This is a genomic window from Stenotrophomonas sp. 62841_Sma, from assembly GCF_056482945.1.
This window is the reverse complement of sequence record NZ_CM151224.1, coordinates 4477188-4534406: the sequence shown is the minus strand read 5'-3', so window position 1 is coordinate 4534406 and position 57219 is coordinate 4477188. Positions and strand designations below refer to the sequence as shown.

The 57219-nt window shown below is 61.3% G+C and carries 50 protein-coding genes and 5 pseudogenes (2 of these 55 running past the window's edge); 39 read left to right on the top strand and 16 right to left on the bottom strand.

Annotated features, from left to right (window positions below):
* Positions 1-1240, bottom strand: the 5' portion of a protein-coding gene (locus ACZK5G_RS21130) for an aminotransferase-like domain-containing protein (RefSeq protein WP_121504200.1). Its footprint begins 176 nt before the window's first position; 1240 of the gene's 1416 nt are visible here — the first part of the coding sequence; its start codon is at positions 1238-1240; its stop codon lies off the left edge, out of view.
* Between the two features lie 183 nt (positions 1241-1423).
* On the opposite strand from ACZK5G_RS21130, the gene cyoA reads away from it, so the two are divergent.
* The 5 genes from cyoA to ACZK5G_RS21105 all read left to right on the top strand — a co-directional run bounded on the left by cyoA (position 1424) and on the right by ACZK5G_RS21105 (position 6091).
* Positions 1424-2329: a ubiquinol oxidase subunit II gene (cyoA, locus tag ACZK5G_RS21125; protein ID WP_049421129.1), complete on the top strand. Its 906-nt coding sequence runs from the start codon at positions 1424-1426 to the stop codon at positions 2327-2329.
* 5 nt (positions 2330-2334) lie between these two features.
* Positions 2335-4311, top strand: coding sequence for a cytochrome o ubiquinol oxidase subunit I (gene cyoB / locus ACZK5G_RS21120; RefSeq protein ID WP_478464694.1), 1977 nt, complete (start codon positions 2335-2337; stop codon positions 4309-4311).
* Entirely contained in the window at positions 4308-4943 is a 636-nt protein-coding gene (gene cyoC / locus ACZK5G_RS21115) for a cytochrome o ubiquinol oxidase subunit III (RefSeq protein ID WP_012512371.1), read from the top strand. Before cyoB ends, cyoC begins: the two co-directional genes overlap by 4 nt.
* 1 nt (position 4944) lies before the next feature.
* Positions 4945-5277, top strand: coding sequence for a cytochrome o ubiquinol oxidase subunit IV (gene cyoD, locus ACZK5G_RS21110; RefSeq protein WP_006399830.1), 333 nt, complete (start codon positions 4945-4947; stop codon positions 5275-5277).
* Between the two features lie 142 nt (positions 5278-5419).
* Positions 5420-6091, top strand: a complete 672-nt coding sequence (locus ACZK5G_RS21105) for an SCO family protein (protein ID WP_478466541.1) — start codon at positions 5420-5422, stop codon at positions 6089-6091.
* 165 nt (positions 6092-6256) lie between these two features.
* On the opposite strand, the gene ACZK5G_RS21100 is transcribed toward ACZK5G_RS21105, so the two are convergent.
* Both ACZK5G_RS21100 and ACZK5G_RS21095 read right to left on the bottom strand, forming a co-directional pair.
* A complete protein-coding gene (locus tag ACZK5G_RS21100; RefSeq protein WP_006399785.1) occupies positions 6257-6850 on the bottom strand; it encodes a S8 family serine peptidase in 594 nt (197 codons plus the stop codon).
* Positions 6850-8616, bottom strand: a complete 1767-nt coding sequence (locus ACZK5G_RS21095; RefSeq protein WP_478464692.1) for a S8 family serine peptidase — start codon at positions 8614-8616, stop codon at positions 6850-6852. Before ACZK5G_RS21095 ends, ACZK5G_RS21100 begins: the two co-directional genes overlap by 1 nt.
* A gap of 310 nt (positions 8617-8926) precedes the next feature.
* On the opposite strand from ACZK5G_RS21095, the gene ACZK5G_RS21090 reads away from it, so the two are divergent.
* Both ACZK5G_RS21090 and ACZK5G_RS21085 read left to right on the top strand, forming a co-directional pair.
* Entirely contained in the window at positions 8927-9367 is a 441-nt protein-coding gene (locus ACZK5G_RS21090) for a DUF2231 domain-containing protein (RefSeq protein ID WP_478464691.1), read from the top strand.
* Positions 9360-10670 (top strand): PQQ-dependent sugar dehydrogenase, encoded by a 1311-nt coding sequence (locus ACZK5G_RS21085; protein ID WP_478464689.1) that lies wholly within the window; start codon positions 9360-9362, stop codon positions 10668-10670. The genes ACZK5G_RS21090 and ACZK5G_RS21085 overlap by 8 nt, the downstream gene beginning before the upstream one ends.
* 140 nt (positions 10671-10810) lie before the next feature.
* Here ACZK5G_RS21085 and ACZK5G_RS21080 read toward each other — a convergent pair whose 3' ends face one another.
* Positions 10811-11473, bottom strand: a complete 663-nt coding sequence (locus tag ACZK5G_RS21080) for an exopolysaccharide biosynthesis protein (protein ID WP_478464687.1) — start codon at positions 11471-11473, stop codon at positions 10811-10813.
* Between the two features lie 150 nt (positions 11474-11623).
* Between ACZK5G_RS21080 and yidA the strand changes: the two genes are divergently transcribed.
* The 14 genes and pseudogenes from yidA to ACZK5G_RS21010 all read left to right on the top strand — a co-directional run bounded on the left by yidA (position 11624) and on the right by ACZK5G_RS21010 (position 28659).
* Complete coding sequence (gene yidA / locus ACZK5G_RS21075; protein WP_478464685.1) at positions 11624-12457, top strand: sugar-phosphatase; 834 nt, start codon at positions 11624-11626, stop codon at positions 12455-12457.
* Between the two features lie 497 nt (positions 12458-12954).
* Positions 12955-15273, top strand: a complete 2319-nt coding sequence (locus ACZK5G_RS21070; RefSeq protein WP_478464683.1) for a TonB-dependent receptor — start codon at positions 12955-12957, stop codon at positions 15271-15273.
* Between the two features lie 119 nt (positions 15274-15392).
* A complete protein-coding gene (locus tag ACZK5G_RS21065) occupies positions 15393-15779 on the top strand; it encodes a hypothetical protein (RefSeq protein ID WP_478464681.1) in 387 nt (128 codons plus the stop codon).
* A gap of 268 nt (positions 15780-16047) precedes the next feature.
* Positions 16048-17022: an IS481 family transposase gene (locus tag ACZK5G_RS21060; RefSeq protein WP_478466540.1), complete on the top strand. Its 975-nt coding sequence runs from the start codon at positions 16048-16050 to the stop codon at positions 17020-17022.
* 31 nt (positions 17023-17053) lie between these two features.
* Complete coding sequence (locus tag ACZK5G_RS21055) at positions 17054-17752, top strand: hypothetical protein (protein ID WP_478464680.1); 699 nt, start codon at positions 17054-17056, stop codon at positions 17750-17752.
* A gap of 958 nt (positions 17753-18710) precedes the next feature.
* A complete protein-coding gene (locus ACZK5G_RS21050; RefSeq protein WP_478464679.1) occupies positions 18711-19148 on the top strand; it encodes an NIF family HAD-type phosphatase in 438 nt (145 codons plus the stop codon).
* Between the two features lie 555 nt (positions 19149-19703).
* Positions 19704-19892: a hypothetical protein gene (locus ACZK5G_RS21045; RefSeq protein ID WP_478464678.1), complete on the top strand. Its 189-nt coding sequence runs from the start codon at positions 19704-19706 to the stop codon at positions 19890-19892.
* Positions 19893-20790: 898 nt separating this feature from the next.
* Positions 20791-22491, top strand: a complete 1701-nt coding sequence (locus ACZK5G_RS21040; protein WP_478464677.1) for a type I secretion system permease/ATPase — start codon at positions 20791-20793, stop codon at positions 22489-22491.
* Positions 22488-23801, top strand: a complete 1314-nt coding sequence (locus ACZK5G_RS21035; RefSeq protein WP_478464675.1) for an HlyD family type I secretion periplasmic adaptor subunit — start codon at positions 22488-22490, stop codon at positions 23799-23801. Before ACZK5G_RS21040 ends, ACZK5G_RS21035 begins: the two co-directional genes overlap by 4 nt.
* 26 nt (positions 23802-23827) lie before the next feature.
* Complete coding sequence (locus ACZK5G_RS21030; protein ID WP_478464673.1) at positions 23828-24982, top strand: hypothetical protein; 1155 nt, start codon at positions 23828-23830, stop codon at positions 24980-24982.
* Positions 24942-25592 carry a tetratricopeptide repeat protein gene (locus ACZK5G_RS21025; protein ID WP_478464672.1) on the top strand — a complete coding sequence of 217 codons (651 nt, stop codon included), beginning with the start codon at positions 24942-24944 and terminating at the stop codon, positions 25590-25592. The genes ACZK5G_RS21030 and ACZK5G_RS21025 overlap by 41 nt, the downstream gene beginning before the upstream one ends.
* A gap of 60 nt (positions 25593-25652) precedes the next feature.
* Complete coding sequence (locus ACZK5G_RS21020; RefSeq protein WP_478464671.1) at positions 25653-27020, top strand: TolC family protein; 1368 nt, start codon at positions 25653-25655, stop codon at positions 27018-27020.
* A gap of 68 nt (positions 27021-27088) precedes the next feature.
* A pseudogene (locus ACZK5G_RS21015) lies at positions 27089-27355 on the top strand (transposase); the annotation flags it as partial.
* Positions 27356-27714: 359 nt separating this feature from the next.
* Positions 27715-28659 (top strand): annotated as a pseudogene (locus ACZK5G_RS21010) (IS481 family transposase).
* 95 nt (positions 28660-28754) lie between these two features.
* Here the strand turns inward: ACZK5G_RS21010 and ACZK5G_RS21005 are convergent.
* A pseudogene (locus ACZK5G_RS21005) lies at positions 28755-29624 on the bottom strand (YifB family Mg chelatase-like AAA ATPase); the annotation flags it as partial.
* An 18-nt stretch (positions 29625-29642) separates the two neighbouring features.
* Here ACZK5G_RS21005 and ACZK5G_RS21000 point away from each other — a divergent pair.
* The 3 genes from ACZK5G_RS21000 (at position 29643) to ACZK5G_RS20990 (ending at position 33398) form a co-directional block, all read left to right on the top strand.
* Complete coding sequence (locus ACZK5G_RS21000; protein ID WP_158489379.1) at positions 29643-31304, top strand: recombinase family protein; 1662 nt, start codon at positions 29643-29645, stop codon at positions 31302-31304.
* A gap of 1023 nt (positions 31305-32327) precedes the next feature.
* The gene (locus ACZK5G_RS20995; protein WP_345779093.1) at positions 32328-32675 is read left to right on the top strand and encodes a helix-turn-helix domain-containing protein; all 348 of its coding nucleotides are present in this window, start codon (positions 32328-32330) and stop codon (positions 32673-32675) included.
* A gap of 21 nt (positions 32676-32696) precedes the next feature.
* Positions 32697-33398 carry a hypothetical protein gene (locus ACZK5G_RS20990; protein WP_099603860.1) on the top strand — a complete coding sequence of 234 codons (702 nt, stop codon included), beginning with the start codon at positions 32697-32699 and terminating at the stop codon, positions 33396-33398.
* Here ACZK5G_RS20990 and ACZK5G_RS20985 read toward each other — a convergent pair.
* On the bottom strand, positions 33395-33967 hold the full coding sequence (locus ACZK5G_RS20985) for a recombinase family protein (RefSeq protein ID WP_099603863.1): 573 nt from the start codon (positions 33965-33967) through the stop codon (positions 33395-33397). The genes ACZK5G_RS20990 and ACZK5G_RS20985 overlap by 4 nt on opposite strands.
* Before the next feature lie 123 nt (positions 33968-34090).
* Between ACZK5G_RS20985 and ACZK5G_RS20980 the strand changes: the two genes are divergently transcribed.
* A complete protein-coding gene (locus ACZK5G_RS20980) occupies positions 34091-34894 on the top strand; it encodes a hypothetical protein (RefSeq protein WP_478464668.1) in 804 nt (267 codons plus the stop codon).
* A 15-nt stretch (positions 34895-34909) separates the two neighbouring features.
* On the opposite strand, the gene ACZK5G_RS20975 is transcribed toward ACZK5G_RS20980, so the two are convergent.
* Positions 34910-36012 (bottom strand): IS3 family transposase gene (locus ACZK5G_RS20975; protein ID WP_181859227.1). Its coding sequence is split into 2 segments (ribosomal slippage): positions 34910-35754 and positions 35754-36012, totalling 1104 coding nucleotides; the frame shifts between segments, so codons are not numbered across the junction.
* Positions 36013-36137: 125 nt separating this feature from the next.
* Here ACZK5G_RS20975 and ACZK5G_RS20970 point away from each other — a divergent pair.
* Positions 36138-37478 (top strand): hypothetical protein, encoded by a 1341-nt coding sequence (locus ACZK5G_RS20970; RefSeq protein ID WP_478464667.1) that lies wholly within the window; start codon positions 36138-36140, stop codon positions 37476-37478.
* A 753-nt stretch (positions 37479-38231) separates the two neighbouring features.
* Here the strand turns inward: ACZK5G_RS20970 and ACZK5G_RS20965 are convergent.
* Both ACZK5G_RS20965 and ACZK5G_RS20960 read right to left on the bottom strand, forming a co-directional pair.
* Positions 38232-38867: pseudogene (locus ACZK5G_RS20965) on the bottom strand (magnesium chelatase domain-containing protein); the annotation flags it as partial.
* A gap of 129 nt (positions 38868-38996) precedes the next feature.
* Positions 38997-39347: a helix-turn-helix domain-containing protein gene (locus ACZK5G_RS20960; RefSeq protein ID WP_049400816.1), complete on the bottom strand. Its 351-nt coding sequence runs from the start codon at positions 39345-39347 to the stop codon at positions 38997-38999.
* 447 nt (positions 39348-39794) lie between these two features.
* Here ACZK5G_RS20960 and ACZK5G_RS20955 point away from each other — a divergent pair, with 447 nt between their 5' ends.
* The 6 genes from ACZK5G_RS20955 (at position 39795) to ACZK5G_RS20930 (ending at position 45688) form a co-directional block, all read left to right on the top strand.
* Positions 39795-40103 (top strand): hypothetical protein, encoded by a 309-nt coding sequence (locus ACZK5G_RS20955; protein WP_154353487.1) that lies wholly within the window; start codon positions 39795-39797, stop codon positions 40101-40103.
* A gap of 170 nt (positions 40104-40273) precedes the next feature.
* On the top strand, positions 40274-41521 hold the full coding sequence (locus ACZK5G_RS20950) for a hypothetical protein (RefSeq protein WP_478464665.1): 1248 nt from the start codon (positions 40274-40276) through the stop codon (positions 41519-41521).
* Positions 41518-42363 carry a hypothetical protein gene (locus ACZK5G_RS20945; protein ID WP_049400812.1) on the top strand — a complete coding sequence of 282 codons (846 nt, stop codon included), beginning with the start codon at positions 41518-41520 and terminating at the stop codon, positions 42361-42363. Before ACZK5G_RS20950 ends, ACZK5G_RS20945 begins: the two co-directional genes overlap by 4 nt.
* Positions 42353-43126, top strand: coding sequence for a class I SAM-dependent methyltransferase (locus ACZK5G_RS20940; RefSeq protein ID WP_478464663.1), 774 nt, complete (start codon positions 42353-42355; stop codon positions 43124-43126). Before ACZK5G_RS20945 ends, ACZK5G_RS20940 begins: the two co-directional genes overlap by 11 nt.
* A gap of 64 nt (positions 43127-43190) precedes the next feature.
* Positions 43191-44444 (top strand): ABC transporter permease, encoded by a 1254-nt coding sequence (locus ACZK5G_RS20935; RefSeq protein ID WP_478464661.1) that lies wholly within the window; start codon positions 43191-43193, stop codon positions 44442-44444.
* Positions 44441-45688, top strand: coding sequence for an ABC transporter permease (locus tag ACZK5G_RS20930; protein WP_478464659.1), 1248 nt, complete (start codon positions 44441-44443; stop codon positions 45686-45688). The genes ACZK5G_RS20935 and ACZK5G_RS20930 overlap by 4 nt, the downstream gene beginning before the upstream one ends.
* 735 nt (positions 45689-46423) lie before the next feature.
* On the opposite strand, the pseudogene ACZK5G_RS20925 reads toward ACZK5G_RS20930, so the two are convergent.
* Both ACZK5G_RS20925 and ACZK5G_RS20920 read right to left on the bottom strand, forming a co-directional pair.
* Positions 46424-46831: pseudogene (locus tag ACZK5G_RS20925) on the bottom strand (cold-shock protein); the annotation flags it as partial.
* A 40-nt stretch (positions 46832-46871) separates the two neighbouring features.
* A complete protein-coding gene (locus ACZK5G_RS20920) occupies positions 46872-47228 on the bottom strand; it encodes a hypothetical protein (RefSeq protein ID WP_478464657.1) in 357 nt (118 codons plus the stop codon).
* Between the two features lie 666 nt (positions 47229-47894).
* On the opposite strand from ACZK5G_RS20920, the gene ACZK5G_RS20915 reads away from it, so the two are divergent.
* The 3 genes from ACZK5G_RS20915 to ACZK5G_RS20905 all read left to right on the top strand — a co-directional run bounded on the left by ACZK5G_RS20915 (position 47895) and on the right by ACZK5G_RS20905 (position 49493).
* Entirely contained in the window at positions 47895-48497 is a 603-nt protein-coding gene (locus tag ACZK5G_RS20915) for a DUF998 domain-containing protein (RefSeq protein WP_478464656.1), read from the top strand.
* 119 nt (positions 48498-48616) lie between these two features.
* Complete coding sequence (locus tag ACZK5G_RS20910; protein ID WP_478464654.1) at positions 48617-48928, top strand: hypothetical protein; 312 nt, start codon at positions 48617-48619, stop codon at positions 48926-48928.
* Between the two features lie 118 nt (positions 48929-49046).
* The gene (locus tag ACZK5G_RS20905) at positions 49047-49493 is read left to right on the top strand and encodes a DUF4279 domain-containing protein (RefSeq protein WP_478464652.1); all 447 of its coding nucleotides are present in this window, start codon (positions 49047-49049) and stop codon (positions 49491-49493) included.
* Here the strand turns inward: ACZK5G_RS20905 and arr are convergent.
* Positions 49486-49920, bottom strand: coding sequence for an NAD(+)--rifampin ADP-ribosyltransferase (gene arr, locus ACZK5G_RS20900; protein ID WP_478464651.1), 435 nt, complete (start codon positions 49918-49920; stop codon positions 49486-49488). The genes ACZK5G_RS20905 and arr overlap by 8 nt on opposite strands.
* Positions 49921-50045: 125 nt before the next feature.
* Positions 50046-50297 (bottom strand): ubiquinone biosynthesis accessory factor UbiK, encoded by a 252-nt coding sequence (gene ubiK, locus ACZK5G_RS20895; RefSeq protein WP_049456468.1) that lies wholly within the window; start codon positions 50295-50297, stop codon positions 50046-50048.
* Positions 50298-50452: 155 nt separating this feature from the next.
* Here ubiK and ACZK5G_RS20890 point away from each other — a divergent pair, with 155 nt between their 5' ends.
* Positions 50453-50791: a P-II family nitrogen regulator gene (locus tag ACZK5G_RS20890; RefSeq protein ID WP_005411374.1), complete on the top strand. Its 339-nt coding sequence runs from the start codon at positions 50453-50455 to the stop codon at positions 50789-50791.
* 189 nt (positions 50792-50980) lie between these two features.
* Here the strand turns inward: ACZK5G_RS20890 and ACZK5G_RS20885 are convergent, their stop codons facing one another.
* On the bottom strand, positions 50981-51640 hold the full coding sequence (locus tag ACZK5G_RS20885; protein ID WP_032127129.1) for an RIO1 family regulatory kinase/ATPase domain-containing protein: 660 nt from the start codon (positions 51638-51640) through the stop codon (positions 50981-50983).
* 436 nt (positions 51641-52076) lie between these two features.
* On the opposite strand from ACZK5G_RS20885, the gene ACZK5G_RS20880 reads away from it, so the two are divergent.
* Entirely contained in the window at positions 52077-52982 is a 906-nt protein-coding gene (locus ACZK5G_RS20880; protein WP_040009311.1) for an aspartyl/asparaginyl beta-hydroxylase domain-containing protein, read from the top strand.
* Positions 52983-53142: 160 nt separating this feature from the next.
* On the opposite strand, the gene speE is transcribed toward ACZK5G_RS20880, so the two are convergent.
* The gene (gene speE / locus ACZK5G_RS20875) at positions 53143-53997 is read right to left on the bottom strand and encodes a polyamine aminopropyltransferase (protein WP_008268330.1); all 855 of its coding nucleotides are present in this window, start codon (positions 53995-53997) and stop codon (positions 53143-53145) included.
* A 191-nt stretch (positions 53998-54188) separates the two neighbouring features.
* Here speE and speA point away from each other — a divergent pair, with 191 nt between their 5' ends.
* Positions 54189-56078, top strand: a complete 1890-nt coding sequence (gene speA, locus ACZK5G_RS20870) for an arginine decarboxylase (RefSeq protein WP_005411370.1) — start codon at positions 54189-54191, stop codon at positions 56076-56078.
* 43 nt (positions 56079-56121) lie between these two features.
* A complete protein-coding gene (locus tag ACZK5G_RS20865; RefSeq protein ID WP_005411369.1) occupies positions 56122-56442 on the top strand; it encodes a DUF6122 family protein in 321 nt (106 codons plus the stop codon).
* A gap of 449 nt (positions 56443-56891) precedes the next feature.
* On the opposite strand, the gene ACZK5G_RS20860 is transcribed toward ACZK5G_RS20865, so the two are convergent.
* A protein-coding gene (locus ACZK5G_RS20860; RefSeq protein ID WP_478464649.1) for a sensor histidine kinase crosses the window boundary here: on the bottom strand, positions 56892-57219 show its 3' portion. Its footprint extends 992 nt past the window's final position; 328 of the gene's 1320 nt are visible here — the last part of the coding sequence; the start codon falls outside the window, past its right edge; the stop codon is at positions 56892-56894.

Here is a 57219-nt window from a genome sequence, read left to right as displayed (position 1 = left end):
GCTCCTGTGCGGCCTGGATCAACCGGTACTGGTCGAGCCGCGGCGGCAGCGGCAGCCACACATGCAGGCCGGCCGGATGCGCCTGGGCACGGGCCGGCAGGTAACGGGCGGCAATGGCCTGGCGCTCGCGCAGTTCCTGCTGGAAGCGCTGCACCATGTCCTGGGCCTGGCCGCTGCGGATCCACTGCGAGGCCACCGCCACCATCGACTGGGTCGGCATCAGTGCAATTGCGCGCAGCGCATCCAGCACCGGTTCCATCGGCTCGCCGGCCGGCACCACCAGATAGGCGGTGCGCAGGCCCGGGGCCAGGCACTTGGACAGGGTGGAGATGTAATAGACCGGGCAGCCGGCATCGCGGTGCGCGGCCAGCGGCGGCGCGGCGTCTCCGGCCAGCAACCAGTAGGGATCGTCTTCGATCACGGTCAGATCGTGGCGCTTCGAGACCGCCAGCAGGGCCTGCCTGCGTTGTGCCGACATCGTCGCCGTGGTCGGGTTCTGGATGGTCGGCACCAGGTACAGCAGGCGCGGGCGGCGTAGCTGGCAGGCCTCCTCCAGTGCGTCGGGGAGCATGCCTTCGGCGTCCATCGCCACTGGCACCACGCCCCGCTGCAGCACGCGCGCGGCGGCCAGCAGGCCCGGGTAGGTCAGCTGCTCGGCGGCAATCAGCTCGCCCGGCTGGGTGCGGGCCAGGATCAGCGCGCACAGTGCGGTCTGCGCACCGGGGCAGATCACCACCTGGTCGGCACCGACCGTCCCCAGCATCGGTGACAGCCACTGCACAGCGGCGGCGCGGTCCTCGCGGGTGCCGGCGCCGACGTGGTAGCTCATCAGTTCGCCCTGGCCCAGCTGCTGGCCCACGTGCTGGAAACCGGCCTCCATGCCCTGTGCGAACGGCGCGCTGCCCAGCAGCGGCGGGATGTTCATGCTCAGGTCCACCGAGGTGCTGCGGTTGCCGGCCGACAGCGCGATGAAGGTACCGCCAGCGCCTTGGGCGTCGAGCAGGCCGGCCTGGCGCAGCTCGGCGAAGGCACGGGTGACCGTGGTCAGGTCCACGCCCACCTGCTGGGCCAGGTCGCGCTGCGGCGGCAGGCGGTCGCCCGGGCGCAGCACGCCGTCATCCACCGCCTCGCGCACCTGCTGGGCAATCTGCAGGTACAGCGGGCCGGCGCCCTCGCGGAAGGGGCGAACCCAGGTGCGATTGGGGTGTTTCAGGCGGCGGCCGGCGGCAGGTGGCGTCATCGGTCAGTTTTTTCCATACGTGCAGATGCACAAGTCCATACAATGCTGTATCTTGTATGGGCTTGATTGGAGTGGCTCGCCTTTTTGTAGGCGACCTCGTACCCACAGTGTAGCCGCTCCACGCCCGGGCGCTGCGCGCAGGCGAGCCGGTCAAGCGCGCTTCTTCAACAGGGTTGACCTCCAATGAATATCTGCTGGAACCGCATCCGCCTGGCGCTGGTCGCCCTGGCCTGCGTCGGCCTGTCGGGCTGTGACTGGGTGCTGCTGGATTCGAAGGGCATGGTCGGGCTCGCCCAGCGCGACCTGATCCTGATCTGCATCGGCCTGATGCTGATCGTGGTGATACCGGCCATCGTGCTGACCTTCGTGTTCGCCTGGCGCTACCGCGCCGGCAATACCAAAGCCAAATACATGCCTGACTGGTCGCACTCCACCAAAGTGGAGATCGTGGTCTGGGGCGTGCCGCTGATCATCATCGCGGTGCTGGCGGTGATCGTGTGGAAGTCCACCCACGAGCTGGACCCCTACAAGCCGCTGGACGTGGCCGGTGAGCCGCTGCACGTGGACGTGATCGCCACCGACTGGAAGTGGGTGTTCGTGTATCCGGACCTCGGCATCGCCACGGTCAACCAGCTCAACTTCCCGGTCGACCGCCCGCTGGCGTTCAACATCACCTCCAACTCGACGATGAACACCTTCTTCATCCCGCAGCTGGGTGGGCAGATCTACGCGATGGCCGGCATGCGCACGCAGCTGCACCTGATCGCCAACGAGCCCGGCCAGTTCCGTGGCATGTCCGGCAACTACAGCGGGCATGGCTTCTCGAACATGAAGTTCATCGCCACCGCCAGCAGCAACGAAGAGTTCGAGCGCTGGGTGGCCGAGGTGCGCAGCGCGCCGGACGCCCTCAGCTTCACGCAGTTCAAGGCGCTGGCCGCGCCGTCGAAGAACGCACCGGTGCAGCACTTCTCCAGTGTTGAACCACTGCTGTTCAAGAAGGTCATCGACCAGTTCATCGGCGTTGGTGAGAACACCGCTGCTGCGACCCCGGCGGGCGCTGCCGGTGGTGCCCAGGTTTCCCAGGAGTAACGAACATGTTGGGTAAATTGACGTGGGAGGCCGTGCCGCTGCACGAGCCGATCGTCGTGGTCACATTGGCGGCCATGGTGCTGGGTGGCCTCGCGCTGCTTGGCGCGGTGACGTACTTCAAGCTGTGGGGCCCGCTGTGGCGTGACTGGTTCACCACCGTGGACCACAAGAAGATCGGCATCATGTACGTGGTGGTAGCGCTGGTCATGCTGGTGCGTGGCTTTGCCGATGCGCTGATGATGCGCGCGCAGCTGGCCGCGGCTGGCCCGGGCAGTGACGGCTTCCTGCCACCTGAGCACTACGACCAGATCTTCACCGCGCACGGCGTGATCATGATCTTCTTCGTGGCCACCCCGTTCGTGGTCGGCCTGATGAACATCATCGTGCCGCTGCAGATCGGCGCGCGCGACATGGCGTTCCCGTTCCTCAACGCCTTCAGCTTCTGGATCTTCGTGGTCGGCGCCGCGTTGATGATGATCTCGCTGGGCGTTGGCGAATTCGCCATGACCGGCTGGGTGGCCTATCCGCCGCTGTCGGGCATCGAGTTCAGTCCAGGCGTGGGCGTGGACTACTACATCTGGGCATTGCAGGCTTCGGGCATCGGCACCTTGCTGACCGGCGTCAACCTGTTCATCACCATCCTGCGCATGCGTGCGCCGGGCATGACCCTGATGAAGATGCCGGTGTTCACCTGGACCGTGCTGGTCACCAGCGTGATCATCATCGCCGCCTTCCCGATCCTGACCGTGGCGCTGGGTGCGCTCACCCTGGACCGCTACCTGGACTTCAACTTCTACACCAACACGTTGGGTGGCAACCCGATGATGTACGTGAACCTGGTGTGGGCCTGGGGCCATCCGGAGGTGTACATCCTGGTGCTGCCGGCATTCGGCATCTTCTCTGAAGTGACTGCCACGTTCGCGCGCAAGAAGCTGTTCGGCTACAAGTCGATGGTGGGCGCCACCCTGGCGATCGGCATCCTGTCGTTCATCGTCTGGCTGCACCACTTCTTCACCATGGGTTCCGGTGCCAGCGTCAATGCCTTCTTCGGCATCATGACGATGATCATCGCCATTCCCACCGGCGTGAAGATCTTCACCTGGCTGTTCACCATGTACGGTGGCCGCGTCGAGTTCAGCGTGCCGATGCTGTGGACCGTCGCCTTCCTGGTCACCTTCACCATCGGTGGCATGACCGGCGTGCTGCTGGCCATTCCGGGCGCGGACTTCCTGCTGCACAACAGCCTGTTCCTGGTCGCGCACTTCCACAACACCATCATCGGCGGCGCGCTGTTCGGCTACCTGGCCGGCTTCGCCTACTGGTTCCCGAAGGTGTTCGGCTTCACCCTCAACGAGCGCCTGGGCAAGTGGTCGTTCGCTTGCTGGGTGATCGGTTTCTACCTGGCCTTCATGCCGCTGTACATGCTCGGCTTCATGGGCATGACCCGCCGCATGAACCAGTACGACAACCCGGCGTGGACGCCGTACCTGATCGCCGCCTTCATCGGTGCACTGTTCGTGTTCGCGGGCATCATCCTGATGCTGGTGCAGATCTACGTGAGCGTGCGCGACCGCAAGCGCAACCTGGACCTGACCGGCGACCCGTGGAATGCACGCACGCTGGAATGGGCCACGCCGTCGCCGCCGCCGTTCTACAACTTCGCCGTGGTGCCCAAGGCCGATGAGCTGGATGCCTTCCACGAAGCGAAGAAGCGTGGCCTGCCGCCGCCGCCGAAGAAGTACGCGCCGATCCACATGCCGAAGAACACCGGCGTGCCGCTGATCCTCAACATCTGGATCCTGGTGCTGTGCTTCGCCCTGGTCTGGCACATCTGGTGGATGGCCGCGGCCAGCTTCATCGCGATGATCGTGACCCTGATCGTGCGGTCCTACGACGAGGACGTGGACTACTACGTCAGTTCCGAAGAGGTGGCGCGCACCGAAGCGGCCAACCTTGCCAAGCTGAAGGAGGTACGCGCATGAACCTGTTGACCCGCCCGGAGCTGGCCAGCGACACGCAGGCGCACGAGGACCACCACGAACACGACCACGGCCACGAACAGGGCGGCATGAAGGTGTTCGGCATGTGGGTCTACCTCATGTCCGACCTGGTGCTGTTCGGTTCGTTGTTCGCCTCGTACGCGGTGCTCAGCACCGCCTACGCCGGCGGCCCCACCGGCAAGGACCTGTTCTCGCTGCCGTTCGTGATGGCCGAGACCTTCCTGCTGCTGGTCTCCAGCATCACCTACGGCCAGGCCGTGCTGGCGATGCATCGCCACGACACCTCGGCGGTGCTGCGCTGGCTGGGCGTGACCTTCGTGCTTGGTGCCTCGTTCATCGGCATGGAGATCTACGAGTTCTCGCACCTGATCCACGAAGGCGCGGGCCCCAGCACCAGTGCCTACCTGTCGGCGTTCTTCGCGCTGGTCGCCACCCACGGCCTGCACGTGGCCAGCGGCCTGATCTGGATGGCGGTGGTCATGCACCAGGTCTACAGCCGCGGCCTGACCCCGACCAACATCACCCGCGTGTCGTGCCTGAGCCTGTTCTGGCACTTCCTGGACCTGGTGTGGATCTGCGTCTTCACCTTCGTCTACCTGATCGGAGCCTTCTGACATGGCCCACGTCGAAACCTCGCGCGCCGGCAATGCGCACGGCTCCACCAAGTCCTACCTGATCGGCTTCGTGCTGTGCGCGCTGCTGACCGTGGTGCCGTTCGCGCTGGTGATGAACCCGGTGCTGTCGCGGCCGCTCACGCTGTTCCTGCTGGTCGGCTTCGCGGTGGCGCAGATCCTGGTGCAGCTGGTCTATTTCCTGCACATGGACCGTAAGTCCGAAGGTGGCTGGAACCTGGCCAGCTTCGTGTTCACCCTGGTGATCCTGTTCATCGTCGTCGCACTGTCGGTCTGGATCATCTGGAGCATGCACTACCACATGATGATCAACTGACCGTGGCCGGGGTGATCGGCATGGACCGCGCGATCACCCCGGCACCTCCGTCCTCTTTCCCCCACGGGCAGGCCTGACCGAGACCCCGCCCGCGTCTGCGTTGGTGGTACCCGTGAAGCGCTCTGCTGCTGTTGCCCGTTCGTTGTTCTCTCCCCGTTTCCGCCTGCCGCTGCTGGCAGGCCTGGCCATCGGCCTGCTGGCCGGCTGCAGTGCGCAGTCGCGCATGGACTTCTATTCCAAGGACATCGCCTGCGAAGAACTCGGCCAGCAGTGGTCGATGCCCGACAGCCACGGCACCGTGCGTGGGCCGAAGGACCTGCAGGGGCAGGTGACCTACCTGTTCTTCGGCTTCACCAGCTGCCCGGACGTGTGCCCGACCACCATGGTCGAGCTCAGCCAGGTCAAGCACCTGATGGGCAAGGATGCCGACCAGTTGCAGGTAGTGTTCGTCAGTGTCGACCCAGCGCGTGATACGCCGGAGGTTGCGCGCACCTACGTGGAAGCCTTCGACCCCAAGGCGATCGCACTGGTCGGCAACGAAGCGCAACTGGCCGCGATGGCCAGCGACTTCAAGGCGTTCTACGAAAAGGAACCCGGCCCGGTGCCGGACACCTACACCATGAGCCATATCGCCGGCGGCTACGTGTTTGATCGCCAAGGCCGTCTGCGCCTGTTCGCGCCCTACGGCATGCCGGTGGACAAGCTGTTCTCGGACGTGCAGCGCCTGCTGCTCGAGCCTGGCCATCCGGCCGCCGGCAACGGCCCGCTGGCCAGCTGCCACCTCAAGCAAGGCGACACGCTCGCCGCCCGGTAATCCTGGGCCATGCCCGGCTGATGCCGCCTGTTCGTCGCGCCCGCTGCCCCGGTAGGTGTCGACCTTGGTCGACACGTGGGTGCCGACCGTTGGTCGGCACACCCCCCCACACCAATCCCCCGGCCGGCCAGGAGAGCCAACCGGCCGGGGGCACCACTCAACGCCTTACTTGGTTTCTTCCCACTGCACCACGTCCGGCTCGGCCGCCTTGATGCCGGCGGTCGACAGCAGCTTGGTGGTCGCATCCAGTGCCGCGTTCACCGACGGATACTCCACAATCGCGCGGCCCGAGGCCTTGGATACCTTCACCACGGTGCCGCCGGTGGCGGTGGCCGCACGCTGCGCCGAAGCCGCATCGGTGAAGAACACCTTGACCCGCGAGGTCGCCACGACCGGCGCGCCATCGTTGGAGACAGCGGCCGCAAACTTGCTGGCACCGGCATCCGCACGTGCGGCCACACCGGTAGACGCATCCGTGGACCGCTTGCTGCGGGTGCCGACGGCCGCCGCGCTGGCATCAGCCCCGGTGGTGATCCGGAACTGGCCGCCGCTGGCCTGCTGCACGGTTGCCGACGGTGCCAGCTGGAAGCGCGAGCCGCCCACATTGAACGAACGGCCAGTGGCCTCCGCCTTCAACTGCTGCGTGTCTACGGTCGACAAGGTCTTCGCCGGAGGTGTCTGGCCCGAGCTCTGTGCCCAGGCGGTGGTGGTCATCGCCGCGAGGGCGAGGGTGCTCAACAGAATGGTCGTCTTCATCATCAGTGCCCCAGAACGCGGATCTTGAAGAATTCGAGGTTGCCACGCGATGCAGCGTTCGCGGCCTGCCCCAGGTCGGTGACTTCCAGTGTCCAGGTGCCCGTGGCGTTCTCATCCAGGAAGGCATTGCTGGACAGCAGGTCCCAGTTGGTGAAGTTGCGCTGGACGCCATTGAGGCCAGAGCCGATGGCGGTGAATGCCGGTTGCACCACGCTGCGGGTGCCACTGGGCGAGATCAGCACGAACTGCAGCTGGCGGGTGTTGCTGTGGTTGACGCGGAAGCCGAGCTGCACGCTCTCGATGTTGCGCGCACCGTTGGCGAGCTGGAAGGTCAGGCGCGCCGCGGCCGCCGAGGTATTGCCGATGGCCACGGTACGCGTCGTGTTGCGCCAGCCACTATCCACCAGTGCACCCAGCGGCTGGAAGTCTTCTGCGACCTGTACCGCGCGTGCCGCGTTGACCACACCGAAACCGTACCAGTTGCTGTAGGCACGGCCGGCGGCATTCACCGTCCAGCCCGGCACCAGCACGCGGCCGTCGGAGTGGGTCACCGCTGCCCGGTTCGGATCGGTGCGGGTGGCGGTGGTGGCCAGGATGTACTTCACATCGCGGTAGGACAGGTTCGGGTTGGTCTCCAGCAGCAGCGCCGCCACGCCCGACACCATCGGCGTGGCCGCCGAGGTGCCGTTCATCTTGCCGGTGTAGTTGCAGGTGCTGTCGATGGCAGACTGGTCGCCGTCCAAAGTGTTGCGCAGGCTCGTGTTCTTGTTGCTTCCCTGCGCGCAGCCGATGACATCGGTGGTGAGGATGGCCGGATCGTAGCGGATCGCCAGCTGCCCCGGCACGACCTGCCGCTGCCAACCATTCTCACCGCCGAAGCCGGACACCCACAGCGCCGAGCCGGTGGACGAGTAGGACGAGCGCACGCCATCGGCGCGCACGGCGGCAACGGTGATCACGTTGAACAGGTTGTTACGCGGGTCGCGACCGGCCGGAATGCAACCCGTGTTGCGGTTCTTGGTGTCTGCCGAGCAGATGTCGGTGCCATCCGAGCGTGCGCCGTTGTTGTGGTTGTTGCCTGCGGCCTTCACGTAGATGCCACCGCGGCCGCCACGGGTGCCGGACATGGCCTGCTCATAGGCGGCGATGTCGTTCTGGCTGTAGGCCAGCGGCAGGTTGGGGTTGCCCGGGCTGGAGCCCCAGCTGTTGTTGAAGACCCCCACGTCGGCCACTTCGGCGCCGTCCCACCACGAGTACTCGATGTTGGAATTCGAATTGCCCTGGGCATTGGACGCCAGGAAGTTGAAGCCCTTCAGGGTGGCCGCCGAGGCCACGCCGCGCACGCCCAGATTGTTGGCACCTACTGCACCGGCGATGCCGCCGACCATGGTGCCGTGATTGTCGCGGTCCGGATTGGACGGTGAAGGGTTGTTGCTCTGGTTGGCGAAGTTCTTGCCGGCGACCGCCGCAACGTTGGCGGCCAGGTCCGGGTGTGCGATCTGCAGGCCGTCATCGACGATGGCGATGGTGACGCCTTGGCCACGGATGCCATTGCGGAACAGGCCATCCACGTTCAGATCGTTGCCAGCCACCGGCAGGGTATCGCCCAGTACGGCCTGTCCGGTGTTGAGCAGATGCCACTGGCGCCCGGCCAGTGGATCGGCCTGCTGGGCCTGGGCGGTGGCGGCCAGGCTGCCCAGCACCAGGGCAGTGGCAAGGGCCAGGCGCGCGGAGCGCGGTGGCGCGGAGCGTTGCGTGTGTCGCTTCATACACGAATCCTTCTGTTGTGAATCGGCATGGCAGGACGGCGGGGCGGAACTGCCCCATCGCAACGAGCCAAACGCGACACAACGAACAACCCCCTACCTCTTCACACTCCCAATCTGCAGATGTGCCGATTGCGTCACAAACACTTATGCCGTGGGGTAATGACGACTGCAGCGGCCCGCATCTGGTAGGTGCCCACCTTGGTTGGCACGCGTATACACGCATGGCGTGGATCTACCCGGTGTCATCGCACGCCCTCACATCCGGCTGTGCTACTACAGCGCGTGCACCCTTCCGCATCGGAGCACGATGATGGTCAACCCTCTGGCCCAGGCCCATCGCGGCCTCGGCACCACGCTGTTCAGCCTGTTGAACCCGATACCCTTCGGCTTCTTCGTCGGCGCGCTGATCTTCGACGCGATCTATCTCAACAGCGCCGAGGTGATGTGGGGAAAGGCCGCTGCCTGGCTGATCACCTTCGGCTTGTTGATCGCCATCATTCCGCGCCTGATCAACCTGTTCGCGGTCTGGCGCCACAACGGTACCGCCACCCGCATCGACCGTATCGACTTCTTCCTCAACCTGGTCGCGGTGGTGCTGGCCATCTGGAACGCCTTCGTGCACAGCCGCGATGCCTATGCCGTCGCGGTGCCGGGCACGATCCTGTCGGCGCTGACCGTGGCCCTGATCGCACTGGGCCTGATCCTGCTGTCACTGCAGCCGCCGGTGCTGCAGGGAGGTCGTCATGGCTAAGCACATCCTGCCTACCGTGGGCGCCCTGGCGCTGGCCGTGATGCTGTCGGCCTGTGCCGGCAAGGCCGAATACCACCCCACCGACCAATCCGGTGCGAAGCCGCCGTTGCCAGCACCTAAGAACTTCCTGATGCCGCCGATGCAGGTGCCTCGTGGCGTGGGTTGGGCCGATGGGCAGTCACCCACCGTGGCCGAAGGCCTGAAGATCGAACGCATCGCCGCCAACCTGCTGCATCCGCGGCGATTGTTGACCCTGCCCAACGGCGATGTGCTGGTGGTGGAGGGCAATGGCCCCGGCGAAGAACCGGTCACCACGCCCAAGCAGTGGATCGCCGGCAAGGTCAAAGCGCGCTCGGGCAAGGCCGGCAAGGGCGGCAACCGGGTCACCCTGCTGCGCCGCACGCCGGGAACGAACACCTGGACCCAGCACGTCTATATCGAAGGCCTGCATTCGCCCTTCGGCATCCAGCTGATCGGCGACACGCTGTACGTGGCCAACACCGGCAACATCATGCAGTATCACTACGTGCCTGGTGAAACCCGCATGTCCGACAAGGGCCGCGAGTTCACCGACCTGCCCAGCACCATCAACCACCACTGGACCAAGGAACTGCTGGCCAGCCGTGATGGCAGCAAGCTGTATGTGGGCGTGGGTTCCAACAGCAACATCACCGAGAACGGCCTGGCCGTCGAGTACCGCCGTGCGGTGGTGCTGGAAGTGGACGTGGCCACCCGTGGCAGCCGCATCTTTGCGTCGGGCATCCGCAACCCGACCGGACTGGACTGGGAGCCGAGCACCGGCACGCTGTGGGCCGTGGCGAACGAACGCGATGAAATCGGTGCGGATCTGGTGCCCGATTACCTCACCTCGGTGAAGGAAGATGGCTTCTACGGGTGGCCCTACAGCTACTACGGCCAGCACGTGGACGAGCGTGTGCAGCCGCAGCGGCCGGACCTGGTGGCGAAAGCCATCACGCCGGACTACGCCATCGGCTCGCACGTGGCACCGCTGGGCCTGCTGTTCTACACCGGCCAGGCACTGCCGGCGCAGTACCACGGCGGCGCCTTCATCGGCGAACACGGCAGCTGGGATCGTTCGCCGCTGAGCGGCTACGAAGTGGTCTACGTACCGTTCAAGGACGGTAAGCCGACCGGGCGACCGCAGACCGTGGTCAGTGGTTTCGCCTCGAAGGACGAGAAGACGCTGATGGGCGCGCCAGTGGGCATGGCCATGGATGCCGAGGGTGCATTGCTGGTCGCCGATGACGTGGGCGACGTGGTGTGGCGGGTGTCAGCCAAGTAGTTCTGTAGCGTCGAGCCACGCTCGACTGCGTTGGATCTGGCCCTTGTAGAGTCGAGCCATGCTCGACTGCTTTTGCCAGCAGCAGTCGAGCATGGCTCGACTCTACAAAAAGCCATAAGCCGCCGAGCCTGGGCCCGGCTCTACATTTCCGAAGGCGCAGCGCGCAACCCGCTGAACACAGACTCGGCAGCAAACCCCACGCCACCCAGCAGCACGCCGAAATACACCACCGTAGCCACCACGAAACCGTAACCGGCCGCCACCGCGGCACCATCGCGCTGGATGAAGCCGATCGCAAAGGACATCAGCGCCAGCGCCGGCAAGGTATTGCTGAACGGAATCGGCCCGGCCGGCGCCATCAGCAGCAGGGTCGCGAACACCAGCATCAGGTTGTTCAGGCGCATCATTTTCTTCGAGCGCACCATCACTGCCAGCCGCATCGGCCGCGACAACCGCTCCATGCGGTGCACCCACTTCAGCGCACGGCCCAGGTTGGCCTTCAGCTTGTCGGTGGCGATCTCGCGGCGCGCCAGTTTCTGCGGCACCCACAGCGGGCGGTTGCGCACGCGGCTCAGGCCGATCAGCAGGATCGAAGCACCAAACACCGTACTCAGCCCGGGAATCGACACCGGAATGATGAAGATGGCCGAGAGCAGGATCACGATCAGCAGCAGGCCTTCATCGCCCAGCGCGCTGAGCAGGGTGCCGATACTGACCTGCTCACCGGGCAGCTCGTCGATCATCTGCTCGATCTGCTCGGCCAGGGGCGCGCTGTCATTGGTTTCGGGGGCTCGGTAGGTCATGCGTCGCAAGGTTCTCCAGGGAAGGGCGGTCAAGGGGCCGTCCTGCGGTGGGGGGACGCACAGGCTCCCGCAGTATCCCGGCCAACGTGGGCAAAGAGGTGAACCGGGCATGAGGGGTTAAACTGGCGTGCCCCGCACGAGTTGAACGCAATGGACATGGGCCGCAGGCAATCGACCATCGAACTGGTCGCCATCGATATGGATGGCACCCTGCTGGATCCCACCCACACGCTCACCGCGCGGGCCAAGCAGGCGATCGCGCAGGCGCGCGCGCTGGGCGTGCACATCGTGCTGACCAGTGGCCGCCCGGTTCCGGGCCTGGCACCGTTCCTGCACGAGCTGGGCATCACCGGCGACGACGACTACTGCATCGCCTGCAATGGCGGCCTGGTGCAGCGTATCGGTACGCGCGAAACGGTGGTCGAGTATCCGCTCAGCTTCGACGACTTCCTGTTCTGCGAGCAGGTGGCCCGCGACCTGGGCGTGCACTTCCAGGCGCTGGACAGCCGGCGCATGTATACGCCCAACCAGGACATCAGCTACTACACCGTGGCCGACTCGCATCTCTCGCGGATGCCGCTGTCCTATCGCCGCGTGGAAGACATGGACCCGTCGATGTCCTTCATCAAGCTGATGATGATCGACGCGCCCGACGTGCTGGATGCCGCCATCGCGCGTTTGCCCAGCGAACTGACCGAGCGCTTCGCGGTGCTGAAGAGCGCACCGTTCTTCCTGGAAGTGTTCGACCACCGCGCCGGCAAGGGCCCAAGCCTGCAGAAGCTGGCCGAGCACTTGGGCATCGACCGCGCCAACGTGATGGCCATCGGTGACCAGGAGAATGACCTGACCATGCTGCAGTACGCCGGTACCAGCGTGGCGATGGGCAATGCCATCAACGCGGTGAAGGCGGTGGCGCGGTTCGAGACCACCAGCAATGCAGACGAAGGCGTGGCGCGCGCCATTGAGCGTTTCGTCCTGCAGTAACCGCGCGCCCCTACGCCCCGGTAGGTGCCAACCTTGGTTGGCGCACGCACACCGTATGCGCCGACCAAGGTCGGCCTCTACCATGTCCCATCCGCCCTGGTAGGTGCCAACCTTGGTTGGCACACGCACACCGTATGCGCCGACCAAGGTCGGCCTCTACCGGGTCCCGTCCGCCTCGGTAGGTGCCAACCTTGGTTGGCACACGCGCACCGTATGCGCCGACCCAGGCTATACCCACGTATAACCCACCCATCCCCATCGCCATCCGCGCTGTACCACCGCGCAATGGCGAATGCGGCAGTGCGATGCAAGAATTTCGCACGTCGAAATCACCCCATCGAATCCCGCAGCAGATGATCGTCCTCGTCTGCTGACCGGCGCGCACCGCGCCGTCACTCCTTCAACGCAATCGCATCGCCAGCCAGGGCGCCGACACCGGTGCTGCAACGCGCTGGGCGTGTGCCTGCGCCGCTCTCTCCCTGCACCTGGATCTGCCGATGAACACCCCACCCACGACGCGCCTCGCCCTGGCCATCATCACGGCCATCACCGCACCTGCGTACGCCGCAGAAACGCACGATGCCGCGCATGACACCCCCACCACCTTGAACGCGCTGCAGGTCATCGCCACGCCGCGCGGCGCCGCCGTTGCGCCCACCCAGGTGATCGGTCCGAACCGCTACATCATCAAGGCCGAAGACCTCGACGCGATGGTCACCGGCAACAACGGCCTGGCCATGCTGAAGCAGGTGCCGGGCGCCAGCTACACCGCTACCGACGGGCTTGGCCTGGATATCTCGGCCACCAGCCTGTTCGTGCGCGGCTTCCGCATGAACGAAATGGGCATCACCTTCGAAGGCGTGCCACTGAACGACAACGGCTTCCTCTCGCTCACCGGCACCAGCGTGGTGAACGTGGGCGTGCCCGATGGCATCGGCGCGATCACGGTCAGTCCCGGTGGGGCACCGGTCAGTGTGTTCTCCAGCAGCGTCAACGGCGGCAGCCTGGAATACCGCCTGCGCGAGCTGCAGGACACGCCCAGCCTGCGCGTGAAGCAGGGCGTGGGCAGCAACAACACGCTGGTCACCACCGTGTCCGGGCAGAGCGGCCAGCTCGGCGAGCATGGCCCGAAAGTGCTGGTCGACCTGCAGCGCGTGTCCGCCGACAAGTACCAGGGCGAGGGCACCCAGAACTTCCTGCGCGGCGACCTGAAGCTGCAGCAGGACGTCGCCTGGGGCGACTTCACCGTGTTCCTGTCTGACAGCAAGGCCAAGGTCTGGGGCTACAACAACATTTCCTTCGACATGATCCGCAAGCTGGGCTGGAAGGCCGACATCTTCTATCCGGATTACGCGTGGGCCTGGTACGTGGCCTCGCCGGAGAATGCGGACAAATCCTGCGGCGCCTACACCTGCGGTGAGCTGTCCGAACTTATCCCGTACGACACTGGCCAGATCACCCGCGACCGCGTGTCCTCGATCAACCATCGCTTCCAGATCACCCCGGCGCTGAGCGGCAACGTGCAGCTGTACAACGCCAACAGCCACACCCAGGCCACGCTGACCGACCCGACCGTGCCGTCGCCCAACGACGCACCGTTCTCCGAACAGGTGCAGACGCCGCGTGTGAATCGGCTGGGTGGCATGCTCAACCTGCAGTTTGAGACCGGCGCGCACACCTTCACTGCCGGTTTCTGGCAGGAGAAGAGCAAGGCCGCGGCCAAGACCGAGTGGTACCAGCAGCCGCTGCTTGGCGAGGGCCCGCCGCTGAAGGCCACCGGTCCGTTCGATGTGTATGGCCCCGCGTTCAAGACCGACAACGCATCGAGCTGGGTGACCCGCTCGCGCCAGTTCTACCTGCAGGACGACATCGTGTTGAACGACACGCTGAAGCTGGGTGTCGGCTTCAAGGCCGTGGACTTCCGCACCAGCGGTGGCGGCCTGGGTGATGCCAAGGATCGCCCGGTGAACGGCACGCTGCGCGCGAAGAGCAACTTCCTGCCGCACGTCTCGCTGTTCTGGAGCCCGACCGAATCCACCGACGCCTTCATCGACTTGGCCAATACCATGAACGGCTATCGCGTGGCGCAGCGCGGCAACATCGGCTACACCGCCTCGGCGTGGACCATCACCGACCAGGAAGAGTTCGACCGCGTGGCCGGCACGCTGCGCCCGGAGAAGAACTGGAATCTGACCGTCGGCGCGTCGCATCGCTTCGACCGGCTGACGATCACCGGTGACGTGTTCTACAACGACATCCGCAACCGCCTGCTGTCGGCGGCCATTGGTACCCAGTTCGCGCAGATCAACACGGTGCGGCTGATGCCGAAGATGCACGTGATCGGCGCCGACCTCGGCATCACCGCCGACCTGACCGACCATCTGCAGTTCTACCAGGGCGTGGCCGTGGCCCGTTCGTACTACGACAGCGATTTCGTGGTGGGCGATACGGTGTATCCGATCAAGAGCAATGCCCAGCCGGGCTACCCGCAGATCTCGCTGGTCAGCGACCTGTCCGCCCACTTCGGTGACTGGCGCTTCGGTGCCACCAGCACCTCCTACCTGCGCCAGCCCTTCACCTACGAGAACGACATCCGCGTGCCGACCTTCTGGCAGGTCAACACCTATGCCGCCTACCGCTTCGGTGCGGACAGCGCCGTGCCCGGCCTGGAGCTGCGGCTGGACGTGAGCAACCTGTTCAACCGCCACAACATCGGCACCGCCACCATCGCCGGCTCGTCGTTCTCGGGGGATTACCAGACCCTGCAGCGCAGCGCCCCCCGGCAGCTGATGTTCAGCACCTCGATGGCGTTCTAAGTAGATCCACGCCATGCGTGGATGCACCTGGCGGTCCCCAGGCAGGTGCCCAGATCCGCCCACAAACCCGCCTTGCGCAATCAACAGGGATTTTCTGGCGGCGACGCAAGGTTCCCACAATGTTGCTGGGTCATGCTGTCGGCATGGCTCAGTTCAACCCGCGATCACCGTTGTTCGACATCCGGAGCCCGGGACGGCCCCGGCAGGCGCTGTCCGTGGCGCCTGTGATCGACCTGCAGGCCGAGTACCAGTTCTGGCACGTCTACGAGCGTGTGGTCCGCCCGTTGCCCGGTGGGGGGCTGCGGCTGGCCTGGCTGGTGTGCCAGAAGGTGTACCGGGACCGGTGGCAGCACCCGCACGACAGCGACGAGGCGGCGTTGTCGCGGGTGTTGTTCGGCGGGAACATGACGGCTGACCGGGCGTCGGAGCTGGCGGAGCTGCACGCGCTGGTCAGCCGTCGGGTGGCGTTGCTGGCGAGACGTGGGCGCGTGGATTCCGCGGCGTGATGTGCGGGGAGACGCCCTTGGCGTCGCCGGGCGACCATGACCCGCTTTGGTTGCCCGCTGCCGTGACCTGCTCTGGCATTGACCCATCCGCTGCCATGACCTGCTCTTGGTAGAGTCGACTGTCAGTCGACTGCTCTACTCATCGGCTCCTCAGAAAACCGCGCTTCGCGCGCGAGTCGACTAACTGTGATCTCTCTGTAGGTTGTTCATCCGGGACATCTTTGGAAAATGGCGGTTACCACACCTTTCCAGACCCCAAAGAGCCCGGATGAACCACCATAAAAATGCCCGTTTGACCGTCCATAGTCGAGCACTTCTTGTTCACCGCATTCTTCACGAGGGCCTGCGCCCGGAAGAAGCAGCTCAGGCGTGTGGCGTCAGCGTGCGTACGGCTTACAAATGGCTGGGCCGATTCCGGGAGTTGGGGCCATCGGGCTTGGAGAACCGCAGCTCAAAGCCTCACCAGACGCCGCACGCCACACCGGAGCTGGTGGTCGAGCAGATCAAGGAACGCCGCCGTAAGCGGCAGACCTACCTGACCATCTCCAAGGCACTGGGGGTCGGCCACAGTACGATTTCAAGGCTGATGCGCGCCCACGGCCTCAATCGGCTGTGTCAGCTTGATCCGCCCAAGGAGGTCATCCGATACGAATATGATCAGCCAGGAGGGCTGCTGCACCTGGACATCAAGAAGCTGGGCAACTTCCAGCGGCCAGGGCACAGAACCGATGCCAAACGCCGGGGAAACGCCGCGGGCGGTGGCTGGGGCTACGTCCACGTGGCCATCGACGATCACTCCCGAGTGGCCTTCAGCAGCGTCCACCCCAACGAACAGGGCGAAACCGCCTGCCAGGCGTTGCTGGGCGCTCTGGAGTACTACGCCAGCCTGGGAATCACCTTCAAGCGGATCCTGACCGACAACGGTGCCTGCTATCGCTCCACCGCCTTTGCCAAGCTGCTCAAATCCCTTGGAATCAAGCACATCAGAACCAAGCCCTACACGCCGCGGACCAATGGCAAAGCCGAGCGCTTCATCCAGACCAGCCTGCGCGAGTGGGCCTACGCCTGCGAGTACGCATCCTCGGACCAGCGCAATTCCGTTCTGAACCAATGGCTGCACCACTACAACTGGCACCGTCCCCATATGGCGATCGGCGGCCAGCCACCTATCTCCAGAGTGCCGCTGAACAACGTAGTGGGTTTACACAAGGGTCCTGTGCTCGCACCTTCCATTCTTTTCTAGTTTAGATGAGCGCTTCTCTGCGCAGGAACACGTGCTTCCGCAGTCGCTGTTGGATAACTTCACAGTGGCTGGTCTGCGTCGCCACCAGTTAGCCTTTCGTTACACCTGCGATGTACTGGGCATTGAGATCACCGAGGAAGACAAGCAGGAGCACGTTGAGAACGCCCGAGTAGATGAGATCCTTGAACAAGCACAGTCTGCAAGGTGGAGCGATGACCTGTTTCAGTACAACCTATGGCTCATCAAATCTGAGCGGCCGGTGCGGACTCGCAGGCTGTACTTATCGGCAGCCGCAGGTCTCATGCGCTCAGCAGGTGCCAGATCCCTGCTTGAACTGAATCAGCAATCCCTCGAGCGACACCTGACGATGGTGCCAGGAACGAGGGCCAATCTCAGCTCGGTGCTACGCTTCGCACGAGAGACGCTGGGCCACAACATTGCGCTGCCGCCGCGCCCCGCTCGTGAAGCCACAGAACCCAAGCCAGTTCGCCGCTTACGGGCGCTGCTGAAAGTAATAGAGGCTGATGGGAACTCGGCGGCGGTCGAAGACCTGGAAAGCGTCCTTTCTATTGCTCTTCAGATACCGTTGCGATCCATTAGGGCCAGAAAATGGTGGCCCGAGAAGCGCGGCGAGCGATGGCATGTCGTCTCCAAGAATGAGGCGATACCTTGTCCCGCAGCGCTTCAGGATGTCGCGTCAAGATGGGCACATACGCGAGCGGAGACTTAGCGGATCCGCAACCAAAGATGGTTCCATCTGCGCCGGACGAGGAATCGGCTCACTTGAGCGTGCCGCGCGATATGCCTTGGTTATGAGGCAGTTGTAGTGGCGGATAAGTGATGCCGTGGGGGCAGGGCCAGCCAACGCGCCGAACTGGCGGCATCCTGTAGTCGGTTAGCCTACTGGATCTTCCGCACAATGCGGCCTTGGTGGCGGCTGATCCACATCTCTACTCCGCGCTTTCCCGAATTCCAGCTCGTGCAGTCGCGCACGTGGGGAGTTCCTGAGATACATTGACGGTGGAGCGCCAAAAACGCGCGAACCGGCTCGGTTCGGCTCCGCTCGAGTAGTGCGGCCACGCATTGCTCTCCGTACGCGACGATCGTCGCTCGCTTTGCCGCGGGAGCCGACTTGATCCATCGGAAGCCTTGAGGCAAGCCTGAACGCTCCGGAAGATCAGGTAAAGCCTGCTCGCCGGCCAGCCACACGATCGCTTGGTCGAGAGGGACACCTGGCATCAAAACTGTCGCTGCCTTGCGCTCGACTTGGTCTTTGCCCTCTTCTGGGCTGCTGGCCACATACTCTTCTACCTCCCACATCTTCCCCATATCGACCACGACTCTGGATCCGCCGAGGATCCTCTGGATCGTCACGCATTCCCGCCCGTTCCAGAGTAGAGCCCATCGATCGTTCCGATAATTTCATCCCTGACCTTGTCGAATGGATGAAGCGCGCTTCGAGATGGACTGATTCTGCATGCCACGAGCATACCCATCGGGATCCCACGAGCCGCGACCGTATGCCCCGGCCTGGACGTCACAGGCTGGTAAATGAAACTGCCCGTGATTGCTCGCCGGCCTACACTGCAGCAGTAGGGTCACGGTGCGGGCGTACCACTAGGCTCACACGATAGACACTCCCGCGCGGAAGGCGCAAGGTGGGCGTATGCGCCGAGAGGAGGCACCTCATGAAGCCGAGCATCTTGGCTTTGGACCTTGAAGGTACGCTCATCTCCAATGCCATCAGTCAGATCCCCAGACCTGGTCTCTACCAGTTCCTGGAAGACGCGCGATTGTCGTTCGATGAACTGGTGGTTTTCACCACGGTGCCTGAAGGCCGCTTCAGGAGCATTGCCTCTTTGCTGACAGATGAGGGCAGTGCGCCAGGCTGGTTCGCGCTGCTTCGGTATGTCGATTGGTCTGGCAAGACGAAGGACCTAAGTTTCGTGTCCGCGGTACCGGGGGCGGCGTTGTTGCTGGATGACCATGGACCCTACGTGCATCCTGGACAGGAACACCTGTGGGTCGAAGTCCCCCTTTTCGGGTCTCCCTATCCTGCAGAAGACGATGGATTGAAGATCGCTTTGAAGCGCTTACGGGAGCGGATTAATGCTCTGGGGGAATGAGCGCTCTCCACCGACCTGGTCGAGCCAGAGTAGGGGGGCGCTTGAGCGCTGTTGGGCCACGCTGTATGGCAACGGCGGTACAGGCCTGAGCGTTGGGTGATGTTCACTGCCGTTCCAGTGCAGCGCGTACCCAACATCGCAAATCTGTTGATTGGCGAAGGTAGCGCGCCGGCATGGTTGCTGAGCTGCGATTTGTGGAGGGGATTAGCAAAACGAATGACCTCACGTTCGGCAACAATCCGCACGGTCACCGCGATGACCCGCCGCACGTCCACATGCACCTTCGTTGGCCCGCCAACAGCGGCACCAAGATCGGCCACAACTATCTGGACGACCGCGGGTTGCTCACGTTCAATCGTATGGGAATCAAGGGGCTGGACCGCCCCGCGAGGGATTACGCAAAGGGCGAGACCGCCATCACGATCGGACCCGGATGGCCAGCGGCTGTATGCCCATACCATCACCAAGAAGGGCTAGCTGCAGTTGGGGCGGCCGGGAGATCGCGCGTGCCTGATCCGTCCCCTGGACGAAGGTGGCTTCGACACCTGATCGACCGTGGCATTCCTGGACCTTGAAGCGGTAACGCTGACCGTGGACAAGAACTTGGCCATCGGTCGCGTCGTGGTTAGGACCGACAACGAGGAGGAAGTGTTCCGCTACGACCTGGATACCGGTTCACTGAGGTCGCCGCGGGCAATTGCCGTACCGGAGCCATCGGTGCATATGCCCGCCGCCAATCCATAGAGAATGAGGCTGGTAAGATCATAACCAATGTCCGCTGATGGCCGAAAGCGGATGCGCCGGCGGAGTGGACTGGCCTACCGAAGAAGCATCCTCTGCTGGAGCTCAGCACCCGCCACCAGGGCATGACCGGAGCCAGGTGGCTGCTTTACGAGCATTCAAAGCCGCTGCTCGATGTCCTGCTATCCACGGACGGGGAGCCAGATCAGAGCACCCCAAACGAAAGATACGGGCTGCTCGCTCCCATCCTCGCAGAATTCTGCAGTCTCCATCCTGTCGTTGAACTGGAAGGCGACTCGCGCCTGATCCGCAACTGCATCAGTCGTCAGCGGCGATCATCTTTGCTCACCTCTTCAACAAGAGATCGTAAGGAAGCTCATGCTTGATGTCAGCTCTCCTAGATGGGCGGAACGCGGCGTCATCATCGGTAGGAAGATCGCGCGCTTTCACCAAACACGCGGCGCCGCTGCAGGGAGAGGGAGAAGCGCAGTAATCCCTTGACCCATCTGAAGCATAAATCTATAGTGCGCGTCGCAAGCCGTGGGGCTATCGTCCCAGCAAGCCAATCCAGTGACGCATCGCGTCAACCATCTATGAATTGGCCAACCGCAGAATTGCTTGCCTCATGACCTATATATCAGTCGCCGCTACGCCATCCACTCGTCTTCGAACTGTCGCGTCGGCACAGATTCTGCATCGCGTGTTGCGCATCAACGCGTGCACCTAAAGTCATCCACTGGACCGCTCATCTAAGGAAGACATGCGGTCGCTGCCTCTGTAAGTGTCCTCTAGCCCCATAGGAAGTCACTCCTTGGCCAGCGGGGCTCGGGCCTTTCGGAAGCGGTGCTGAATGATTAAGGGCCATAGAAAGGTCCGAGCAGAGCATTGAAAGGAATTAGATGTGGGTGTGCCCAAGGACGAAATCCTGCGACTAACTGCTCTCAGCATCGTGAGCAATGTTTTGGCGCTTACGTCACCGCTCTATATGCTCCAAGTGTACGATCGCGTACTACCTTCGGGCACTTTGTACGCACTTGGACTGATATCGCTGATTGCAGGATTCCTGCTAGCGCTAGGGGGCGTAGTTGATGCCCTCAGAAGCCAGATCATGGTGCACTTGGGGGCAAGGCTCGAGCTACTGCTGTCGTCCAAGGTTCACTCATGGGCGTTCAGCAGAGAGGGGGGAGGGCCGTATGTGCCCACCGAAGCCTTCAGGGATCTCGAGCGGGTTTGTGGCTTCGTTGCAACGGGAAAGCCGATGCCACTTCTGGATCTGCCTTGGACACCTCTTTTTGTAGTGGTCCTGTTCTGGATTGACTCAGTGATGGGATACCTAGCGTCGGCGGGTGTCCTATGCGTGATCTTGCTAGCGATGTGGAGCGGTAGATCGGCCAGATCGGAGTCGATCAAGGCCCGCCCTCTTCGGCAGCGTGCTACAGCAATGCTGAATGACTCTTTGAATTCAAGAAGTTCAGTGGTGGCAATGAACATGCAAAAGGCTGTCGAAGGGCGATGGACGCAGGAACGCAACGCGCTACTTTGGCATCACGTCCTTGCAGGACTGACCAACGCACGATTTGCTGCGACATCAAAGGCAACTCGCCTCGCGCTTCAGTCAGCAGCGCTAGGTGTAGGCGCGGCATTAGTTGTCGAGGGCAGGATATCTGCCGGCATGATGATCGCATCGTCGATAATCCTTGGCAGGGCTTTGACGCCAATCGATCAAATTACGTCTTCATGGCGGGATATCACTGCAGCCTATGGCTCCTGGCGAGCAATGAAGACGCTACTCAATAGCGAGCCCGATGTCAGTATGCCGCTGGATCCACAGGCTGGAATGAGCGGCCTGACATGCAGCATTGGATCAGCATCTCCTGCTACTTGGAAGTACGCCAATCCGGCCCTTCGCAACATCGATTTCACGTTGGCCAAGGGCGAGGTACTAGCAGTCATTGGAGTGTCGGGCAGTGGGAAGTCGACGCTTCTTCAAGCGCTTGCCGGCGTACTACCTCTTTCCGCAGGAGCAGTTAGCTTTGACGGCTTACCTCTCCCTATGTGGCAGATGAAAGGCGGACGAATTGGCTACCTCCATCAGAACATAGAGCTTCTCTCCGGATCGATACTGCAGAATATTTCAAGGTTCAGTCCTGAGCACACCGCGGATAAGTTGGATGAGGCCATACGACTTGCGGCGCTTGAAGAGCTGATTTGCTCCCTCCCCGATGGGCTGCATACGGACGTTGGGCCCGCCGGGATCAACCTGTCTGCAGGCCAAAGGCAGAGGGTCGCACTGGCACGGGCGGTGTATGGCTCGCCAGATCTCGTTCTGCTTGATGAGCCGAATGCCAATCTGGATGAGCAGGGGGATCTCGCACTTCTGAACTGTATAACTACACTCAAGACAGCAGGCGCGACTGTGGTGGTTAGCACGCATCGGAAGTCACTTCTACCTGTATGTAGCAGAGTCCTGGTCATGAAGGATGGCCGTCTTCAGCGTATTGGAGAACGGATCGAAACGGTGGCTCGTGAGCATCCTACCGGAGCTCGCGCTGTAGAAAATCCGTCCCTGATCTCAGAGAAAGAAGATGGCGCAGCAGCATGACTGAACAGGATGGATCTGAGCATGTGTCCCAACGGCTGCGACGGAGTTCAAACCGGCTGCATCTCAGGGTCCTGATTACGCTTGGCTTGGGGTTTGGCGGCTTCTCGCTATGGGCAGCTTTAGCGCCTATTCCCGAGGGGGTGCTTGTCCCCGGCACACTTGTTCCCAACGGAAGCAGAAAGCTAGTTGATGCACTAACTTCGGGCAGGATAGTGTCGCTGAACGTAGTTGACGGGGCCTACGTAGAGAAGAATCAGCTGTTGGCAATAATAGATAGTACCGCCGCAAAGGCCGAGGTTGAGTCGGCAAGCGCTAGGCGGAATTTGGTTGTAGGAAAAATTGACCGTCTTGAAGTTGAGCTTGGCATTAGTCATGAATCATCAAATCTTGTCACTGACCGTTCCGAAAGTGATGATTCAATCCAGAGCAAGCTTAGAGTCGCCCGGTCTGAGGCAGAGCTTCAGAATTCCAGGTCTCTCCATGCCGATCTAAGGTCCGCTAAGTCGCTTGTGAACTCCGGCCGTCAGGCTGTAGGAATGCGTGATAAGCAACTAGCTCTGATCAGCGATCAGTTGAAGAACATGCGAATTCTGGCTGAAGAGGGGTTGATCCCGCGCAACCGGTATCTAGAGTTACAGAGGAGCTACTTTTCCATTCAGGCAGAGCTCGAGCGGGAGCGGAACGGTATCCGCCAAGCTGAAGCCTCAGTGGAAAAGATTGCAGCAGAAATAGAGAGAATCGATCGATCTAGAGACGCGGAGCGCTACGCAGAGCTCGCTGACCTGATTTCTGAAATGGAGTCATTGAATGCGGCATTGGATGCCGCACGATCGAGGGTCCTTGCGAGTCGGATCGTGTCACCAGAGAGTGGCTACGTCATAGGCCTATCCGTTCATACAGAAGGCGCATACGTCCAAGCAGGACAACGGATGATGGAGGTTGTATCGCCAACTGCAGAAGTTATCGCAGAAGGCGCGCTTCAGGTAGACAGGATTGCCGACATCGAAGTCGGTGACAGAGTGGACATTGGATTCACTGCGGTGGATCGAAATTCTAGTCCTCGTGGCCGCGGAACCATAACAAATATATCCGCCGATCGAATTATAGATCAACAAAATGGACAGCCCTACTACAAAATATCTGTACGTATGGATGGCTCTCCATCACAACTGAAGCAGAAGATTGGTATGCCGGTTGAGATATTCGTTCGGTCCGGCGAGAGAACACTTTTTGGATACCTGGTCAAACCCGTCGTTGATAGGGCTAGAACTGGTTGGGAGGGCGAAAGAACTCGCCCTCAAACAAAGTGAAGTAAAAACAAAGAAAAGGAGAATTCATGTCCCAGCACTACTACACGGCCATCCAAGAACAGCATCGCTCGACCATGACGGGACCGGCCGCATTTCCACCTGGATATCTTCATAGGCAGAGCTTTACCGTGTGGACAGCTCCGGCTGGATCTGTGCGCGCCGATGGCCAAGTATCGCACACTGGTCACGTTTTTCTGAGCGTTGAGCACTTTACATCCAGCGGATACCAGCGGTCTTCCATCGGTTTCTCCCCCGGCGCTGACTGGGGCTCGTCCCATGACAACATTAGCTTTGGTGACGTGCAGATGTACCCCGGAGCGTCAAGCCATACATTTTCGTCTAATAACCCAAACTTCCGTGCGTCCATCGATTCACTTCTACGAACGATAAATGGCTACAAAAACGGTGAGTTGACTCCGCCGGAGTACGATCTTGCATCGAATAACTGCATCGACTTTGTTCAGGAGACGCTGAAAGCGGCTAGTGTCAATGTCGAGCTGCAGAATACGCCAAATGGAGTCCTCGAGAATCTTCAATCAATTGGTGATGCATACATAACCCCAATCGCCATTGACTTGGATGGAGGAGGCGTCTCCACAGTTTCAATTGATAATGGCGTCACCTTCGATTTTGATGGTGACGGCGTTTCGGAAGCGACCGGTTGGATAGCTGGAAACGATGGGCTGCTTGTATTGGATCGCAACGGGGATGGATTGATATCGGATGGCTCCGAGCTATTTGGAGAGCATACGCTATTGGGAGATGGGACGAGATCTAAAGACGGATTCGTCGCGCTGGCGGAGCTTGATAGCAATGCGGATGGAATTATTAGCGAGCTGGATGATGCGTGGTCAAGCCTGGCGGTATGGCGGGATCTTAATCAAGACGGAATTTCTGACGAAGGTGAGCTGATCAGCGTTGAGCAGCTTGGAATTGATAGCATCAGCCTCGCCTCCGTGGCTGGCAGTGGCAGGGATTCTTACGGGAACATTCACACAGCCGAAGCCTCTGTATCGTGGAAAAATGGCGACTCCACAAGTGCTGTTGACATTCTTTTGAAGCAAGCGAACGACATGTTCTCAGCCTTCCAAGGTCCACCGGTTGATGACAGTGACCTCGTTGACGCCGTATGGCAGTTCGATGTCCACCCTCTCCACGACCAAGCAGTACAGCTGGCATAAGGAAGTTGATATGAATCCAAGCTTTCTTCTTCTGTTGGGCTTGTTCGGCTCAGTCCCGGAGCCGGTCGATCTGGTTGGCATGGAGCAAAGGCTCCTCCACTTTGATCAGGCCGGATATTCTTTTGATTCCAGTCTTGGGATATCTCCGGGCGGCGGTAGTGGCCTGAACCTTGAGAAGCTCTCGCTTGACTCGAAGGCAGGCAACTCACACTCAAGCTATCTACTTGGGAGGATACTCGCTGATCCACGGCTATCAAGGGGAATCGCCGACTATCGAGAGAGCCTTAGACTGCTTGAGCTTGCCGCCAAACAGGATCCGAAGAATGCGGTGGCTCGACTCTGGCTCGGCAACCTCATATTGGAACATGGTGAGGAGTTGATGCGCCCGGCGTCCACAGCGGTCGACTATTACCTAGAGGCCGCAGTGCTTGGTAATCCCAAAGGCTACGTGAACGTTTCGGCGATGTACTTCCTGGGTAAGGGCGTCTCTAAGAGTGATGAACTTGCCTTGATGTATGCAAAGTTGGCGGCCGATGCCGGAGACGGCGAGGCGAAAGGCATAGTTGCCAATTGGAATCGGCTGGTGGAGGAGCGGGATCGCTCTCGTTGATACGAGTCGCACACTGGCGTACCCGTGCATCGTGCGGGCGCGTCATTCCTCCGTACAATTATGCGCCATTTTCCTACACTTATTATATTTACACTGCTAGCCAGTCCTGCCTATGCCGGTGATGCTGAGTGCCGCCCGGGCCTTGATGGGGATGCTTCGGTTGAGATCTTGGCCTTGCTAGATTCCGCTCTCGCTATTGCCCCAGAGATCAAAGCAGCGCATTCGCGATCCAGTGCCCTGAAGGCTGAAGTTTCCTTGGCACGGGCAGCGCTACTGCCATCGGTTGAAGCAGTCTACTCTCAAGGTCGAACATCTTCTGAATTGAAGAGCGGGCGAAATGCGTTTACAGAGGACAATTATCCAACCCAGTCCGCAAACGTAACTATGAGGCAGCCTCTATACATAGCACCCGCATATGGCGGTCTCCGTGCAAGTAAGTACGATAGTAGTGCGGCTCAGCATGCAGCCAGTGATGAGTGGCAGTCTATTGTCGAGAGAGTACTCCTGTCCTATATGGAGGTATCTAGATATCAGTCCATTCTGGCGATGACGAACAAGAGAATCTCCGAGCTGGAGAGATCACTGGCTCGAGCGCATCGACTGATGTCACTAGGCGAGGGGTCTAGGCTTGAAGTGATGGAGATACAAGCTGAACTCAGTCGCCTAGCCGTGGATCTGGCCACAAACCAAGGGCGTTTGGCAATGGCAAAGCGATCACTGAGGGCTCTCTCCCTCAGTGACGTGATAGACGATCGCGATGTGCGGGCACTTCGTCTGGACCCCACCCAGTTGCCTCAGGTAATTGAGGCCAGTTACTGGGTGAAGCTAATGCGGATGAACAACCCACAGTTGGCTGCGTTGCGCGCGAGGGCCGCGGCGGCGAATGCGCTTGTAGATGCGGCATCCGCAAAGAGGCTGCCTACAGCTTCACTTGTTGTTATGGCATCAGATCGACTTTCAGGTGATGAGTACCGGATTGGTGAGAGGGCGAGAAGTGCTTACATCGGGATTGAAGTTGGGTATCGACTATTCCAGGGGGGGGCACTCAGGGCGGAGAGGGACCGTACAAAGCATCTCTCCAATGAAGCAATGCACCGTTACGAATCAAAGGAGCGTGAGCTGGAACGAGACGTCATCGATGCGGTAGAGCGCATCGGGGAGATATCCGTTCGCGCGCGTGCTACTACACAGCTTCTTCTTACACTAACCGATGTCGCTGACGCCTCCAAAATCTCTGTGCAGGCAGGAGAAGGTACTGTATCGGACGTCCTTGCTAAGCAGATGCGAGTTTACCGTGCTCAGATAGAGAAGGAGGAAGAGGCGTTCCGAGCCGCGGAGGCTTGGATCTCACTTTGGCGCCTATCCGGCGTTCTGGATCGTGAGAGAGCGCGCACTTTCGGACTTTGTTTTCAAATGACTCACCCCTGAAGAGCCGGGCCATCGTAAAGTAGAGAATTCGCTTCGCATGGCCCCCGTGGATCATGAGGAATCAGGCGATGAAGAGGTCTCGTTTTACCGAGGAGCAGATTGCCTACGCGCTTAAGCAGGTCGAGCTGGGGACGGCGGTCGGTGAGGTGTGCCGCAAGGTGGGCATCGCGGAGGCGACGTTCTACGTGTGGCGCAAGGAGTACGGCCGCTTGGGCCCCTCCTAGCTCAAGTGGCTGCGGTTGCTGGGGAAGGAAAGCCGCAAGCTCAAGCAGTTGGTGGTCGACCTGAGCGTGGGCAAGGCGATGCTGCAGGAGGTGGCTACAAAAAAGCTATTAGGCATGCCCAGAAGCGTGGGTGGGTCGGCTGGCGGCAGTGCGAGCGCGGGCTCGAGATAGCCATCGCTAGGATGCCGTTGGCAGCACCATCGGAACTTGGTGGTCACGCTGCCTGGCCGATCCTGATGGGCTGCGGCCCTGCCTGCCAGTACGTGAGCTTTTCGTAGACCCAACTGCCGGAATTGTTCGCAACGGATTCAAGTGCGGTGTGCACAACAACCGCAGTGTTCACAGTCGAGGCATTCTCGACGGCGGCGGGCAAGAGCGGGCGCTAGCTGTGATCTCTCTGTAGGTTGTTCATCCGGGACATCTTTGGAAAATGGCGGTTACCACACCTTTCCAGACCCCAAAGAGCCCGGATGAACCACCATAAAAATGCCCGTTTGACCGTCCATAGTCGAGCACTTCTTGTTCACCGCATCCTTCACGAGGGCCTGCGCCCGGAAGAAGCAGCTCAGGCGTGTGGCGTCAGCGTGCGTACGGCTTACAAATGGCTGGGCCGATTCCGGGAGTTGGGGCCATCGGGCTTGGAGAACCGCAGCTCAAAGCCTCACCAGACGCCGCACGCCACGCCGGAGCTGGTGGTCGAGCAGATCAAGGAACGCCGCCGTAAGCGGCAGACCTACCTGACCATCTCCAAGGCCCTGGGGGTCGGCCACAGTACGATTTCAAGGCTGATGCGCGCCCACGGCCTCAATCGGCTGTGTCAGCTTGATCCGCCCAAGGAGGTCATCCGATACGAATATGATCAGCCAGGAGGGCTGCTGCACCTGGACATCAAGAAGCTGGGCAACTTCCAGCGGCCAGGGCACAGAACCGATGCCAAACGCCGGGGAAACGCCGCGGGCGGTGGCTGGGGCTACGTCCACGTGGCCATCGACGATCACTCCCGAGTGGCCTTCAGCAGCGTCCACCCCAACGAACAGGGCGAAACCGCCTGCCAGGCGTTGCTGGGCGCTCTGGAGTACTACGCCAGCCTGGGAATCACCTTCAAGCGGATCCTGACCGACAACGGTGCCTGCTATCGCTCCACCGCCTTTGCCAAGCTGCTCAAATCCCTTGGAATCAAGCACATCAGAACCAAGCCCTACACGCTGCGGACCAATGGCAAAGCCTAGCGCTTCATCCAGACCAGCCTGCGCGAGTGGGCCTACGCCTGCGAGTACGCATCCTCGGACCAGCGCAATTCCGTTCTGAACCAATGGCTGCACCACTACAACTGGCACCGTCCCCATATGGCGATCGGCGGCCAGCCACCTATCTCCAGAGTGCCGCTGAACAACGTAGTGGGTTTACACAGTTAGTCGACCGCTCTTTGCATCTACTTCACAGAAGGCCGCGCTTCGCACGCGAGTCGACCAACGGTCGACTCCACCAAGAGCCAACCCGACCGGCATTTCTAAGGCTTTCCCCGATCCAACTGCCGATACCCGATCGCTTCAGCCAGATGCGCCGTCTGGATCACCTCGCAACCCGCCAGATCCGCAATCGTGCGCGCCACCCGCAGAATCCGGTGCATCGCCCGCGCAGAAAGTTGCAGACGCTCAATCGCCTGCTCCAACAGATCCTGATCGGCCTCGCTCAGTTTCGTACAGGCACGCAACGCAGCCGGCGGTAGATGTGCATTGAGCGCGCCACGTGCCTGCTGCCGGGCATGGGCGGCTTCCACCCGCTCACGCACCGATGCACTGGGCTCACCCAGCGGCGTGCTCTCGCGCAGCTCCACCGCGTCCATGCGCGTCACGCTGATATGCAGGTCGATACGGTCCAGCAGGGGGCCGGACACCCGCGCGCGGTAGCGGTTGATACGTTCGTCGCTGCACAGGCAGCGGTTGCTGCGGTCGCCAGCCCAGCCACAGGGGCAGGGATTCATCGCCGCCACCAGCTGAAAGCGCGCGGGATACTGCACGCTGCGTGCCGCGCGGGCGATGCGGATGTGACCGGACTCCAGTGGCTCGCGCAGGGTCTCCAGCGCGCTGCGGTTCCACTCTGGAAGCTCGTCGAGGAAGAGGACTCCATGGTGGGCCAGTGATATCTCACCGGGGCAGGGCGGGTTACCCCCACCCACCAGCGCCGCCGCACTGGCACTGTGATGCGGTGCCCGAAAGGGCCGCTGCCGCCATCGTCTTGGGTCCAACCCTTCGCCACTCACCGATGCAATCGCGGCCAGCTGCAGCGCCTCAGTCTCTTCGGTATCCGGCAACAGACTGGGCAGGCGCGAGGCCAGCAGTGTCTTGCCGCAGCCAGGGCTACCGATCAGCAAGCAATGTGTGGCACATTACACCCCATGACACTAGCTTACACGTACATCCGTTTTTCCACGCCTGAGCAGGGTGACGGGCACAGCTTGGAAAGGCAGCAATCTGCTATCGATGCGTTTGTGCGCGAAAATAATCTGACTCTTACGGAGAGCAGTGCATTCCAAGACTTGGGCGTCTCCAGCTATCGAGGCGCAAACCTCCGCAATGGCTTGGGGAAATTCATTGCAGAGGTGGATGCTGGCCGAGTGCCAAAGGGCTCGTACCTCTTGGTTGAGTCACTGGACAGGCTCTCTCGTCAGAGAGTGATGGACGCACTGACTTTGTTGGTGTCTCTAATAGACAAGGGCATCAGGGTTGTCCCGCTCAATGATGACGGGGCACAGGTGCTGGATAAGGGGGCGGGGCTGACTTCGCTGGTCATGGCGTTGAGCGTCATGCATCGCGCCAATGAAGAGTCTGAAACAAAGTCTAGGCGAGTGAAGGCAGCTTGGCAGGCGAAGCGCAGGAACGCTGCGAACAAGCCCGTTAGTCGTAGAGCGCCGGAATGGTTGGAATTTGACGAAGCGACTAGCTCGTTCAAACCCATCCAGGAGCGAGTCGATGTAGTCAGAAAAATATACGAGCTGGCTGACGCCGGTCTTGGACGCGGCCGCATCGTCAAGTACCTCAACTCCAATGGATTCTCCAGCTTCCGAAATCCAAGTGAGGGCTGGCAAACGTCATCCGTCTCAAAGATTCTTCGGAATCGCTCGCTTATAGGCTTCTATCAGCCTCATTGCATGTACTACGACACTGCGACGGGCGTGAAGAAGCGAGTACCTGACGGTGACGAGGTGCCGGACTACTACCCGAAGGTGATTGAAGAAGACCTCTTCTTGCGAGTTAACGCAAGGCAGTACGCTCCAATCGCTCCACTCGTTGGTCGGCAGGGAGTGACGCTGACGAACCTGTTCACGGGATTTGTCTACTGCCATTGGTGCGGTGCCGCTATGTCCATGGCAAACAAGGGGCCAGGACGCAAAGGCGGTCGCTACCTAGTCTGCTCCAAGGGGCGCCGTGGCAAGGATTGCAAGTACAGGTCGTGGAACTACGATGATGTGGAGATGTATGTCCTCTACGCGCTTCGCCAGCTTGACCTGGCAGCGGTGCTAGCTGGTGTGGACACCAATCAACGTCGGCAGCACATCCGCACCGAACTCGCCCGGACTTCCTTGGAGCTGGCTGAATCAGAGCGGAGACTCGCGAGCCTATCAAGCGAACTCGTCTCGCAAGCCCCAGCGAACGTCCGAACCCTTGTCGGTGTGATTGCTACGCTAGAAGCGGCGGTCGATGAGCAGAGGAGACGCTGCGACGAGCTGCAAGCGGAGGACGCGGCTCTTGGAGCGCCTGTTGAAGACCCGCGCACATTTGCTCAGAACCTGTTGCGCTTGTACGACGAGATGGCATCAGCGCAGACTCAACAGCTGTATCTTCTCAGGGTCAGGCTTAGGCAGCACATCTCGCGTCTTCTGAGTCGAATTGACGTCATGGCTGTGGGAAAGGGAGAGCCAACCGTTACGAAGGACGGTAACAATTCTCCCAAGCTCTTCCTCACATTCAAGGATGGTCGCCGAAGAATGGTGTTGCCAATAGGCAGGAACAGTGCCCACATAGCGGACCTGCCCCCGCTGCCTACGCCTACTCGATAAGGCAGAGAGCCCAACTCTCTGCCTTAAGGCCCTAATGGACCGTAGGTACTTCGGTCACAAGTCGACGCAAAGCCAAACTTGTTTGGACCTCGCGCTCACCTTGGCGTGAACTCGATGGCATCCGTAACGGCAATTCCATTCAGGCGACCACCAACGACTGCTACGCCGAACCCACAGACGTAAGCGCCTCGATTGTCCATCATCGGAGACGATGCTCCACCCTTCATAAGGGAGCCCTCATTCACTCTTGAGTTGGTTGCTTGGCTGGACGAGCGTAGAAGCAGCCCATCCGTTGAGCCAGCGGTTTCCAGCGTTCCGGTGAACAGGGTCTCGTTGGCCGTCTTGATGGGGACGATTACATTCTTAGCGAGCCCTTCAAAGTAGACGACTTGGCCATTTCTAAGCCGACTAGAGTCGACTGTGCGGTCAACTAGCCCACTTGATGCATCGATACTTCCACTTCTGACGGCCCGCACTAGGTCGACCTTCAGTTCCATGCAGGAGCCCGGGCGCCCTCCTTGGACGCCAGGGTAACGAGCGAGGTAGGTGGGCAAATTCGAGGCAATCTCCTCGAGTGATGGCGACCCCGAGTCACGCGCACAGGCCGTCACTGCGACTAGCGCGGCGGACAGGAGGGCAATCCGGAGTGACACGCGCACTGGTCGACCAGCTGCCAAACGATTGAGGGATGAATTCATTGTTGGAGGGCTTCCTTGTTGATGGCTTGACTGGGGAAAAAGACGGTGAGACTTCCGGCCGTTCGCCATTCCGGACCCTTACATGGCCGGAGCGAAGTGCCTCGCCTCGAGCGATATCTCTTCTCTACCACTGTAGCTCTGGCTGCTTAAAACACATGCACCTTAGCAAGTGCAAAAAACCCTGAAAGCATTGTCCTGCAATGGTTTAGGTGGCTTATCAGTACTCCGTTCTCGCAAGAACAAAGAATGCTTAGCTGAGCATGATGCTACAGATAATGTAGCATACGACGGTGCTCGAGATGGCCATCCTGTAGGTCGCTACAGGATGGCTCCGTCTCGGCTTATGGCGCTCCCTAAACTTCGCAGTCTGTTCACCAAGCGCTTGAAGGATGCGCGCTTGGCTATGGGCATCTCCCAGCGAGAGCTTGGGCGAAGGATTGGGTTGGCGGAGGATGTGGTGTCCAGCAGGGTGGCGAGGTACGAGTTGGGAACGTCTGAGCCAGATTTCGCGACCGCTGGTAGGCTGGCAAAAGAACTTGGGGTGCCACTTGCTTACCTTCTTGCTGAAACCGAAGCGCTAGGCGACATCATTCTTCTTGCTGCGACCCTGTCACCATCCGAGCAGCGCAAACTAGCTGCGGATTTGAAGGCAGGTCGCACTGGAAAGCCATGACCGTCTGCCTGGGGGGTTCGGATGAAGATTCAGATTCGTTGCCTTGATGAGCATGGCAACTACGTAAGAACTCTGACGGCAGAGGCGCTGCCGCTTCACCCCCGCTTGGTAGCGCCCGTGAACTGTCAGCTCAACCTGACTGATGATGACTTCAAACGGCTGATGCGTGCTTTCCTGCGCTTTACGCGCTCTATCGAGGCGCGTCAGGCTATCGGTGACATTGGCCTTGCTTTTAGCAATGGACAGCTATTGGCGTCAAAGATGCCTAGGCACTCTGACGTAAAGGTGCTAGCCATGGAGATGCGACCCTTCTTCCTTGAGAAGGACCCCCTCTGCTTCACCAAACTTCTCTCGCTGCGCTCGCTGGGGGCGAAGGAAGACTTGCGGCCTTGCTTGAGGCAGCATCGCCTGCGATGGGAGCACAGTGCTTTCGAAGGCCGAATGTCAATGACGGTTGATGGAACGACATTGAACACTTCGGCCGTGGTGCGCGCATGGTTCAATGACGACTTCTTTCACTCTGAGTCGAACAGAGCTAGTGAACTTTCACTAGTCCAGCTTGTGTCGAATGCAGGTGGGGAAAACCAAGCCATGTCGCTTCTAACGCATCACATGATTGAGTCGCTCCGAGTCATATCCGAGTTCTTTCAGGATATCTACGCTGTGAGCAGCGAATTCAGAGCGTGGTCAACCACCGTTCCGGGATGGACGAAGAGGAACTAGCTCTTCAGTTCTCGAGGCGCTTGTAGAGCCCGATAGACGCTGCTGCGGCTAATTGCAAATCTCTCAGCAAGCTGGTCAATGCTGAATCTTTCTTCCAGTCGCATCTTTCTAATCCGTTCCTCTTGGGCATCAGTAAGCGCCTTCTTGCGCCCGAACTTGGTTCCGTTCTTCTGAGCCAGGGCGATGCCATCACGCTGGCGCTCCGCGCGGATGTCGGCTTCAAACTCTGCGAACGCACCCAAGAGGTTGAACATCAGCTTGCCCTCTGGGGAAGTTGTGTCTAAGCCTTGGTCCAGGACACGGAGGCTGACATTCTTGCGCTTCAGGCGGTCAGCAATTTTGGCGAGGTCCAGCACGGAGCGTGCGATACGGTCTAGGCGAGAAATGACTAAGACGTCGCCATCACGAACGTAGTCGAGAGCCTCTTGAAGTGCCGGTCGGTTCTCGGCTTGACGTCCTGAGCGCTTCTCTTGATAGACCCTGGTGCATCCCGCCCTCGAAAGTTTATCCAGCTGCACCTCCAAGGACTGTCCTGCCGAGCTAACGCGGGCGTAGCCAACGATTTCCATGCATCTCATCCCATAACTCCTTAGAGATTGTGAGAATATCATTTTGGGATTAGTTTTGGAACGCGTCTTCAGTAGTCCCATGAGGTATACAAAGAGAGACACGTACTAGGGGATGCTTGGCGGATGGGGAAGCTCGAAGCGGTGAGAAACCACGTCTCGGTGCTACTGACAAAACACCGTATCCGTTGGGCCGCTCGGCTGAGGCGACGAAAGACCTTGGCAAGGCTCTTTGTGCTGGCGCTTGCCTTTCTTGCATCTGCTCTACTCGTGTATGCCTACGATGCAGAGCTACTTGAGCGGCTGTCATCGAAGGAAGGCTATGCAACGCTTACAAATCTCCTGGTAGGCGTTGGCTGCGCGATGGTCGGCGCTACAGCTATCGTCTTCACTCTCGTTCAATTCGCAACGCAGACAAATGTGGCGAGAATGCCAACCGAGCTTTTCCGTCTCTTCAGTTCGGACGTAACTCTGCTAGGTGCCTTTCTCGGCACAATGGCGCTTGCGATTGCGATAGCCGCCTCCCCGCTTATTGCTAGCCCAGAGCTAGCCGTTTGGCAGCTTTTCTGTGCGGCTTGGGCGGTCATCACCATAGTTCTGACATTCGTACTTGCCTACGAAAGGGCGCTTAACCTAATCAACCCCTCCGTGCAAGCGCGGGTTGCTGGGGGCAAGGCAAGGAAGAGCTTGGCGAGATGGGGAACGGTGGCGGATAGAATGCTGACGAATGCGGGGACGAGTCCTTCGCTTCAATTCGATGTATCGCGTCGGGCATTCTTTGCGACGAATCCTGGATGGGAAGGGGAGGCACAATCCATACTAGGCCAGCTGGTGCCCTACGGGGCCAAATTGGCTGAGCAAGGTGACCACGATTCTTTTGGACCCATTCTTGCTGCAACGGTGGACGTCCACCTGACCTGCTCGGTTTAATCGAGACAGTTTTAACTAGAAGACAGCGGGTTGCAGGTTGTGACGGGGTTGCTGCTTGAACTCCGTCGGAGTCAAGTATTGCAGGCTGCTATGGGGTCGCACCTCGTTGTAGTGAACGCGCCAGGCTTCGATCAGCACGGCGGCCTCGCGGCGCGAGCGGAACCACTCGATGGACAGGCATTCGTCGCGCAACTTGCCGTTGAAGCTTTCGTCTGTGCCGTTCTGCCACGGCTTGCCGGGGTCGTTGAGCACGGTGGCGATGCCCGAGTGGGCGATCCACTCCAGAATGGCGTGGCTGACGAACTCCGGCCCGTTGTCCGAACGCATGAACAGCGGCGCGCCGTGCAGGCTCACCAGCCGCGACAGCACTTCGATCACGCGCCTGGAGCGAATGGCCCCGGCCACGTCGATGGCAAGGCACTCTCGGGTGTATTCGTCCACGACGGTCAGGCACTTGATCTGTTGACCACTGGCCGTGGTGTCGAAGACGAAGTCATAGGCCCAGACCATGTTGGCCTTGAAGGGCGTATGAATGCGCGGGCGTACCGAGGCGATGCGCTTGCGTGGACGCTTTCGGGGCACCAGCAGTCCCGCCCGGCGCCACAAGCGATGCGTACGCGACCAACTCAGCTCGAAGCCCTTGCGGCGCAAGAAGATGCGGATGCGGCGGTAGCCGTATCTTGGGTACTGCGCCGAGAGCTCCCGCATCGCAGCGAGCACCGGCGCATCCCTGGCCGGCAGGCGCAACTGATAGCTCGGCGTGGCCCGGGACATTCCGATCAGCCCGCAGGCGCGGCGCAGACTCAGGCCCCGTGCACGCACGAAGTCCAGTTGCTCGCGCCGCGCCAGCGGGCTCACCATTTTTTTGCGTTGATCTCCTTGAGGATCTCAATGTCAAGATCGCGCTCGGCCAGCAGCTTCTTCAAACGGCTGTTCTCAAGCTCCAAGGCCTTGAGGCGTTTGACATCGGCTGCTTGCATCTGCCCGAAGTGCTTGCGCCAAGCGTAGATCGTGGCGTCGCTGACCTTGTGTTTCTTGGCGGCCTCCGCCACCGTCGTGCGATCTGCCTCGCGCAGGATCGTCACCATTTGCTCTTCTGAGAATCGACTCTTCTTCATGGGCTCATCTTCCGATTGGAGCCATCTTCCTAGATATCAATGTCTCGGAGAAACCGGGCAGGTCACACCGGGCTTACGTCCGAGCAAGGGGTAGGACGTTCATTGAAAATGGCTTTCTAGCAGAGTTGACGGAGAGTCGAGAGCCCTTCCAGATTGCAACGCTGGAAGATTTGCGCCGTGCCGGGCTGGCCGCACTCGCGAAGCGGGATGAACGTCAGGCGACGTTCATTTACAGAGCGCTCCAAAGCTTGTTTCTTGTGTACATGGAGATTGAGTACGCGCGCTCCTATGACACTAAGAGTCACGCCGCGCTCGTTGCCCAATATCTATACGCACTCGTCCATGAATCCGCTAGCCATAAGATGCCGGATGTGACGATGGAGGGCGGACGACTCGTTGGGCTTGTGGCGCGTGCGAACTTGAAAAGTGGTTTGACTGTAGATTTCCACACTGCAGTACAGGCGCTGGGAAGGTTGGGGACGGTAGCCGCAAATAGTCGTGAAATGCTCCCGGTGGCAATGGTAGTGGAAGAGGCGCTCCGAGACTCCGTGATGCTCGGCCTCATGACGAGCCAGCAGATGGTCATTGAGTTCGAGAGAATCCACCAGGTTGCTGTAGAAGTGGCAACAGTGGTAATGCTGAAGGCTCCAGAAGCAACTTCTCTTGAGGGCATCCATAGAGCCCACCTCGGCGGCTATTTTTCGGTGACGAACTCGGAGTCATTGCTTCCGCGAATCGAGCAGATGATGGAGCTTGAAGAGGCGGACGTCGGGAACTTTGCTCTACCTTCCGTTACTCGACTACTCGAGTGGGTTGATGCTGCGCGTCATCCTATGAGGGACCTAATGCTCGTCGCTCTCAGAATGAAATCATCTCTATGCTTCGACCTGTTGAGCTGGCCGATTGAGCTAACAGTACTGCTGCTCAGGTTGTCCCGTCGGGCGCAAGCACCCGGGGTTGAAGCCGCTTTGCTCGATATGGCGAACAGTACGTTAGCCGTGTTGACCTGGCTCCCGGAAGATGAAGAAGGCGCATTCACGGCTGAGGCGCATGGCCATCTTGAGCATCTGACGCGGGTTGCGGCCGTTGCGGGTCGGGCCGGCGCTCACAAGGTTTACTCGTCGGCTATCGAGCAGATGTGGGATTGGGGGTTCAAGCTGACAAAGACCAAAGTTGGTTGGGATGGTTTGCGAAGAGTTCTCGCCGGCTTGGTCGCTTTGGAGTTGAACTTCAGCGGCCACGATATGTTGGCTCTCGAAAGCCGCATCAATGACGAGATATCGAAACGCGGTGGCATACCATTCGGCTCGAAGCAGCTTATAGCAAAGGGGCTTGCGAAGGTTGCGAAGGAGCTGAGAGGGCGTCGTTATGTGAGCGCTGTGTATGAAAGTCTTCTGAAGGACGCGGAAGAATCTCAGGCTGAAGCGGCCCTCAACCAAATAGCGAACAGTCTTCTAGTTAGGTGAACTGCTGAGCTGCTCCATTGAGCTGGGCTTCTAGGCGCAATCCCTTAGCTGTAACCTCGAATGCGATTGAGCGCCTTTCCGGGAGCCAGTGGTCAATGTCCTTAGTAACGTAGTCGACAACGGCACGCGCATCATCGATGCGTTGGACGTCTGTGTTCTCCGGGCAGCTCATTTGCCTGCCGTGCGAGTCTTTCAACTTCATGGAGGCGTCGTGCACTACCGAACGGAGTCGGTCATCAGGCGTTTCTGACCAGCTGCAGTCGTCCCACAGTACGCAATGCAGGTGAAGTTGTGACTCGAAGCGTACGTTCTTCCACGTTCGCTCTACGAAGCCAATACCTCGAACTTCATTGCCCAGCCTGAGCTTCGCTTGGACCAACTTGCAGAAGAAGCTAAAGGTCCGAAGCGCCTCTGTGTCGGTGTACGTCCTGGCTAAGGTGATGGTCACTAGCTGAGCCGGGATGCCTCTCATGCATAGGTCATGTAGGAATTCTTTGTAGTGTCTCGGTGTCGTTGAAGGTCTATGTGTTGTTTTGATAGTCATTGGCTCAATTTATTAGGGCAACACTTCTCCAAATCAGTAGCCCCATTGCTCCCGATTGTGACGATTTGGCACCGTTACCGCTCTATGGCGGACTGGGCATTCATCCAAATCTTGAAGTGCACGTCTTATATCTAGAGCCGCAACTCAGGTTGTGTCGAACGACATGGGAATCCCAGTTCCCAGTGGGGTGTAATGCCGTGCAATTGGAATAGATGGTGCCCACCCGCAGCGGCGACCTCCAATGCACGCCGCGCATGCGCCTGCCCGCGCACGTCGGCCAGATCGGGCAGCGGTAACGGCGTCGTGTCCACGCGCTCTACGGGCGGCAGCAGGCGTGGGTTCCCCAACCCAGCGCAGCATTCCAGCAGCGTGCGCGCCACTCGCACATCAGCGTGCTCGGCCAGAGCTGCTTCTGCCGCATTCCCGGGTGGTACCACCAGAATGCGCCCGGCTTCGGCCGCCGCAATCGCTGCTGGCAGCGCTCCGGCCACCGGCCGCAGTTCACCGGTCAGGCCAAGCTCGCCCAGGAACTCGTACTGCAGCAGCGACTGCGGATCGACCTGGCCGCTGGCCGCCAGAATGCCCAGCGCGATGGCCAGGTCGTAGCGGCCGCCTTCCTTGGGCAGGTCGGCAGGCGCGAGGTTCAAAGTGATGCGCCGCTGCGGGAAGTCGAAGCGTGCACAGAGCAGGGCGGCTCGCACGCGCTCGCGTGATTCGCGCACGCTGGTCTCGGCCAGGCCGACAATCTGGGTGGCAGGCAGGCCGCCAGAGAGATGCACTTCCACCCGCACCAGTGGGGCATCGACCCCGGCGCGGGCACGGCTGTGGACCAGCGCCAGGCTCATGTGTGGTTTCCTGCAGACGGGCGCTTGATGGTGCGGCGGCGGTGCGCCGATCACCATCGGAGTACTCCGGCGGTGTATATAGGATTTGTCCGGCCAGCCACTACGTGTGGTTCAGTCGTCGGGACGACGTCAGATATGTCGTTCGGCAGACCTCATCAACTCAACAATGTTGTCGAGGAGGGAGATCGGAAGGTTGCGCGATGCCGTCAACATGTGGGCTTCCATCTGCAGGCGCATACCTTCAGGCTTCCCACCATCGGCGATGGTGTTCCCCGTAATCAGCCAAGATACGCTCACGCACGTGACCCTGCTCAACGCATGCAGATGGTCGATAGACGGCACGAAGCCTAGTTCGCGTTCCCAGTGGCCCACCGTCGCCCGGTTTACGTTCAGGGCTTTGGCGAGATCGGTTTGAGATAGCCCGTTGCTGATACGCGCAACGCGGATCCGGGCGGACAGTGAATCAGTGCGGAACTCCATGAATACTCCCCTTCCTATGCTCCCTTGCACAGGGCGTGCGGGGAAGTGTGTGAGCGCCAATACAGATCGTCAATTCTGTAGCAGTTCTACATATGTCGGTTCTCGCACGAATATCTTCTTGAATGCGCTGAGGACGCTGCTTCTGACACGTGGCGATACGGGATGAACGCCGCGTCCTCCCTATCTTTGGCCAAGACGTTAGCGACAGTGACGTCCTTTCGGGGCCAGCACGCAAGCGCAAATTCAAGCACTCGATTGGTGATGGTTGCCCTCTGCACGTAGTGAAAGCTGGGGCGCAACCGCCCGCGCGCGGCGGAAGCTGTGCGCGGCACAGCAGCGAGGTTGCAGCTGGATGCCGGCGGGCCGTTGAATCAAGTTGAGCCACAACGCTGATCACGTTCGCAGCTCAGAAGATCAAATGCCCACCATTACATGGAGTAAAGAAAAATGACCCAACGCACTGCTGGAAAGACTCTCTCGTCCCTCACGCTGATCATTGCGGGTGTCGCGGCAGCAGGTTCGGCTTCTGCTGCTGCATCGAACGGAGATTTCGCCAATGACATTGCGGCGTCGACGTCCATCCAGGCGGATATGCAGTCTCTGAGCATCAGTGAGTTCAGAGACGAAAAATCCGCGCTTCTCGCAGATGGGCACCATCACTCCGATTCATTCGGATCCCATCACCATCATGACACGGCGAGCAAGCAGATGGCATTTGCTTCGCGCATTGCCGCGGATTCCCGATTCGACGTCTGAAGAGAGAGGGGCGGGGATCTCTCCGCCCCTTGCACGTGAATCACTGTCATGAAGAGCCTATGGAGGCCGGAGGTGGCTTCTTGTCTTCGACCTCAAAGTGGATTTGAAGGGTGGATAAGAGCGGCCAGGAGCAAGTGGCGAGGACGGCGATCACCACATGGAGTAGGAGAATGAGTTCGATGGCCCAGGCCCAACCGCCAGATGTAGAAAACCCGATCTGCCTGATGGAAATCGCAGATGCAACAGAAAGCATGGAGTCGGTCGTCGAGGGCATCCTCTGGTCAAGACTCCGCAGGATGAGAGCGCGACTTCAGGAAGTGCTTACCGACCAGCAGTACGGGGCCATGGCTCGTGTCATGCACCAGATGTACCAGTCAATCGGTGCCGATCACCAAGCCCGCGTACTGCTCAGTTCCGAGTTCTGTGAGCAGTATCTGTGCCTGGAGTCCGCACGGAAGGGTAGGCTGGAGGCGGGAGCCGACGAGCAGGAGAGGGCGGAGGAACAGGCCCGCGCGCTTGGCGCGCTGCACGACATCATCGCTCGGGAGAAGTCGATCGCCGAACTGGCACAGGGACGGACAGGCAGGTACCTGAGGGAGGCGCGGCAGTGGCAGCTCTACAGTCCGGTTGGAGACTGCGTTGCGGAGAAGGATGCCACGGGCGTGTGGACCCTTCGGCAGTTGCCGAAGCTGGGTGACTGTATCGCGTTGGATCTTGAGAGCCCACCGGCGCGGCATCATGAGCCACGCTCTGGAGTGCTGAGCCAACCGTGCCTGCCGCTGACCGATGCGGAGCGCGAGCATATCTCGCGAAAGCTGTCAGACGCACTGGCGGCGATCGATAGTGCAGAACCCATGTACGGCCTTCTCATCCGCAACTTCGTCCGGCGGATCACCGTACGCAAGTCGGCAGACGTCACCTCCGATGAAGCCGGCCGCTACGGCTCGGAGCATGTGCCGAGGCAGCCGGGTTCCATTCGACTGCTGAACACGCATAACCCTGAACTTCTGGTTGAGGCATGCATGGAGAGCATCATGCATGAAAGCACCCACAACTATCTGGCCGCATGGGAGCTGGCGAACGGATTCTTCGTTGCCAATGACTACCAGCATCGTGTCGTATCTCCCTGGTCCGGGAATCCCATTCCCAACTCCTCCTACATCCACGCTGTCTTCGTCTACTACGTGTGCCACCGCTTGCTGAAACGTCATCTTGAAGTCTCGCCGGACCTGGGTGACACCGCCAAGCGCCACGTCCAACGCAGGCTGGCCGTCTGCGCTGCCGGCTTCCTGATCGAGCAGGATCTCAGTGGTCGGTTGATGACCAAGGACGCCATCAATAGTGAGGTTGGGCAGATGATCGATCGAATGCAGGCCGAAATGAAGCGGCAGTATCGCTATGGGGAGTGGCAGCAATGAGCAGAACGGTCGTCATCCATGCGGATCACCTTGACCCGGTCGCCCTGCGGGCCATGGCTACAGGTGTCCCTGCCATGCACATTGATGAACTGATCCCGGTAATGGAGGGCCAACCCTGGCCCGAAGTACTCCGCTTGAGCCCAGGTGCGCATCTCGAGCGTCTGTTCCGCGGAGCCAATGTGGTGAATCGGGTCTTCTCACTGGCAGGAACGCAGATCGAACAGTTTCTGGCCGAGCGCGGAGTGGACGCCCGCTGGTTCCATATCCGCCTGCAGCCGCTTCTGGCGCTGGGGGTGAGCCTCTGTCACGACACGGGCACGCGCGGTGTGTCCCGGTGCCTGGCTCCATTGAACGTGCAGTGGTTTGAACTCGAACGCGCTCTTCCAGGCGCGAACACGCCTGACTTCGCCTACAGTTTTGGCTACGAAGAACCAGACCTGTCCCGCATCGAAGACCCCATGCAGAAGTCGGTATGGTCACTTTTTGACTGGCGGCAGGAACGGCAGCTTGATGATGAAGAGCGCCGCAGACACCAGTTCCACGTTTCCAGGCCGAAGGGCGTCCCCGTGGTTGCGTGGTTCCTTGGGCGGGACTACAACGGAATCCACTTTCCCCGTGAAAGCGTTGAGGTCGATGGTGGTGTGTGCGAGCAACTAACGCGAGCGGCCGCACACGCCTTCCGATCCGAAGCGGGAGAGATGCTCCTGTACGTGACGGATGAGGCGGTAACCTTCCATGCATTCTCGCCTTACCTTCGTTCCGTCGCGGCCGATGCGGCTGTGCAGGATGCGTTGGATGCGTGGTTGCGTGCCGGCAACGCCGGAGGTGTGAATGCTGCTTGAAAAGCTGAGCTCGCTGCGCGAGTCCATGGGCTGGGTCTACGGAAGCGAGGATCTGTGCGTACTGCTGTATAGCTTGGTCAAGCGGATGCGCCCACGCATCGTGGTTGAACTGGGTACCGGGTTTGGCGTCACTGCGGCCTGGATGGCCGGTGCGCTGCGGGAGAACGGTGGCGGTGTCATTCACACCTACGACAATGGCTCGCACTTCTCCAGCGAGCCAGGCATCAGGTTTGTGGAGGGCCTGCAGGGGCCGTTTGCCGATCTGCTGCGGGAAAAGGCACAGGACTATCCCGCTTTCCTGAAGCACGTATTCCAGTGGGCTGGGGTCGAGAATCACGTTGTCCCCAACTGGCAGGAAATCGGCTTTGCCGATATTGCCCGGGCCCCCGCCTTTGACGGCGGAATAGACATGGTCTTCTCCGACTTCAATCACTCCCAGGACAGCATCCAGGCCTTGCTAGCGGCGTTTCTGCCGCGCATGGCGGAAAGCGCCTCGATCTTCATCGACAGTGCCTCTACCCAGCGGCTTGGTTACCTGACCCTGGAAGCCGTTGTGGACGCCCTGAATCAGAACAAGATACCCAGGGCGTTCATCAAGGATCGAAGCGAGAAGGGCATCGAAGCGATCCTTCGGATCGTCCAGCGCTCGCGCTTCCGCCTGATGCATCTGCTGGAAGCCCGCGACAGGGCGCAGAACAGCACAGCGTGGATCTCGATTGAACCGGTGGACGTGATTCCGACTGCGGCCACATTCCTGCATTAGAGAGACGTATATGTTAGGCCATTACTTTGCGCTTGCCCGCACAAGGCTTCTGGAAACCAAGGGAATGAGCGCCGCGCTGATCCTGGCGCTGGGGTTGGGCATTGGCGCGAGCATGACGATGTTGACCGTCGTGCGGACAATGACGTGGGATCCACTGCCGGGGCGAAGCGAGCATCTCTATCACCCCTTCATCGACGCACTCCCCACCTCCTACGACGTCAGGCCTGGCATGGACCCGCGGGTGGCCCTTACCTGGGTAGATGCCCAGAACCTGCTGCGGCAGGCCCCGGCCTCCCATCAGGCCGCGCTGGCATCTGCTCGTCTATTGGTGGATGCGCAGCGCAGCGTGCAGATTCCATTCTTCACGCAAGGGCAGTATGTCACTGCGGATGCGTTTGCCATGTTCGGCATCCCAGTGGTGCAGGGCAGGGCCTGGACGCGTGAAGATGATGCTGCCCACGCCCGGGTTGTCGTGCTGGGTCAGGATCTGGCTGCTCATTTGGGCGGTGAAGGCCTGGTGGGTACGACTGTTCGGCTGGGTGGCCAGGCATTCACGGTGGTGGGTGTTGCCGGTCCGTGGAGCCCGCGCCCACGGTTCTATACGGACCTTCAGCAGGACGTGTTCAAGGGGCGCGAAGACTTCTTCATACCGTTAGGTGTCGCGGCAGAGATGCAGATGACGGTGTCCAACAGCGTCTTTTCATGGAGTGGTGACAAATCCCCCAATCGCCTGCAGGACGCTCGCACGTCGTGGATCCAGTTCTGGGCGGAGTTGCCTGACGCGGCCAGTGTCGAGCAGTACGAGCGCTTCCTGGGCAACTACGCACGTGCACAGCACCAGGCGGGAAGGTTTGACAGGACAACTGCACCGCGGATGGTGTCCCTGAAGGACTTCCTGGTCGAGCATCGCATCATCCCCAACGAGGTGAAGCTGCAGTTGGCGCTGTGCCTGGGCTTCCTGATCGTTTGCCTGCTGAACATGAGTACCCTGATCTTCGCCCGCTTCATCCGCCGTTCCCATGAGATATCGATCCGTCGGGCGCTGGGTGCGCGCCGGCAGGACGTCATCTATCAGCTCTGCACCGAAGCACTGATCATCGGCGGCCTGGGCGGCGCGGTAGGGCTGATCGTTGCAGAGGCCGGCCTCTACCTTGTGCGGATGCAGCCGGAAGACTACGCCTCGCTGGCCAACATGGATCTGAGCATGGCCGCTCTCACCGTGGGCCTGGCGTGTGTCTCCAGTGTCATCGCTGCGTTCTTCCCTGCGCTGCGCGCTACCTCAGGCCGTCTGGCCATGCAGATCAAGGCGTCAGAATGAGCATTGCAGAAGCCCCCCTTATCGTCCGCGCGCTCACCCGCAACCGCTTCATCGCGTCCATTCTCCTGGTGCAGGTGCTGGTTGCCACGGCGTGCGTGACGAACCTTGCGTTTCTGCTGTCCGAGCGGCTGGGAACCCTCACCTACAAGACGGGCCTGGAAGAGGCGAACCTGGGCGTCATCGAGACCGAATACCTGGGGCCTGCAGCAGCCAACCCTGCAGCCTCGATCAGGACCGACCTGGAGGCCATCCGCCAGCAACCAGGCGTCGAACAGGTAATCGCAGCAGAGTCACTTCCGCTTGCCCAGCACAATTGGTCGGCCGGGTTCACCAACAAGCCGCTTAAAGGCAATGACATTTCCGGCATCGTAGAGGCCGAACCGACTGTCTATACGGCATCGTCGCCTGCCGCCAAGGTGCTGGGCCTGACCCTTGTTGCCGGCCGTGACCTGTCTGCGGGAGCATTCGTGCCGATGGAGGCCAGCGCCGACTACGCCGGGCTCTACAAGGCAAGCGAGGCCGTTGTCTCGCAGGCACTGGCAGACAAGCTGTTTCCGGAAGGCGGCGCAGTCGGCAAGTTCCTGTATGCCGATGCGCAGCATCCCATCCAGGTGGTCGGCATCGTCAAGTCGCTTTCCCGGCCTGTTCTGAAGACCGATGCAGACAATGACATGTCACTCATCCTGCCGCTGATTCCGGACGGGCCTCGCGTGATGTTCGCCATCCGTGCCGCGGATGGGCGGGTGGCGGATGTGATTGCGTCCAGTGAGGCGGCCTTGTCGCAGCGCGACGCAAACCGCACCATCGCCCGCAGCACCTCGTTCCGGGAACTGCGCGCCGACTACTTCCGCCACGATCAGACCATGGCGATAATGTTCCTGAGCTCCGGGTTGGCGCTGTTGGTGGTAACGGCTACGGGCGTGTACGGACTGGCCAGCTTCTGGGTTCGCAAGCGGTATCGTCAGATCGGTATCCGGCGCGCATTGGGTGCCCGGAAATCCGACATCCTCCGGTACTTCCTGGTGGAGAACCTGATTCTCACCGCCACCGGGTCTGTTGTCGGCACCGTACTGGCCATCGGCCTGAACATGGCCGTGGCCCGGTACTACGAGGTGGCCAGGATCGAGACGCCATTTCTCGCCATTGGCGTACTGACCGTGCTTCTGTTGGGCCAGGCCGCAGCATTTGTTCCGGCCCGACGAGCAGCCAAAGAAGCCCCGGTGGCGATCCTGCGCAGCGCCTGACCCGGACGGGTCTGTCATCCGGCCAGTGCTCGCGCCAAAGCACCGTTCCTTACGGCTACGCGATGGCGACTCGGAGGAGTTGCGATAGACAAGGCGTATAACAGGGCAGTGGAAGAAAGGAGTAACCGGCAATGCGATGCATTCGGATACTAACCCTCCTCTCGCTCATCCTGGGTCTGCTGGGGTGCAGGGACGAGGTGGAGAGTTCAACGTATCCCATGGGTCAGAGTGGAAAGACCTGCACTGCCGACAAGGGCTTTGATCGCCACCCACCAGAAGTGGTTGTTGCCGAGCTTTCCAGACGGGCGTTGGATAGTCGCAGGTTGACTCATAAAACAGTCTGCGGCTCGGTCACCAGTTGGGAGATCCTTCCCGCGGGGGCTTCGATCAATCAGATACCTCCGCCAAATGTTTATGTAAGCGTCCGGCTGAGGGAGGACGGCTCCGTTTCCGTTAGTACGGACCGCCCATGATGTCGGCGCTGCCCCTGATGCTCGAGCATCAGGCCAGGATCACAGGACGGTAGGATTGCTACGTGTGGTGCCGGGTTCGTCGAGTACCCGGAGAGGTCAGCCTCTGGCCGGAAGCGAATCTGATCGATGACGGCGTCGCAATTCGTTTAATGCGACGGAGCCCAATTTGATGATCTGCGGAGGGTAGACAGAGAACGCTCGATGGCGCGACGGGCACTCCGCGGGCTGACGTTGTGAGTCGCTGGCGAAGCGGCTAGAGGGATTACGACCAAGGGCGGCCCGCGGTCCTCAACAAACAACGCTGCTCATCAGGCACGTACTCATTGAAGCGTCGAAACAGCGCTTCGATCCACGAGGTTCCTGCACTCTCCACCAGCAACCCGACCTGGCTCTGGTGGTAGTCCCACCATCGCTCGAAACTGAGACGCAGGCGTTCGATATCCGGCGCCCGCGTAAGTGCATCTGCGGACATCCGGATCAGCACGCGCGAGGGCGCATTCTCCACGTCCATCACCAGCACGCCCTTGCACCGGATCTCGACGGACGTTGCCCCGGCATGGCGCGCGTGCAGTTCAAAGCCCTCGTGGGCCTTCGCGGTAACGAAGCCGAGCGCATCACTGTGCAGCAGGTGGTAATCGGCCGGCCGCAGCTTCTGGTAGGCCCACACTTGACCCCGCACACAGGCAGAAAGGTCCGCGCCATAAGCGCGCTCAGTCCTTTGGTCGCATCCGCTCGTGGATGAAGGCGGTCAGCGCGAGATCGGCCATCACCAGCCCCTCCATCACCCGATCGCCCACGTACTGTTCGGACTCGCCGTTCTGGCGCGTGCGCTCGGCGGCCAGCAGGATCTCCTGCACGATGCGCTGGCCGGTGAGGGCGCAGTCGGCATCGGACAACGCCATCTGCCGGCTGCGTAGATGGTGCCGCTCAGGCCAGGGCTGGCCGTCGGCCGCAGCGCCCGCGCCGATGGCGTGCAGGATGGCGATGAGGCTGTTGGGGTCCGGGGCCGGAGCGTTCGAGCGCGCTTCCTGGATGGGGCGCGGGGGCGGGGAGTGCGGTGTGGTCATGGCAGGCTCCGTGCATGCAGGCAGAAGCCGCCACCGATAAAGGTGGCGGGCAGAGCGTGGCTCGAAAACCGGATGTTGGGAACCGGCGGGTACAAGACCCCCACGCCCCGCCCGCCATAGCCGGCAGACGGATTGCCAGCCGGCACCACGCGCGGTGGTGCCGGCTGGCAAGCGCAAACTACTTCCCAACAAAACGGGCTTTCGAGTCCCGACCACCGATGCACGGTGGCGCAGTAACGATTACCTGCTGTTGTTCGGAATGCCAACGGGTTGGGGTCAATGCCGCCAAAACCCGAGACGCTTTTGGCATTGTCGCATAGCACCGGAAGCGGCGAGAGCCTTGGCGTGCTAGGCGGAGCGGCACTTCTGGAACGGAGTCGTCAGAACCTTCCGCCAGAGAAGCAGGGCGCGGCAAATGCGACAGCATTGGTCCGATGGCAATGTGTGATCGCCCGTACGATGGAACCGGTGCGACGGCCGCTGATGAGTGCCGCGTACTTCGCCTCCAAGCGTGAGTGACTTTCTGCCTATTGACCCCGTAGGACGTCACGCAGAATCTGACTACTGCTGTAGTCACCCGGAACTGTCCTGCGCGGAGCAGGAAGGATCTGCGGCGTTTGAACGGATTCAACCCACTGGCACAGGCCAATACAAGGATCACTGTACGTGTTACGCCGCAATCGACTTCTGCTGTTTGCGGGTCTGATCCCGCTTCCGTGGTTCCTGTTCTGGACCAGCGTTGCCGCCGTGTTCGCGCCGGGCTACAACCCGCTTGCGCAGCACGCCAGCGAGCTGCTGCAGGCGCCAACGCTTGCAAGCATCTGCGGCAGGATCGCCGCCATCGGCTCCGGTGTCGGCTTCGTGGCGTTCTCCATCGGGGTATGGCGGGAGTCCGGTCGCCGGATTGCAGTAGGTGCAATCTGCTGGTTGGTCTTTGGCATTTCCATGCTGACCAACGGGCTCTGGCCCATGGGCCATCCGATGCACGGCTTCTACACCATCGGTATCGCAAACATCATTGCACCGGCGATGTCGCACATCGAATTGAGCGCGTGGTCTGCCAACCGAAGGGCGTACGCCGTGACTGCTATGGTGAGCATCGCGAGCATCGTCTATCTCTGGTTGAACGTGGTGGGAGCGGATCCGGAGGGGTTCAGGGGGCTGACCCAGCGCGTGTTTTCATCGATCAACTCGCTGTGGCCGTTCCTGGTGGGGCTGTACCTGATGCGGCGGGGTTCAAGGGCACCGCAGATGCAGCCTGCACGTTGATGGATAGGCATCGGCAGGTCTGAGCAACAGAATGGCATCTGGCCAACAGCGGACTGGGCAGGCGAGAGCAGCGGGTGCTAGCGCTTTTTTCCTAGCCGAACCGGACAACCGGAGAAGATATGGTAGCCACCAAAGTCCCCCTGTCTGACTTCCCGCTATCCGTGATCAGCCTCGAAGAGCTCCTGCGCGAGGGCAGAGACGGAGAGGAGGCGACGTTCACAGACCAGGCCATCGCTGATTGGTGTTACGAGCTATTCGCTGCAATAGACAGCTGGACTGAAGTCTGGAGCGGGCACGTCGAGGTTGTGAGGGCGCGGGAAGTTGCGTACGACGTCGCATTGCAGTTCGAAGCCGATTTTCCTAATGCCAAGGATAGGGTTTTGGATGCTGAGCTCTATCAATCGTGGCTGAAACGGCTAGAACACAGGTAGCGCAATGTTACCGTCAGCGTATCAGGCGATTGCCAACGTCCGCTCATGGCTGATAGCTGACCTTACGTCGATGAGATGTATGGATTGGAAGTGATTCCGAAAGGACAACTGGATTCCGATGGCAGCATTCGATCATTCCCTGGTGACCCTCCGATTCTTCGGGGACGACCTCCTGCCCGAAGAAGTAAGTACCTTGCTCGGGGCGACTCCAACCGCATCGCATCACAAGGGCCAGGAACTCAGAGGCAACCAATCAGGCACCGTGCGTATCGCCAGGACTGGCAGCTGGCAACTTGATGCGGAGCGTCGTGAGCCTGAAGATCTGGAAGCGCAGATCTTCGAGATCCTCGATCAGCTCACGGGCGATCTCGCCGTATGGCAGTCTCTGGCACGCTTCCGGCCTGATCTGTTCTGCGGTCTTTTCATGGGTAGCAGCAACGGTGGTGTCTCGCTTTCGCCTAGCGCGCTGCTCGCTTTGGGTGAGCGCGGCATTGAGCTCGGGCTGGATATCTATGAAGCCGATGAAGAGGTGCGCGACGCCCAACGCCAGCAGGCCATCAATTGATGATCTCCCCACTCCCCGAAGCAACAAACGCCTTCAACTGCCGAACGAACTCCGCGTCGTAGGCTTCCCACTCCACAATCTCCCCAACCACCCGCAACGGCTGCGCACTCCGATACGACCGCGTCGGGTTCCCGGGAAACTTCTTGTTGGTCACGTTCGGGTCGTCCTCGAACGGCCCGGTCGGCGCCACCACATACACACGCGGCCGCCCTTCACCGCGGGCCATCTCCGCAGCCAGCCCGGCGCCCTTGGCAATCGTGGTGAAGTAGATGTGGTTCATCACCACACTGTCGCGATAGTTGGACCTGAAGCCCGCGCTCAGCAGTTCGCCCACCGCCAGATCAGCGCGGGTGCCGTGATAGAACGGCCCGGCAACCTGGTCGCAGGTGTCATGCGAAACGGGTGTCCATTCGGTGTCCTGCGCCATCGGCACTGCCCCTGCGTGTCCTGCCGGATCGACAGGCCGGCGAGTCTAGGGCGCCCGGAGGGCCTTGCTGCAAGGCCGCATCCGGGAAATACTCTGTAGTGGGAGGCGCGGTGCGCCTCCTTTTTTCATTCTGCGGCGCCGCGCCCTTCCAGTTCGCGCACGGCGGTTTCCAGCGCGTCCAGCTTCTCGCGGGTCTTCAGCAGCACGGCGCGCTGTACTTCGAACTCCTCGCGGGTGACCAGGTCGAGCTTGGCCAGGCCGGCCTGCAGCGCGCTCTTGAAGGTGGCCTGCAGTTCCTCGCGCGATTCGCGCAGGCCCGGCGGCACCAGGTCGCTGAGGCGACGGGCGAGGTCATCGATGTGGTTCAGGTCGATCATGGGGTGCTCCGTGGGGGTGGGCCCGTGCATCCGGCGCGGGCAGGCCATTCGGGCACAAGGATACTGCCGGCACCCATCGCCCGGACAGGCGGCGGCGGCTTCGCACGGGCCGCGTTCAGGCGCTATCCTCCACGCCGGAAGACAGGAGATAGACGATGAAGATGGTCATGGCGGTGATCAAGCCGTTCAAGCTCGACGACGTGCGCGAAGCGCTGGCCGAGCGTGGGGTCACCGGGATCACGGTGACGGAAGTGAAGGGCTTTGGTCGCCAGAAGGGCCATACCGAGCTGTACCGCGGCGCGGAGTATGTGGTCGATTTCCTGCCGAAGGTGAAGCTGGAAGTGGCGGTGACCGATGACCAGGTTGAGGCGGTGGTTGAGGCCATCGTGAAGGCCGCCGGCACCGGCAAGATTGGTGACGGCAAGGTGTTCGTGTACGACCTGGGCAGCGTGGTGCGTATTCGTACCGGTGAGCTGGACGCGGACGCGTTGTAACCCGTTCGGCGGGATGTTGTAGAGCCGAGCCGATGCTCGGCTTGCTCTTTGTAGAGTCGAGCTTGCTCGACTGCTCTGCGCTTCAGTCGAGCAAGCTCGACTCTACGAAACGGCAGCCGAGCATGGGCTCGACTCTACAAAGAGCGGTAAAGCGGTCGAGCAAGCTCGACCCCTACCAAAGCAAAGCATTTACCGGCGCTTGGCCCACTTGTAGAACCGCTTCCAGCCCTGGCGCACGGCGGCGACCCAGCCGGGGTCGGCCACCAGTGCAGCCTGCGCGGCACTCGGCGCCTGGCCGGTTACGCGCTGGCGGATCTTCAGCAGGTTTTTCATGTCGCTGCGGCGCATCTGCCGGCTCAGCGGGTTGCGGCGCAGCCAACGCGGGGCCCGCCAGGCCGAGGTGAAGTCCAGCAGCACCGGTACGCCGCTGCTGACCACCACGTTGGTGCCATGCAGGTCGTTGTGGGTGATGCCGGCGGCGTGCAGGCGGCTGAGCGCGTGCTGCAGCTGCTCGAATACTTCATTGCCAACGGCCTGTGCGGTGCTCAGGGTCTGGCCGGGAATGAACTCCATGCCCAGCGCCAGGCCACCGAGGGTGCCGAGCAGCGCGGGGGCATGCTTCCAGCCGCCGAGGCGCTGCAGCATGCGGGCCTCACGGCGCACCATCAGCCGGGCGATCAGCGAAACGGGAGTGCCGCGGTAGCGGGAATAGTCCTTGATGACCGCCTCGCGCCCGTCCAGGCAGGTGCGGTAGACGTCGGGGGCCAGGAAGCGTTCGCCGCGCTTGAGCAGCAGCGGGGTGGCGGCGTCATCGCCGCAGGAGGAGGGGGGCAGAGCGGGAAGATACATGTCGGGGTCTCGGACGACCCGGTGGGTGGCGCAAAGCGTCAAGCGAACCGGTGTTACAGGGAGTTACTAAGTTTTCGTTAATTTTAGTACTCGCCAGTTCGCTATTCCACGATTTGTCGGAGAAATGTCGGGGTCGTGGCTGGAACAGTTCGTCGCGCCCAATCGGACAATTCTGTCTCACTTGGCCGGTGGTTCTTTCAGAATCAATAGGTTGCGTTTCGCTCCGCTTCGTTCATCCGCGGCCCGCTGAACGTCACGCACGTCCGGCTTGACCCCGACGCACGGCCTGCCGACCATAAGCTGTTAATTCGCGACATCGGCGGCCGCCCCTTCCTGGCACGTCCCCGTCCCCTGCCGCGGTCCCCACCGGTGCTGGCCGTCCGGCCGTGCATCGCCCTGATTCCCGTTCCGGCTGCGGCTGGAGGAAAGTGTTTTGATCATCAAAATCGTCATTGCAGCGCTGTTCGTCGCCTGCGTGCTGTACATCCACTTCCGTGGCAAGGTCCGCGCGCGCTGGTCGCGCCAGCTGCTGGACCACTCCAGTTTCATGGCCCCGATCAACGTGGTCATGTACATGTTCTCGAAGGTGCCGACCACGCCGTTCCTGGACCCCGCCAAGGAATTCCCGCAGCTGGAGCCGCTGCGCCAGAACTGGCAGATGATCCGCGACGAGGCGCTGGCGCTGCGCGATGCACAGAAGATCGCTGCGTCCAGCACGTTCAACGACGCCGGCTTCAATTCGTTCTTCCGCCGTGGCTGGAAGCGCTTCTACCTGAAGTGGTACGGCCCGTCGCACCCGTCGGCGAAGGCGATGTGCCCGAAGACCACGGCGCTGTTGGAGTCGCTGCCGGACGTGCGTGCGGCGATGTTCGCGCAGCTGCCGTCGGGCAGCGAGCTGCGCCCGCACCGCGATCCGTTCGCCGGTTCGCTGCGCCTGCACCTGGGCCTGGCCACGCCGAACAACGACGGCTGCTACATCGAAGTGGACGGCATCAAGAAGAGCTGGCGCGACGGTGAGTGGATGATGTTCGACGAGACCTACATCCACCATGCGCATAACGAGACGCCCGATGATCGCGTGATCCTGTTCTGTGACATCGCCCGCCCGCTGCACTTCGGCCTGCCGGGCCTGTTCAACCGCGCGGTGGCGGCCACGCTGCTGGCCGGTGGTGCCTCGCCGAACCTGCCGGGTGACCCGACCGGTGGCGTCAACAAGGCGTTCGGCAGCGTCTACAAGGTGCGCCTGAAGGCCAAGGCACTGCGCGAGCGCAGCGTGGTGGCCTACCAGCTGATCAAGTGGGGCCTGGTGGTGGCGGTGATTGCGGGTATCTGGGCGCTTTGATCGTTACATGCGGTTGCCGGCCAGCGGCCGGCACTACCGGAACATGAAAAAACCCGCGCTGTTGCCAGCGCGGGTTTTTCTTTTGCATCGTTGGGTGCCGACCGTTGGTCGGCACGCCTCAACCCCGGTAGGTGCCAACCTTGGTTGGCACGCTTTCCGATCAACCCTTCAGTGCGGCCTGCACGAACGGCGGGGTCACCAGCACGCCGGTGTGCAGCGCGGCGGTGTAGTACAGGGTGTTGAAGGTCTTGGCGGCCGAGTCGGCCTGGCGGAAGTCGAAGCTGCTGTCGCCCTTGCGCGCCATGGTCACGCTCCACCAGCCGGTGGGGTAGCACGGCTGCGGGAACGGCAGGGTCTTGAACGAGCCGAAGCCGGCCTTGCCCATCTCGGTGCGCATTTCGTTGATCAGGTCCAGCTGCATCAGCGGCGACTCGGACTGCTGCACCAGGATGCCGTCGTCCTTCAGGGCCTTGAAGCAGCTCTCGTAGAAGGCCTTGTTGAACAGGCCTTCGCCGGGGCCGACCGGGTCGGTCGAGTCCACGATCACCACGTCCACGCTGCCGGCCGGGCAGTTGGCCATGTAGGCCACGCCGTCGTCGAACAGCAGCTCGGCGCGGGCGTCGTCGTTGGAATCGCACAGTTCCGGGAAGTGCTTGCGCGCCATCACCGTGACCTGCTCGTCGATATCGCACTGGGTCACGCTCTCCACGCCCTTGTGCTTGAGCACTTCGCGCAGGGTGCCGCAGTCGCCGCCACCGATGATCACCACGCGCTTGGGCGCGGCGTGGGTGAACAGCACCGGGTGGCTGATCATCTCGTGGTAGAAGAAGTTGTCCTTGCTGGTCAGCATGATGGCCCCGTCGATGGTCATCAGGTTGCCCCAGTCGGTGGTCTGGAAGATCTCGATCTTCTGGAACGGCGACTGCACCTCGTCCAGCTTGCCGGTGATGCGGTAGCCGATGGCCGAGCCGGTGCGCTCGAAGTGTTCGATGTACCAGTTGTTGCTGTCAGTCATTGGAAAACAGTCCTGTTCGGAGGGGTGGAGCCGGGCTGGCGGGCGGGGCCGCGTGGCACAGATGCCACATCCGGACGGATCGGCCCGTTCAGGTTGGAACCTGTCACGGGCGCGGGCGCGCATGATAACGAACCTGTGGGCATATAGGCGTTATCATGCCCCCCCTTTTATTGCCAACAAGGCCGACTGAAATGACCGATTGGTCCCTCGACCAAGCCCGCAAGACCTACTCGATCCCGCATTGGGCGGACGGTTACTTCGACGTGGATCAGGCCGGGCACATGGTGGTGAGACCGACCGGGGCGGACGGCCCGGTGGTGTCGCTGCCCAAGGTGGTCGACGCGGCCCGTGCGGCCGGCGCCAAGCTGCCGTTGCTGGTGCGCTTCCCGGACATCCTCGGCCAGCGCCTGGGCAAGCTGCAGGCGGCCTTCGCCCAGGCCCAGCAGGACTGGGAGTACAGCGGCGGCTACACCGCCGTGTACCCGATCAAGGTCAACCAGACCCGCGGCGTGGCCGGCACCCTGGCCAGCCACCACGGCGAAGGCTTTGGCCTGGAAGCGGGCAGCAAGCCCGAGCTGATGGCCGTGCTGGCGCTGTCGCGCCCGGGTGGCCTGATCGTCTGCAACGGTTACAAGGACCGCGAGTACATCCGCCTGGCCCTGATCGGCCGCAAGCTGGGCCTGCAGACCTTCATCGTCATCGAGAAGCCTTCCGAACTGAAGCTGGTGCTGGAAGAGTCCAAGGCGCTGGACGTGAAGCCGGGCCTGGGCGTGCGCATGCGCCTGGCCTCGCTGGGCGCCGGCAAGTGGCAGAACAGCGGTGGCGACAAGGCCAAGTTCGGCCTGTCGCCGCGCCAGCTGCTGGACCTGTGGAAGTCGCTGCGTGACACCGAGTACGCCGACTGCCTGAACCTGCTGCACTTCCACATGGGCTCGCAGATCTCCAACGTGCGCGACATCGCCAACGGCATGCGCGAAGCCACCCGCTACTTCGTGGAGCTGTCGCGCCTGGGCGCGAAGATCACTCACGTCGATGTGGGCGGTGGCCTGGGCGTGGACTATGAAGGCACCCGTTCGCGCAGCTTCTGCTCGATCAACTACGGCCTGCATTCCTACGCCAGCAACATCGTGCAGCCGCTGGCCAATGCCTGCGAAGAGTTCGGCCTGACTCCGCCGCGCATCGTCACCGAGTGCGGCCGCGCGATGACCGCGCACCACGCGGTGCTGATCGCCAACGTCTCGGAAGTGGAAGAGGCGCAGGAAGGCCGCGTGCCGGACCAGCACGACGACGAGCCGGCCGCGATCCGCCACCTGCGCGAGATCCACGACGAGCTGGACGTGCGCCCGGCGGTGGAGCTGTTCCAGGAAGCACAGCACTTCCACGCCGAAGGCCTGGCCAGCTACGCGCTGGGCCAGATCGACCTGCCGCAGCGTGCGCGCATCGACGATCTGTTCTACGCCATCGCCCATGGCGTGCGTGCGCGCCTGAGCTACGACGAGAAGAGCCATCGCCCGGTGCTGGACGAACTGAACGAGCGCCTGGTCGACAAGTACTTCGTCAACTTCAGCGTGTTCGAATCGATCCCGGACGTGTGGGCGATCGACCAGGTGTTCCCGATCGTGCCGATCGAGCGCCTGGACGAAACCCCGGACCGCCGCGGCATCATCGCCGACATGACCTGCGACTCGGACGGCATGGTGGAAACCTATGTCGAGAACGAGAGCCTGGACAGCTCGCTGCCGCTGCACAAGATGAAGCCGGGCGAGAGCTACCGCATCGGCTTCTTCATGGTCGGCGCCTACCAGGAAATCCTGGGCGACATCCACAACCTGTTCGGCGATACCGACGCGGTGGAAGTGCTGGCCGATGCCGATGGCTACGCCATTACCCAGCAGCGCCGTGGCGACACCACCGACGTGATGCTGGATTACGTGGGTTACCGCCTGGACGAACTGCGCGCGACCTACGCGCAGCGCGTGGCCGAGGCGCAGCTGTCGCCGGAACGTGCGCAGGAGCTGTCGGAAGCGCTGGAGGCCGGCCTGACCGGCTACACCTACCTGTCCGACGAACCGCTGGTCTGAGGTCAACGGGAACGCCGGGCATGGCCCGGCGCTACCGGCCCCGATGAGCGCGCGCGCGATCTTCCACCTGTTCCTGCATGCCGCCGTGCCAGCCCTGCTGGCATGGCTGTTCTGGCGCAAGCGCTTCGCCTCGGCGTGGCTGCTGATGCTGCTGGGCTGGATCATCGATCTGGACCACCTGCTGGCCGATCCGATCTATGCACCGAACCGCTGCAGTATCGGGTTCCACCCGCTGCACACTGCACCGGCCATCGCGGTCTATGCGGGGCTGTGCGTGCCGAAGAAGACGCGGTTGTTCGGCATCGGTTTGATCATCCACATCGTGCTGGACGCGATTGATTGCTGGTGGATGCATCACCGTTGATGCTGGGTGCGTGTCGACCAAGGTCGACACCTACAGGGGGCGCGATGGCCGAGGGAACTGATGCACTGCTTTGGTAGATGCCGACCTTGGTCGGCGCTTTTGATGCGTGTCGACCAAGGTCGACACCTACCGGGTGCACGGCGACCGGTCGGATTGGCGCTTGGTAGAGCCGGCCGCTGGCCGGCTTCCGCAGGGCGTTCCCGGTGATCACGTGGTTGCCGGCCAGCGGCCGGCACTACCCGCCGTTGGGTTGGCCAAGGTCGACACCTACCGGGTGCACGATGGCCGAGGGAACTGATGCACTGCTTTGGTAGATGCCGACCTTGGTCGGCGCTTTTGATGCGTGTCGACCAAGGTCGACACCTACCGGATGCACGGCGAACGGTGTTCCCGGTGACCACGTGGTTGCCGGCCAGCGGCCGGCACTACCCACCGTCAGGTTGGCCGCCTCACGCCACCGGCAACCACAACGTGGCCCGCAATCCCGGCTGCGCATTCTCCAGTGCCAACCGCCCGCCATAACTGGCAGCGATATCACCCACAATCGCCAGGCCCAGCCCACTGCTGCCCTCGCGCTCATCCAGCCGCACGCCACGCTGGGTGACCTGTTCCAGCGCGTCTGCAGCCAGCCCGGGGCCGTCGTCGCGTACCTCAATGCGCAACTGCCCTTCGCTGGTGTCTGCAGTGACGTCCACCTGTTGCTTCGCCCACTTGCCGGCGTTGTCCAGCAGATTGCCCAGCATCTCCTCCAGGTCCGCACTGGCACCGGTGAACTGC

Coding starts and splice junctions, on each gene's coding strand:
- cyoA (WP_049421129.1), top strand. CDS start 1,424: ATGAATATCTGCTGGAACCGCATCCGCCTGGCGCTGGTCGCCCTGGCC.
- cyoB (WP_478464694.1), top strand. CDS start 2,335: ATGTTGGGTAAATTGACGTGGGAGGCCGTGCCGCTGCACGAGCCGATC.
- cyoC (WP_012512371.1), top strand. CDS start 4,308: ATGAACCTGTTGACCCGCCCGGAGCTGGCCAGCGACACGCAGGCGCAC.
- cyoD (WP_006399830.1), top strand. CDS start 4,945: ATGGCCCACGTCGAAACCTCGCGCGCCGGCAATGCGCACGGCTCCACC.
- ACZK5G_RS21100 (WP_006399785.1), bottom strand. CDS start 6,850: ATGATGAAGACGACCATTCTGTTGAGCACCCTCGCCCTCGCGGCGATG.
- ACZK5G_RS21095 (WP_478464692.1), bottom strand. CDS start 8,616: ATGAAGCGACACACGCAACGCTCCGCGCCACCGCGCTCCGCGCGCCTG.
- ACZK5G_RS21090 (WP_478464691.1), top strand. CDS start 8,927: ATGGTCAACCCTCTGGCCCAGGCCCATCGCGGCCTCGGCACCACGCTG.
- ACZK5G_RS21085 (WP_478464689.1), top strand. CDS start 9,360: ATGGCTAAGCACATCCTGCCTACCGTGGGCGCCCTGGCGCTGGCCGTG.
- ACZK5G_RS21080 (WP_478464687.1), bottom strand. CDS start 11,473: ATGACCTACCGAGCCCCCGAAACCAATGACAGCGCGCCCCTGGCCGAG.
- yidA (WP_478464685.1), top strand. CDS start 11,624: ATGGACATGGGCCGCAGGCAATCGACCATCGAACTGGTCGCCATCGAT.
- ACZK5G_RS21070 (WP_478464683.1), top strand. CDS start 12,955: ATGAACACCCCACCCACGACGCGCCTCGCCCTGGCCATCATCACGGCC.
- ACZK5G_RS21065 (WP_478464681.1), top strand. CDS start 15,393: ATGTTGCTGGGTCATGCTGTCGGCATGGCTCAGTTCAACCCGCGATCA.
- ACZK5G_RS21060 (WP_478466540.1), top strand. CDS start 16,048: ATGAACCACCATAAAAATGCCCGTTTGACCGTCCATAGTCGAGCACTT.
- ACZK5G_RS21050 (WP_478464679.1), top strand. CDS start 18,711: ATGAAGCCGAGCATCTTGGCTTTGGACCTTGAAGGTACGCTCATCTCC.
- ACZK5G_RS21035 (WP_478464675.1), top strand. CDS start 22,488: ATGACTGAACAGGATGGATCTGAGCATGTGTCCCAACGGCTGCGACGG.
- ACZK5G_RS21030 (WP_478464673.1), top strand. CDS start 23,828: ATGTCCCAGCACTACTACACGGCCATCCAAGAACAGCATCGCTCGACC.
- ACZK5G_RS21025 (WP_478464672.1), top strand. CDS start 24,942: ATGTCCACCCTCTCCACGACCAAGCAGTACAGCTGGCATAAGGAAGTT.
- ACZK5G_RS21020 (WP_478464671.1), top strand. CDS start 25,653: ATGCGCCATTTTCCTACACTTATTATATTTACACTGCTAGCCAGTCCT.
- ACZK5G_RS21000 (WP_158489379.1), top strand. CDS start 29,643: ATGACACTAGCTTACACGTACATCCGTTTTTCCACGCCTGAGCAGGGT.
- ACZK5G_RS20995 (WP_345779093.1), top strand. CDS start 32,328: ATGGCTCCGTCTCGGCTTATGGCGCTCCCTAAACTTCGCAGTCTGTTC.
- ACZK5G_RS20990 (WP_099603860.1), top strand. CDS start 32,697: ATGAAGATTCAGATTCGTTGCCTTGATGAGCATGGCAACTACGTAAGA.
- ACZK5G_RS20985 (WP_099603863.1), bottom strand. CDS start 33,967: ATGGAAATCGTTGGCTACGCCCGCGTTAGCTCGGCAGGACAGTCCTTG.
- ACZK5G_RS20980 (WP_478464668.1), top strand. CDS start 34,091: ATGGGGAAGCTCGAAGCGGTGAGAAACCACGTCTCGGTGCTACTGACA.
- ACZK5G_RS20960 (WP_049400816.1), bottom strand. CDS start 39,347: ATGGAGTTCCGCACTGATTCACTGTCCGCCCGGATCCGCGTTGCGCGT.
- ACZK5G_RS20955 (WP_154353487.1), top strand. CDS start 39,795: ATGACCCAACGCACTGCTGGAAAGACTCTCTCGTCCCTCACGCTGATC.
- ACZK5G_RS20950 (WP_478464665.1), top strand. CDS start 40,274: ATGAGTTCGATGGCCCAGGCCCAACCGCCAGATGTAGAAAACCCGATC.
- ACZK5G_RS20945 (WP_049400812.1), top strand. CDS start 41,518: ATGAGCAGAACGGTCGTCATCCATGCGGATCACCTTGACCCGGTCGCC.
- ACZK5G_RS20940 (WP_478464663.1), top strand. CDS start 42,353: ATGCTGCTTGAAAAGCTGAGCTCGCTGCGCGAGTCCATGGGCTGGGTC.
- ACZK5G_RS20935 (WP_478464661.1), top strand. CDS start 43,191: ATGAGCGCCGCGCTGATCCTGGCGCTGGGGTTGGGCATTGGCGCGAGC.
- ACZK5G_RS20930 (WP_478464659.1), top strand. CDS start 44,441: ATGAGCATTGCAGAAGCCCCCCTTATCGTCCGCGCGCTCACCCGCAAC.
- ACZK5G_RS20920 (WP_478464657.1), bottom strand. CDS start 47,228: ATGACCACACCGCACTCCCCGCCCCCGCGCCCCATCCAGGAAGCGCGC.
- ACZK5G_RS20910 (WP_478464654.1), top strand. CDS start 48,617: ATGGTAGCCACCAAAGTCCCCCTGTCTGACTTCCCGCTATCCGTGATC.
- ACZK5G_RS20905 (WP_478464652.1), top strand. CDS start 49,047: ATGGCAGCATTCGATCATTCCCTGGTGACCCTCCGATTCTTCGGGGAC.
- arr (WP_478464651.1), bottom strand. CDS start 49,920: ATGGCGCAGGACACCGAATGGACACCCGTTTCGCATGACACCTGCGAC.
- ubiK (WP_049456468.1), bottom strand. CDS start 50,297: ATGATCGACCTGAACCACATCGATGACCTCGCCCGTCGCCTCAGCGAC.
- ACZK5G_RS20890 (WP_005411374.1), top strand. CDS start 50,453: ATGAAGATGGTCATGGCGGTGATCAAGCCGTTCAAGCTCGACGACGTG.
- ACZK5G_RS20885 (WP_032127129.1), bottom strand. CDS start 51,640: ATGTATCTTCCCGCTCTGCCCCCCTCCTCCTGCGGCGATGACGCCGCC.
- speE (WP_008268330.1), bottom strand. CDS start 53,997: ATGACTGACAGCAACAACTGGTACATCGAACACTTCGAGCGCACCGGC.
- speA (WP_005411370.1), top strand. CDS start 54,189: ATGACCGATTGGTCCCTCGACCAAGCCCGCAAGACCTACTCGATCCCG.
- ACZK5G_RS20865 (WP_005411369.1), top strand. CDS start 56,122: ATGAGCGCGCGCGCGATCTTCCACCTGTTCCTGCATGCCGCCGTGCCA.